Source organism: Natronolimnobius sp. AArcel1 (genome assembly GCF_011043775.1).
In the GTDB taxonomy this organism is placed as follows: Archaea; Halobacteriota; Halobacteria; order Halobacteriales; family Natrialbaceae; genus Natronolimnobius.
Genome location: NZ_JAAKXY010000009.1, coordinates 1 through 56,021 on the forward strand (window position 1 = coordinate 1; position 56,021 = coordinate 56,021).

At 59.9% G+C, this 56,021-nt stretch carries 55 protein-coding genes, 1 tRNA gene and 1 other RNA gene (1 of these 57 running past the window's edge); 36 read left to right on the forward strand and 21 right to left on the reverse strand.

Annotation, left to right across the window (positions count from 1 at the left end):
* The first annotated feature begins 791 nt into the window (after positions 1-791).
* From G6M89_RS21135 to G6M89_RS21150, 4 genes are all read left to right on the forward strand, one after another.
* Positions 792-1,967 (forward strand): hypothetical protein, encoded by a 1,176-nt coding sequence (locus tag G6M89_RS21135; RefSeq protein ID WP_165163876.1) that lies wholly within the window; start codon positions 792-794, stop codon positions 1,965-1,967.
* Positions 1,964-2,551, forward strand: coding sequence for a hypothetical protein (locus G6M89_RS21140; RefSeq protein WP_165163877.1), 588 nt, complete (start codon positions 1,964-1,966; stop codon positions 2,549-2,551). Before G6M89_RS21135 ends, G6M89_RS21140 begins: the two co-directional genes overlap by 4 nt.
* A gap of 54 nt (positions 2,552-2,605) precedes the next feature.
* Entirely contained in the window at positions 2,606-3,514 is a 909-nt protein-coding gene (locus tag G6M89_RS21145; protein WP_165163878.1) for a hypothetical protein, read from the forward strand.
* Between the two features lie 138 nt (positions 3,515-3,652).
* Positions 3,653-4,543 carry a hypothetical protein gene (locus G6M89_RS21150; protein WP_165163879.1) on the forward strand — a complete coding sequence of 297 codons (891 nt, stop codon included), beginning with the start codon at positions 3,653-3,655 and terminating at the stop codon, positions 4,541-4,543.
* A gap of 87 nt (positions 4,544-4,630) precedes the next feature.
* Here the strand turns inward: G6M89_RS21150 and G6M89_RS21155 are convergent, their stop codons facing one another.
* The gene (locus tag G6M89_RS21155; RefSeq protein ID WP_165163880.1) at positions 4,631-4,840 is read right to left on the reverse strand and encodes a hypothetical protein; all 210 of its coding nucleotides are present in this window, start codon (positions 4,838-4,840) and stop codon (positions 4,631-4,633) included.
* Between the two features lie 104 nt (positions 4,841-4,944).
* Between G6M89_RS21155 and G6M89_RS21160 the strand changes: the two genes are divergently transcribed.
* Positions 4,945-5,382, forward strand: a complete 438-nt coding sequence (locus G6M89_RS21160; protein ID WP_165163881.1) for a universal stress protein — start codon at positions 4,945-4,947, stop codon at positions 5,380-5,382.
* Here G6M89_RS21160 and G6M89_RS21165 read toward each other — a convergent pair.
* Both G6M89_RS21165 and G6M89_RS21170 read right to left on the reverse strand, forming a co-directional pair.
* Entirely contained in the window at positions 5,376-6,791 is a 1,416-nt protein-coding gene (locus G6M89_RS21165) for an FAD-dependent oxidoreductase (RefSeq protein ID WP_165163882.1), read from the reverse strand. The genes G6M89_RS21160 and G6M89_RS21165 overlap by 7 nt on opposite strands.
* Positions 6,792-7,007: 216 nt before the next feature.
* Positions 7,008-7,082, reverse strand: a tRNA-Arg gene (locus G6M89_RS21170).
* A 187-nt stretch (positions 7,083-7,269) separates the two neighbouring features.
* Between G6M89_RS21170 and G6M89_RS21175 the strand changes: the two genes are divergently transcribed.
* The 5 genes from G6M89_RS21175 to G6M89_RS21195 all read left to right on the forward strand — a co-directional run bounded on the left by G6M89_RS21175 (position 7,270) and on the right by G6M89_RS21195 (position 10,134).
* On the forward strand, positions 7,270-7,446 hold the full coding sequence (locus G6M89_RS21175; protein ID WP_165163883.1) for a hypothetical protein: 177 nt from the start codon (positions 7,270-7,272) through the stop codon (positions 7,444-7,446).
* A 59-nt stretch (positions 7,447-7,505) separates the two neighbouring features.
* The gene (locus tag G6M89_RS21180; RefSeq protein WP_165163884.1) at positions 7,506-8,357 is read left to right on the forward strand and encodes a geranylgeranylglycerol-phosphate geranylgeranyltransferase; all 852 of its coding nucleotides are present in this window, start codon (positions 7,506-7,508) and stop codon (positions 8,355-8,357) included.
* 168 nt (positions 8,358-8,525) lie between these two features.
* Complete coding sequence (locus tag G6M89_RS21185; RefSeq protein ID WP_165163885.1) at positions 8,526-9,152, forward strand: recombinase RecA; 627 nt, start codon at positions 8,526-8,528, stop codon at positions 9,150-9,152.
* A gap of 65 nt (positions 9,153-9,217) precedes the next feature.
* Positions 9,218-9,634, forward strand: a complete 417-nt coding sequence (locus tag G6M89_RS21190; protein WP_165163886.1) for a CoA-binding protein — start codon at positions 9,218-9,220, stop codon at positions 9,632-9,634.
* A gap of 308 nt (positions 9,635-9,942) precedes the next feature.
* The gene (locus G6M89_RS21195) at positions 9,943-10,134 is read left to right on the forward strand and encodes a hypothetical protein (RefSeq protein WP_165163887.1); all 192 of its coding nucleotides are present in this window, start codon (positions 9,943-9,945) and stop codon (positions 10,132-10,134) included.
* A gap of 110 nt (positions 10,135-10,244) precedes the next feature.
* On the opposite strand, the gene G6M89_RS21200 is transcribed toward G6M89_RS21195, so the two are convergent.
* A complete protein-coding gene (locus G6M89_RS21200) occupies positions 10,245-11,225 on the reverse strand; it encodes a PLP-dependent cysteine synthase family protein (protein ID WP_165163888.1) in 981 nt (326 codons plus the stop codon).
* 101 nt (positions 11,226-11,326) lie between these two features.
* The gene (locus G6M89_RS21205) at positions 11,327-11,680 is read right to left on the reverse strand and encodes a DUF5798 family protein (RefSeq protein WP_165163889.1); all 354 of its coding nucleotides are present in this window, start codon (positions 11,678-11,680) and stop codon (positions 11,327-11,329) included.
* A 209-nt stretch (positions 11,681-11,889) separates the two neighbouring features.
* Between G6M89_RS21205 and G6M89_RS21210 the strand changes: the two genes are divergently transcribed.
* The 4 genes from G6M89_RS21210 to G6M89_RS21225 all read left to right on the forward strand — a co-directional run bounded on the left by G6M89_RS21210 (position 11,890) and on the right by G6M89_RS21225 (position 15,680).
* A complete protein-coding gene (locus tag G6M89_RS21210) occupies positions 11,890-13,554 on the forward strand; it encodes an NAD-binding protein (protein ID WP_165163890.1) in 1,665 nt (554 codons plus the stop codon).
* A 105-nt stretch (positions 13,555-13,659) separates the two neighbouring features.
* The gene (locus G6M89_RS21215; protein ID WP_165163891.1) at positions 13,660-14,355 is read left to right on the forward strand and encodes a DUF2270 domain-containing protein; all 696 of its coding nucleotides are present in this window, start codon (positions 13,660-13,662) and stop codon (positions 14,353-14,355) included.
* 91 nt (positions 14,356-14,446) lie between these two features.
* An RNA gene (gene ffs, locus G6M89_RS21220) (signal recognition particle sRNA) lies at positions 14,447-14,758 on the forward strand.
* A gap of 112 nt (positions 14,759-14,870) precedes the next feature.
* Entirely contained in the window at positions 14,871-15,680 is an 810-nt protein-coding gene (locus G6M89_RS21225) for an outer membrane lipoprotein carrier protein LolA (RefSeq protein WP_165163892.1), read from the forward strand.
* A 23-nt stretch (positions 15,681-15,703) separates the two neighbouring features.
* Here the strand turns inward: G6M89_RS21225 and G6M89_RS21230 are convergent, their stop codons facing one another.
* The 3 genes from G6M89_RS21230 to G6M89_RS21240 form a co-directional block, all read right to left on the reverse strand.
* On the reverse strand, positions 15,704-16,639 hold the full coding sequence (locus G6M89_RS21230) for a mechanosensitive ion channel family protein (protein ID WP_165163893.1): 936 nt from the start codon (positions 16,637-16,639) through the stop codon (positions 15,704-15,706).
* Complete coding sequence (locus G6M89_RS21235; protein ID WP_206335664.1) at positions 16,636-16,890, reverse strand: YhbY family RNA-binding protein; 255 nt, start codon at positions 16,888-16,890, stop codon at positions 16,636-16,638. Before G6M89_RS21235 ends, G6M89_RS21230 begins: the two co-directional genes overlap by 4 nt.
* 67 nt (positions 16,891-16,957) lie before the next feature.
* Positions 16,958-17,236, reverse strand: a complete 279-nt coding sequence (locus G6M89_RS21240; protein WP_165163894.1) for a ribonuclease P protein component 4 — start codon at positions 17,234-17,236, stop codon at positions 16,958-16,960.
* 210 nt (positions 17,237-17,446) lie between these two features.
* Here G6M89_RS21240 and G6M89_RS21245 point away from each other — a divergent pair, with 210 nt between their 5' ends.
* Positions 17,447-19,366 carry an ABC transporter substrate-binding protein gene (locus G6M89_RS21245; RefSeq protein WP_165163895.1) on the forward strand — a complete coding sequence of 640 codons (1,920 nt, stop codon included), beginning with the start codon at positions 17,447-17,449 and terminating at the stop codon, positions 19,364-19,366.
* Positions 19,366-20,280 carry a phosphatase PAP2 family protein gene (locus tag G6M89_RS21250; RefSeq protein ID WP_165163896.1) on the forward strand — a complete coding sequence of 305 codons (915 nt, stop codon included), beginning with the start codon at positions 19,366-19,368 and terminating at the stop codon, positions 20,278-20,280. Before G6M89_RS21245 ends, G6M89_RS21250 begins: the two co-directional genes overlap by 1 nt.
* Positions 20,281-20,412: 132 nt before the next feature.
* Here G6M89_RS21250 and G6M89_RS21255 read toward each other — a convergent pair whose 3' ends face one another.
* The gene (locus G6M89_RS21255; protein WP_206335665.1) at positions 20,413-20,820 is read right to left on the reverse strand and encodes a hypothetical protein; all 408 of its coding nucleotides are present in this window, start codon (positions 20,818-20,820) and stop codon (positions 20,413-20,415) included.
* A gap of 121 nt (positions 20,821-20,941) precedes the next feature.
* On the opposite strand from G6M89_RS21255, the gene G6M89_RS21260 reads away from it, so the two are divergent.
* A complete protein-coding gene (locus G6M89_RS21260; protein WP_165163898.1) occupies positions 20,942-21,340 on the forward strand; it encodes a prefoldin subunit beta in 399 nt (132 codons plus the stop codon).
* Positions 21,341-21,595, forward strand: a complete 255-nt coding sequence (locus G6M89_RS21265; protein WP_165163899.1) for a DUF3194 domain-containing protein — start codon at positions 21,341-21,343, stop codon at positions 21,593-21,595. It abuts the gene before it with no gap.
* 78 nt (positions 21,596-21,673) lie between these two features.
* Here the strand turns inward: G6M89_RS21265 and G6M89_RS21270 are convergent, their stop codons facing one another.
* Together G6M89_RS21270 and G6M89_RS21275 are read right to left on the reverse strand one after the other, a co-directional pair.
* Entirely contained in the window at positions 21,674-22,579 is a 906-nt protein-coding gene (locus G6M89_RS21270; RefSeq protein WP_165163900.1) for an NmrA/HSCARG family protein, read from the reverse strand.
* Positions 22,580-22,883: 304 nt separating this feature from the next.
* Entirely contained in the window at positions 22,884-23,438 is a 555-nt protein-coding gene (locus G6M89_RS21275; RefSeq protein WP_165163901.1) for a GMP synthase subunit A, read from the reverse strand.
* Between the two features lie 117 nt (positions 23,439-23,555).
* Between G6M89_RS21275 and G6M89_RS21280 the strand changes: the two genes are divergently transcribed.
* Positions 23,556-24,053: an NUDIX hydrolase gene (locus tag G6M89_RS21280; RefSeq protein WP_165163902.1), complete on the forward strand. Its 498-nt coding sequence runs from the start codon at positions 23,556-23,558 to the stop codon at positions 24,051-24,053.
* Between the two features lie 58 nt (positions 24,054-24,111).
* A complete protein-coding gene (locus G6M89_RS21285) occupies positions 24,112-24,249 on the forward strand; it encodes a hypothetical protein (RefSeq protein ID WP_165163903.1) in 138 nt (45 codons plus the stop codon).
* Between the two features lie 101 nt (positions 24,250-24,350).
* Here the strand turns inward: G6M89_RS21285 and G6M89_RS21290 are convergent, their stop codons facing one another.
* Positions 24,351-25,568, reverse strand: coding sequence for a proteasome-activating nucleotidase (locus tag G6M89_RS21290; RefSeq protein ID WP_165163904.1), 1,218 nt, complete (start codon positions 25,566-25,568; stop codon positions 24,351-24,353).
* Between the two features lie 124 nt (positions 25,569-25,692).
* Here G6M89_RS21290 and G6M89_RS21295 point away from each other — a divergent pair, with 124 nt between their 5' ends.
* The 3 genes from G6M89_RS21295 to rad50 all read left to right on the forward strand — a co-directional run bounded on the left by G6M89_RS21295 (position 25,693) and on the right by rad50 (position 30,191).
* Positions 25,693-25,962, forward strand: coding sequence for a helix-turn-helix domain-containing protein (locus G6M89_RS21295; protein ID WP_165163905.1), 270 nt, complete (start codon positions 25,693-25,695; stop codon positions 25,960-25,962).
* Between the two features lie 147 nt (positions 25,963-26,109).
* Entirely contained in the window at positions 26,110-27,525 is a 1,416-nt protein-coding gene (mre11, locus tag G6M89_RS21300; RefSeq protein WP_165163906.1) for a DNA double-strand break repair protein Mre11, read from the forward strand.
* Positions 27,522-30,191 carry a DNA double-strand break repair ATPase Rad50 gene (rad50, locus tag G6M89_RS21305; RefSeq protein WP_165163907.1) on the forward strand — a complete coding sequence of 890 codons (2,670 nt, stop codon included), beginning with the start codon at positions 27,522-27,524 and terminating at the stop codon, positions 30,189-30,191. Before mre11 ends, rad50 begins: the two co-directional genes overlap by 4 nt.
* Positions 30,192-30,266: 75 nt before the next feature.
* On the opposite strand, the gene G6M89_RS21310 is transcribed toward rad50, so the two are convergent.
* From G6M89_RS21310 to G6M89_RS21320, 3 genes are all read right to left on the reverse strand, one after another.
* Positions 30,267-30,764, reverse strand: coding sequence for a hypothetical protein (locus G6M89_RS21310; protein WP_165163908.1), 498 nt, complete (start codon positions 30,762-30,764; stop codon positions 30,267-30,269).
* Positions 30,761-31,309 carry a hypothetical protein gene (locus G6M89_RS21315; RefSeq protein WP_343162671.1) on the reverse strand — a complete coding sequence of 183 codons (549 nt, stop codon included), beginning with the start codon at positions 31,307-31,309 and terminating at the stop codon, positions 30,761-30,763. Before G6M89_RS21315 ends, G6M89_RS21310 begins: the two co-directional genes overlap by 4 nt.
* 143 nt (positions 31,310-31,452) lie before the next feature.
* Positions 31,453-31,629, reverse strand: coding sequence for a hypothetical protein (locus tag G6M89_RS21320; protein ID WP_165163874.1), 177 nt, complete (start codon positions 31,627-31,629; stop codon positions 31,453-31,455).
* A gap of 160 nt (positions 31,630-31,789) precedes the next feature.
* Here G6M89_RS21320 and G6M89_RS21325 point away from each other — a divergent pair, with 160 nt between their 5' ends.
* The 6 genes from G6M89_RS21325 to G6M89_RS21350 all read left to right on the forward strand — a co-directional run bounded on the left by G6M89_RS21325 (position 31,790) and on the right by G6M89_RS21350 (position 40,814).
* On the forward strand, positions 31,790-35,887 hold the full coding sequence (locus G6M89_RS21325) for a DNA polymerase domain-containing protein (RefSeq protein ID WP_165163910.1): 4,098 nt from the start codon (positions 31,790-31,792) through the stop codon (positions 35,885-35,887).
* A gap of 197 nt (positions 35,888-36,084) precedes the next feature.
* Entirely contained in the window at positions 36,085-36,993 is a 909-nt protein-coding gene (locus tag G6M89_RS21330) for an ABC transporter ATP-binding protein (RefSeq protein WP_165163911.1), read from the forward strand.
* Positions 36,994-37,054: 61 nt separating this feature from the next.
* Positions 37,055-38,485 (forward strand): Fe-S cluster assembly protein SufB, encoded by a 1,431-nt coding sequence (gene sufB / locus G6M89_RS21335; RefSeq protein WP_165163912.1) that lies wholly within the window; start codon positions 37,055-37,057, stop codon positions 38,483-38,485.
* A gap of 1 nt (position 38,486) precedes the next feature.
* Positions 38,487-39,704, forward strand: coding sequence for a Fe-S cluster assembly protein SufD (sufD, locus tag G6M89_RS21340; protein ID WP_165163913.1), 1,218 nt, complete (start codon positions 38,487-38,489; stop codon positions 39,702-39,704).
* A gap of 110 nt (positions 39,705-39,814) precedes the next feature.
* Complete coding sequence (locus G6M89_RS21345; protein WP_165163914.1) at positions 39,815-40,309, forward strand: ferritin-like domain-containing protein; 495 nt, start codon at positions 39,815-39,817, stop codon at positions 40,307-40,309.
* Positions 40,310-40,385: 76 nt separating this feature from the next.
* Positions 40,386-40,814, forward strand: a complete 429-nt coding sequence (locus G6M89_RS21350) for a metal-dependent transcriptional regulator (RefSeq protein WP_165163915.1) — start codon at positions 40,386-40,388, stop codon at positions 40,812-40,814.
* Between the two features lie 20 nt (positions 40,815-40,834).
* On the opposite strand, the gene G6M89_RS21355 is transcribed toward G6M89_RS21350, so the two are convergent.
* On the reverse strand, positions 40,835-42,661 hold the full coding sequence (locus tag G6M89_RS21355; RefSeq protein ID WP_165163916.1) for a phosphatidylserine/phosphatidylglycerophosphate/cardiolipin synthase family protein: 1,827 nt from the start codon (positions 42,659-42,661) through the stop codon (positions 40,835-40,837).
* A gap of 128 nt (positions 42,662-42,789) precedes the next feature.
* Here G6M89_RS21355 and G6M89_RS21360 point away from each other — a divergent pair, with 128 nt between their 5' ends.
* Positions 42,790-43,152: a hypothetical protein gene (locus tag G6M89_RS21360; protein ID WP_165163917.1), complete on the forward strand. Its 363-nt coding sequence runs from the start codon at positions 42,790-42,792 to the stop codon at positions 43,150-43,152.
* On the forward strand, positions 43,149-43,877 hold the full coding sequence (locus G6M89_RS21365) for a DICT sensory domain-containing protein (protein ID WP_165163918.1): 729 nt from the start codon (positions 43,149-43,151) through the stop codon (positions 43,875-43,877). The genes G6M89_RS21360 and G6M89_RS21365 overlap by 4 nt, the downstream gene beginning before the upstream one ends.
* Before the next feature lie 46 nt (positions 43,878-43,923).
* Here the strand turns inward: G6M89_RS21365 and G6M89_RS21370 are convergent, their stop codons facing one another.
* A complete protein-coding gene (locus tag G6M89_RS21370) occupies positions 43,924-45,309 on the reverse strand; it encodes a HEAT repeat domain-containing protein (RefSeq protein WP_165163919.1) in 1,386 nt (461 codons plus the stop codon).
* A gap of 65 nt (positions 45,310-45,374) precedes the next feature.
* Positions 45,375-46,106, reverse strand: a complete 732-nt coding sequence (locus tag G6M89_RS21375; RefSeq protein ID WP_165163920.1) for a protein sorting system archaetidylserine synthase — start codon at positions 46,104-46,106, stop codon at positions 45,375-45,377.
* 130 nt (positions 46,107-46,236) lie between these two features.
* On the opposite strand from G6M89_RS21375, the gene G6M89_RS21380 reads away from it, so the two are divergent.
* On the forward strand, positions 46,237-46,686 hold the full coding sequence (locus G6M89_RS21380) for a plastocyanin/azurin family copper-binding protein (RefSeq protein ID WP_165163921.1): 450 nt from the start codon (positions 46,237-46,239) through the stop codon (positions 46,684-46,686).
* A 348-nt stretch (positions 46,687-47,034) separates the two neighbouring features.
* Here the strand turns inward: G6M89_RS21380 and purD are convergent, their stop codons facing one another.
* Positions 47,035-48,327 (reverse strand): phosphoribosylamine--glycine ligase, encoded by a 1,293-nt coding sequence (gene purD / locus G6M89_RS21385; RefSeq protein ID WP_165163922.1) that lies wholly within the window; start codon positions 48,325-48,327, stop codon positions 47,035-47,037.
* Positions 48,328-48,602: 275 nt separating this feature from the next.
* Between purD and G6M89_RS21390 the strand changes: the two genes are divergently transcribed.
* On the forward strand, positions 48,603-48,911 hold the full coding sequence (locus G6M89_RS21390) for a hypothetical protein (RefSeq protein ID WP_165163923.1): 309 nt from the start codon (positions 48,603-48,605) through the stop codon (positions 48,909-48,911).
* Positions 48,912-48,929: 18 nt separating this feature from the next.
* Here the strand turns inward: G6M89_RS21390 and G6M89_RS21395 are convergent, their stop codons facing one another.
* Together G6M89_RS21395 and G6M89_RS21400 are read right to left on the reverse strand one after the other, a co-directional pair.
* Complete coding sequence (locus G6M89_RS21395; protein WP_165163924.1) at positions 48,930-51,590, reverse strand: DEAD/DEAH box helicase; 2,661 nt, start codon at positions 51,588-51,590, stop codon at positions 48,930-48,932.
* Positions 51,591-53,177: a ribonuclease H-like domain-containing protein gene (locus G6M89_RS21400; RefSeq protein ID WP_165163925.1), complete on the reverse strand. Its 1,587-nt coding sequence runs from the start codon at positions 53,175-53,177 to the stop codon at positions 51,591-51,593.
* Between the two features lie 113 nt (positions 53,178-53,290).
* Between G6M89_RS21400 and thyA the strand changes: the two genes are divergently transcribed.
* The 3 genes from thyA to acnA form a co-directional block, all read left to right on the forward strand.
* Entirely contained in the window at positions 53,291-54,307 is a 1,017-nt protein-coding gene (thyA, locus tag G6M89_RS21405; RefSeq protein WP_165163926.1) for a thymidylate synthase, read from the forward strand.
* The gene (locus G6M89_RS21410; protein WP_165163927.1) at positions 54,304-54,849 is read left to right on the forward strand and encodes a dihydrofolate reductase; all 546 of its coding nucleotides are present in this window, start codon (positions 54,304-54,306) and stop codon (positions 54,847-54,849) included. The genes thyA and G6M89_RS21410 overlap by 4 nt, the downstream gene beginning before the upstream one ends.
* Before the next feature lie 201 nt (positions 54,850-55,050).
* Positions 55,051-56,021, forward strand: partial view of an aconitate hydratase AcnA gene (acnA, locus tag G6M89_RS21415; RefSeq protein WP_165163928.1) — the beginning only. Its footprint extends 1,795 nt past the window's final position; the window shows 971 of its 2,766 coding nt (coding positions 1-971); the start codon lies at positions 55,051-55,053; its stop codon lies off the right edge, out of view.

Below are 56,021 nucleotides of genomic sequence, written 5' to 3' on the forward strand. Positions count from 1 at the left end.
GTCAAATCAGAGATTCGTTCCTCGAGATGGGCGTTCATCCACCAGAAGAGTTCCGTGTGCTCGGCATGGGGCGATTCATGGCCGCTCGTGGCTATGATTACATCGACTTCTATCCGGAGTTCCACAATCCGAACGCCGACGTCTTTCACTGAGTTACCACCTGCCATAGCACATCGTCAATTAATACCTTAGTATTCAGAGAAGGTACTAACTAGAGACTAATGGCTGATACTGAATTACGCTCGAATTCAAATGCGAAAGACCACAGTACATTGACGCACGAGCCTTACCTGCACTTCGAATACTGGAATATAGGCAGTTTACGAATGTGACTGGGCCACTGGAGAATCCGACCTCCAACACTTAGTGAACTCGATGAACCACAGCGTAAAACACAATCTGAGAGACGCGTCATTGACCTTTGACTTGGAGTGATTTTTCTGTGGACGCATCCCTTCATATTAGATAGAATACATCATCGGTTGGTTAATAAACAGCCACAGGAGTGCGTATACTGGAAGGTCTGACCAATCAGTGACCTCTACAGAAGCGAATTGTCATCGGCTCCGCTTCACTCAGTACGGGATCAACGTGTTTGGTTACTTAATCAACAATAAAACACCTGTTTGGCAGCGAGTCTCCTCCTGATTTGACGATCTCACCTATAGAATGTACAACATACAAAGTCGAGTTATTGAGAGTCTGCGTCAAACCTGCGGGGCAAGTGCGAACGCATACGCAAGGCCAATCACCACAACGCTGCCGATGGTCTGTTTTCCCGGATATAACGAATGAGCCGAGAAGATCACGGCTCTGAGGAACCCCGGTTAGCGGGTGGTTCCTCGAGTGTTCCGTACGACTGCACGTGCCGACCGGCCCGCCGGGTGATGACCGACGGTGGTCAGGCGGCGGCCGAAGAAACAGCTGATGAGGACAGTTCGGATGAGGCGGATGAATCGGAGCCAGACAACGAAGAATCAGCTGCTGAGACAGACGAATCGGAGGCGGACGACGAGGAGGTAGCTGACGAGGAGGTAGCTGACGAGGAAGCTGAATCGGAGGATGAACCAATAGATAACACGGAGGATGACGCCGAGTCTGAGTCGGACTCGGAAAGTGAGTCTGAAACCAGCAATGGAGAAGACGACAATGGGGAGGACGACGATGAGGAAGCAGATGCCACGGAGGGTGGCCACGATCAGAGTGCAGAAGACGTCTACGACGACGATGAGGCAAGTGGTGTCTTACATCTCGACCTGGATGGGCTGTACCTCGATTTGCTCGGACTCGAGGTGAATCTCAATCCGGTTTCGCTCGACGTGTCTGCACGGCCGGGTGAGAATAACCTTGTTGGAAACCTGCTTTCAGCGGTTTCGGGGCTGCTCGATGGCCCGAGTGCGCTCCTCGAGAAGGTGAAATCGCTGCTTGGGAAGCCCAAGGAGTTGCTCCAGTCGCTCTTTGAGGGAGTCCGAAGCAAACTCGGCGGGCTCATCAGTAAGCCGGTCGAGTTCATCAAGTCTGTGGTGGGTAAGCCAGCCGAATTGCTCAAGTCCGTGGTGAGCAAGCCAGTCGAGTTCCTTCGGTCGCTTGTAAGTAAGCCGGCATCGCTTCTCGGTGGCGGTGAGGCTGACGAAGAGACGGCCGAGGATGAAGAAGCAGACGAGGCGGAGACAGAGTCAGAAGAGACGGATGAGATGGCCGAACCCGAGAGTGACGAGGAGTCAGAGGCCGACGAAGGTGGACGTATTTCGGGAGTGCTCGAGCGGATTCGATCCGGTATTGCGTCGGCTGCGAACTGGGTGAAAGAGAAGTTCGTGGGCCTGATACCGGGCTTGCCGATTGAGGATCTCATTGCGATGGTCGTTCGCAAGAGCATCCAGACGTTGATCGAACAGGCAGAGAAACAGAGTGGCGACCAGCCAAGCGAGCAATCTGACGCTGAGACACAGGCGGAGGCACAATCATGAGTGACGAGACTACAACGGCCGATGACTCGAGTTCGAGTACCGACGCGATAGCAGATCGAATCGACTACGAAGCAATCGCCGAGAACATCGATATCGCCGAACTGGTCGAGGGAACTGAGTGGGAAGACGAGATCGACGAGGAACAGCCACTCGGTGAAGCACTCGGCGGGCTTATCGGGGCCGTTCTCGGTCGAAAAGTCGGCGAGAGTATTGGTCGGTCCGTCGGCGATGTCGCACTCGAGGAGTTACTGGGTGCTGAAGAGCCCGAACTCGAGGAGGGTGAAGAAGACGAGGGTGAGGCCGATGATGCTGATGAGGAAGCGAGTGACGACGAAGAGAGCGCTGACGACGATGACGAAGATGAAGACGAGGAGGGCGAGGAAGATACTGCAGAGGGCGATGACGATGCGGAAAGCGAGGAAGACAGCGCAGACGATGCGTCAGCCGAAGACGAGACAGACGCTGAGGGAGATGCAGCCGAGGAAACGGAAGACGAAGAAGGCGACGAGAGCGAGGCGGCAGAGAGCGAGAGTGAATCCACAGACGACGCCAACGATGAAACAGATGAGTCTGCAGAGGAGTAACTATGCGCGCCTGCATCGCTGTGAGTCGAGTACCTGCGGCTCGAGGTGGTTACGATGAGTGAGACACAGGGACTGAAAGACATCGTCACAGAGGAGATCAGCAATCAGGTTAGCATCGCGAATCTGCTTGGTGATGGAAATCTCGAGGATGAACTCGATGGTGGCGACCTCGGCGCGGCTGTTGGGCGGCAACTCGGCGAGCAGGTCGGCCGAGAACTCGGGGCGTCGATTGGCCGCGAGATGCACGAGACGATGACCGAGCGGATGGCAACTGATGAGGATGGCGACGATGACGAGTCGGATGAGTCGGCCGCGCCTGAGCCATTACGATCTGCCGTCACAAGTGCAGTGCAGGCGGGCGTCAGCAACACAGTCGCCGAGAGCAACGTCGGTGAGTCAGTCTCCTCGCTGGCTGAATCTGCAACTGGCGATGATAATGGCGATGACGACGGGCTGCTCGAGGATGCACTTGACCAGGAACTCGATATTGGCGGGTCCGACGACGCGGGTGAGGGCGATGACGACACAGACGATGCGGACGAGTCTGCTGACGAGGAGACCGCAGACGAGGACGACGAATCTGCCGGTGATGAGGAAGCGCCAGGAGATGACGACGATGAGTCAGCGGATGCAGATGCCGACTCCGACGAGAGCGACGACTCGGGGGCAGACGCCGAAGACCTCGAGGGCCTGCGCCGGGAAACACTCGAGGATTTCCTCGGGCTGATGTCTTACGACGATCTCCAGTCGGTTGCGAAAGACGTCGACGTAAAGGCGAACCTGAGCCGCGACGAGATGACCGACGAGATCATCGAGACGGTCTCGGACGGCGAGACGGAGTCGGAGTCCGACGATGAACAGAGCGAGCAAAGCGATAGCGGCGACGAAACCGAAAGCGAGAGTGAGAGCGAGAGTGAGAGCGAGGAAGACGACAGCGACACAGCGGAGTCGGAGGCTGACTAGTCGACCCTCGCCTCTCTCGTATGTCGTACTCGAGTCTCTCGTGTCTCGTGGCTTGAGACCATCTCTGGATCGGCGGATAGGGGCGTCCCTGCGTACCCCGGCACACAACTAACCCGCGACGATGGCAAAGACACGTCCATGAGTGAGGACCTTCACGAGGAACTAACGGACGTTCTGGATCGGGCCTCGGCTGAGCGCGAGTCGCTGCTTGCGTCCGATGAGCAATCAGATGGGGACACAGAGACGGATTCGAGCGGGCTTCTCGAGGCTGCCGACGATGCCAGTGACCTCCTCGAGTCGAACGAGCCGGGGGACGTACTCGAGGCACTCGAGTTGGATACGCTCCCAGACGGAAGCGACGCGTCGTCGATTCCAGAGGCGATTGCGGAGGGAGACAAAGCGGATGTGGCCACGCTCCAGCAACTGCTTCGCCTCGCGAATCTGGCCGATCACGACGCCGCCGAACTCGATGGGGCGCTCGAGTCGCTTCGTGATGGAATCGATGCTGGGACAGACGATAACGATGATGCTGAAGCTGAGGTGACGCCAGCTGACTCAGACGGAGATTCGAGCGACGACGCCGAGGCTGAAACACCCGAAGACACCGACGGCGAACCCGACGAATCGGACAGTTCCGATACCACATTTGAGTTGACGGAGCAACTTCGGTCGTCGATGAAGTCCTCACTGAGTGACTTCAGCGAGGACATCGGCTCTCTGCAGGACGGCCTCGAGGCGGTCCAGTCGGGACTCAGTGATTCGGATGAAAGCGACGGCGACGCGGCCGATGGCGACGCGACCGATGACGATGAGAGCGCGCCTGATACCGACGAGGAGCGTACGGCTGACAGTGAGGGCGAGGAAGACGATGACCTACTCGAGGCAGACCTCGAGCCTGATCTCGGCGGTGAGCGAGGAAACAGCGCTGGTGGGGACGGCACTCGGCATTCGACGATGGCACCGTCACCATCGAAACGCGCAGATATGAAGGGGACCGCACGGTTCTCGACGATGCCAGACCGGAACTAGATCTCGATACGGTTTCCTATACGTCAGTTCCGGCGCACCCGCGACCCAAACTGCGGGGACGCCGGTACGTTGGGACAACAATCCGTCTCACTCCTCGTCCTCGAGAAAGAGCCGGATTCCCATTACCGGAATAAAGAGGAAAAACGCGAGCAACATCGTCGCAACCAGTACCGCGTTGAAAAACTGGGGCGAAAGTTGCGGCGAGAGCATCCACGACGTGAGTGCGATACCACCGCCGAGCGAGAGCACAACCAGTGTAACCAAATCGCGCCGACGCACCGGAACTTCCTCGTCCATATGCCCACGTGCACAACGCGGGTATATAGTGCTACGACTTTTCGACACGCGACGCCAGGACAAGTACGGCACAATCCTTTCTTGCTTGCGCTCGAGGATAGCGTATGTACGACTCGATTCTCGTCGCAACCGACGGCAGTGATGGGGCAACGACCGCCGTCGAGCATGCGATCACACTGGCTCGCCGACTCGAGGTGCCACTCTATGCCATTGCCGTCCTCGAGAGTCGAACGGCGTACGACAACGCAATCGTCGATCCGGAGGAAGCGACCCAGCGCCAACGTGAACGGGCTGAAGCCGCGCTTGCCGACCTCGAGTCGATGGCGGAGGCGGATGGCGTCTCCGCCGAGACAGCGATACGAACAGGCGTTCCCCACGAGGAAATTCGAGCCTACGCAGGCGAGACGGATGCTGGCGCAATCGTGATCGGGGCCCGCGGACGGTCAGCGTTTACGGGCGCACTGCTCGGGAGCACCGTCGATGCCACACTCAGACACGCCGACCGGCCGGTGCTCGTCGTCGACACGCCTTCGTCTCAGTGAAGCTCTCCGGCAAGCACCTTTGCAGCGACGAGTACGGGGTCCCACGTCGTGTTGAACGGCGGCGCGTACGCGAGATCGTAATTCTCGAGGTTGAAGACAGATGCCCCCTCCTCGAGTGCCGACACAAGTGCGTGGCTGCGGTGGACGGCTCCCTCGCCGTACTCGCTGACGAGACTCGCACCCAGCAGTCGGCCCGAGTCTCGGTCCGCAGTAAGCGTGACCGTGACTGTGCCATCCTCGGGGTAGTACCCAGCCCGTGAGTTCGCATCAATCGTTCGCGTGACAGGGTCGAACCCGGCGTCTCGAGCGCGCTCGTGATCCAGCACACCCGTTCGGGCTGCCTCGAGGTCGAACGCTTTGACGGCTGCCGTGCCGGCGATATCGCCGCCTGCAGTTGGCCGGCCGGCAACGGTCTGCCCGACTGCGCGTCCGTGTCGGTTCGCCGTCAACGCAAGCGGTACGTACGCCGACTCGCCGGTCACGGTGTGCGTTGCCTCTGCGCAATCGCCCGCTGCGTAGATGTCCGAGCTGTTCGTCTCGCAGTAGTTGTCTGTGGCGATTGCACCAGTTTCGCCACACTCGATTCCTGCATCCGCTGCAAGGTCTGTCCGAGGGCGAACACCAGTTCCGAGTAACACCATCTCAACCGGAACGCGGTCCTCGTCGGTGACGACCGCCTCAACGCGCTCGTTGCCAGCGAGGTCTTCAACGTCTGACTCGAGATAGACAGCGACGTCCTCCTCGCGGAGATGCTCGGCAACGGCCGCACTGGTTTCTTCGCTAAAGCCCTTCAGAAGCCGCTCACCGCGTTGAAACAGGTGGACCTCGAAATCGTTCGCGGCCAGCGCTTCGGCCATTTCGATCCCAATATAGCCCCCGCCCACGACCCCTACCGGTCCCGAACACGTCTCGAGATACTGGCAGGCCGGCCCCCGATCCGGCTGCTGAAACGACTCGTTCGACCGCGCTCGAGCGACGTACTCGCGCAGTTCCTTCCCATCACTCATCGACCCCAGCGTGTACACACCCTCGAGATCGACGCCATCAACCGGTGGGACGACCGCTTCTGCGCCCGTTGCAATCAATAGGTGATCGTAGCCTTGCTCGAGCGTCCCACCCTCGTGGACAGCCGTCACCGACTTCGCGTCGGGATCGATTGCCGTTACCTCGTGGCCGGTCCGCAGGTCGATATCCCGCTTCTCGCGGAACTCGTCGGGCGTCACCGAGACGAGTTCCGCGAGTGACTGTATTTCTCCTTTGATGTAATAGGGCAACCCGCACGCACCGTATGAGACCCACTCACCTTTCTCGAAGACGACCACCTCGAGGTCGGGATCATCGCGTTTCGCCTTGCTCGCTGCCGACATCCCGGCCGCATCTCCGCCAATTATGACGAACGTCTCAGACATAGCTGTTCATTCGTGAGTATGAGGGATAACAGTGGATGGTGGGACAGAATACGGACTCGAGGGGGCGTTGCTGGTGACGTTAAAGTTGGAGGATAGCGTTGCAGGATTCGAACAACGCCGAGACGGTCGCTCACGTCGTTCGCGCTGCGACTCGCCTCGTTCAAATCCTTCGCGGTCCAGTATCTGTCGCTCACGGATTTGTTCGCGACAGAAACATGGGCGCTGCAGGATTTGAACCCGCGACAGCTTGGTCCGAAGCCAAGTACTCTGTCCAGACTGAGCTAAGCGCCCGCATCCAATCGTATCCGATGGGTCCGTATAAGTGGCTCGATTCTCACCTCATCCGACAGGCATCGACACGCAGACTGTCCCGGGGTTTTGTGCCACCTCGAGCGTACACTGCGTCGCAGTTGCGGTCCTTCCCACGGCATGAAAACGAGCGATGGGGGCCTATACGACGGGATCCTACAGTCGGCTAATGACGGTACACGATACGCCCGTTCCAGACGGGTCCACCGACGAGCCGCTTGAGTTGCTGACTGACGACGCGGACGTCTGGACGGCTGTGCCGACCAACGCCTCGGGTGAGGAGCGGGTGACGATGTGGCTGTCTGTCGAGTCCGACACTCTCTGTGATCTCGAGGAGTGGCGATAGCTACGTGAATGCTGTCGTGGACCGTGCCGTTTAACCCGTCTGCCTGAGCACGTCCGTCAATGGCAGTCGGGGAGACGATCCGTGGGCTACTCGAGTTGACACGGCCGGGAAACGTAATTGCAGCAAGTGTTCTGACATTTATTGGAGCATTTGTCGCCGGTGGCGTTGCCGACAATCAGACCATGGTTGCGGCGGCGGTTGCGGCGACCGGATTGGCTGTCGGTGGTGGCAATGCGATCAACGATTATTTCGATCGTGAGATTGATCGGATCAACCAGCCAGAGCGAGCGATTCCTCGCGGAGCCGTCAGCCCGCGTGGGGCGCTCGTGTTTAGTCTGGTGCTCTTTGCGCTCGCGGTCGTGTGCGCGTTGTTGTTGCCGACGGCAGCAATTGCAATTGCAGGGATCAATTTGCTAGCACTGCTCGCGTACACGGAGTTTTTCAAAGGGCTACCGGGCGTGGGGAACGCACTGGTTGCCTATCTCGTCGGGAGTACGTTTCTGTTCGGTGGGGCAGCAGTCGGCGAGATCGGGCCGGCGGTCGTTCTCGCGGTGCTGGCCGGGACAGCAACGCTCTCTCGCGAAATCGTCAAGGACGTCGAGGATATCGAGGGTGATCGAGCGGAGGGACTGAACACGCTCCCGATCGCCGTCGGCGAGCGGCGGGCACTCCTCATCGCGGCCGGATTGCTCGTCGTCGCCGTCATCGCAAGCCCACTGCCGTACGTGCTTGGGTACTTCGGCATCGCCTATCTGGGACTCGTGATTCCAGCGGCGCTGTTCATGTTCTATGCCGCCTATGAGGGCTTTACTGACCCAACAGCCAGCCAACGTCATCTCAAGTACAGCATGTTCCTCGCTGCAGTGGCGTTTATTATCGGTCGTGGTGCACTCGAGGTCGGTGGCATCTAGCCGAGAACACCGTTATAAGCCGACTCAACCGGTTGCAATCACCAATAGCAGTGCATAATTAATCAAAAGGTCTATAAACTGGTTTCTGTATTCTCATATCACACGCCGAGGAGACAGTAGTGTGCGGAGTGGTCGTCGCCACGGCAGGAACAGATGTGAATACTTGGTATGTATGACCTCGTAGATGTCCTCCCTGATGTCGAAATTGACCCGGGGACGAACGTGCTGGTTGCGGGGCCACCCATGACCGGCAAGCGCCAGGTCGCCTACGACATCCTGACGAGCGGCGCATCTCGCGGTAACGGCTCAATCGTCGTCACAACCAAAGACAGCGCTGATAAAGTGCTCGAGCGATTCGATGACGATGGCCGTCACGAGGACTCACCAGTTGGAGTCGTCGACTGTGTGACGAAACAGCGCGGTATCGGCACTGTTGAGGACGACCCACGGATCAAGTACGCTTCCTCGCCGGTCGACATGACCGGTATCGGTATCAAGCTCTCTGCATTCTTACAGGAGTTCTACGAGGGGCGTGGCGTTACGGAGAATCGCGTCCTCTTGCACTCGGTCTCGACGCTGCTTATGTACTCAGACTTACAGACCGTGTTTCGGTTCCTGCACGTCTTTACTGGCCGAATTCAAAGCGCTGACGCACTCGGTATCTACGTCATTGACTCGACGGCTCATGATGACCAGACGATGAACACGCTCAAGCAACTCTTCGATGGTATCATCGAGATTCAAGCGGGTGACTCGGAGCCGGAGATTCGAACAGCTGGGCTCACGTCGACATAACGACTTCTTATTCCAATCCGTGTGTTGCCATGGCACATTTACGCCAGCAACGCATACCAGTGTGTATGATCGACTCAGTCGAATCCGATGCGGACATTCACTCAATTCTCGAGTCCGAAACGATTGCCGTTGTCGGCTGTTCGAGTAGCCCGGGGAAAGCCGCCCACGACGTGCCGGCGTATCTCCACGAACGCGGATACGACGTCATACCAGTGAACCCATTTGCAGACGAGATCTTCGGCCGGTCAGTTCCGGACTCGCTCGAGGCAGTTACCGAGACGATTGCTGTCGTCTGTGTTTTTCGCCCGAGCGACGAGGTGAGCGAAATCGTCGATCAAGTCCTCGAGCGCGACGATGTCGATGCAGTCTGGACGCAACTGGGGATTCGAGACGATTCGGCGGCCGAGCGGGTGCTCGAGTCGGGACGCGAGGTCGTCCAGGATCGGTGTATGAAAGTCGAGCATCGACGACTCGTCGCCTGAGACAGTTTTCGCGCCGGTGTAGCGGTCTGCCCGCAGATTGGCTCGCAGTCGAACCGGCTGCGGGACACTCGATTGTCTGGGATGTGTCTTGCAATAGGACCACCTGAAACTGTTCACACACTGATTTGCAGTGGCTATCGTCGCGCTTGAACCGATGTACGCACCGATCGCAACGCTGTCCTGTGCTCGGATGTACAGTGACGTTCAAGCGCAACGAGACTCTCTCGACCGTTGGAAAGTAATTCTCAGAAAATCCGTCACCACCGACAGAGACTTATCTGCCACGAGAGTATGCGATAGCAGTACCCATGTGTGACCGGTCTGGGAGTTGTTCAAACGACGGCACGTGCCAACTCGTCCTCAGGAACCGGAAAACGGGCATCGAACTCGTCGAGCACCACTGTAAAGCCCATCTCGTCTTGCGCGTATGGGAGGCAGAACGCGATGAGGGGCTCGATATTGTCGATGCAACAACGCTGCATCAATCTTCGCCGAGCTAACGCAGCCTGCGCCTCACGGAGGCGGCGTGATTGCTCGAGCGATGTGCAAAGTCTCGACTGAGTTGCACACTGTCTTTGTCTCCCCCCAGAACTGCGGGTTGGCCTCTCTACTAAGACTCCCATTCCTCGAGCGAACGGTAGATCCCTTTTGAGAGATAGCGCTCGCTCGAGTCCGGAAAGACCGTCACCACCGTGTCATGTGGAGTCTCGAGGTCTCCTGCGGCAATCCGTTCGGCAACGCGGTTGGCTGCCACGCTTGCGGCCCCTGCACTCGAGGCGACGAGGTGGCCCTCTTCGCGAGCGAGCCGACGGAGTTCTGCGTGGGCGTCTGCATCGGAGATGGCAGTAATTTCGTCGACCAGTGATGGATCGAAGAGGTCGTTCGTCGCTGGGTCATGCGTCCCGATTCCTTCGATTTTGTAGTCGCCTTCTTCGAGGTCGTCGCCGAGTACGGTGCCGTACAGCGATCCTTTCGGTTCGACGGCGGCGATATACGTCTCCGGATTGTGCTCTCTCGCATACTTGGCCAGTCCCATGAGCGTCCCCGCAGTGCCACAGCCGGCGACAATAGCGCCGACCTCGCCCTCGAGTGCATCGTAGATTTCGGGGGCTGTCGTCTCGTAGTGAGCCTCGGTGTTCAACGGGTTCGAGAACTGCTGTGGAACGACGGCGTTCTCGAGTTCATCAGCCAGGTCGTGTGCCCGATCGATTGCACCGCCCATGCCGTCCGCTGTGGGCGTGTTGATGACCTGTGCGCCCAGTGCCGACATGAGCTGTTGCTTTTCGACGCTAAAGCGCTCGGGGACGACGAAGACGGATTCGAGCCCCAGTTGCCCGGCGGCAATGGCGAGTCCGATTCCCGTGTTCCCAGCCGTCGGCTCGACGACGGTTCCACCCGGCTCGAGATCGCCTTGCTCGAGCATTCGCTCGAGCATGTACCGGCCGATGCGGTCTTTCACGCTCGCACCTGGATTGAACGACTCGAGTTTCGCGTAGACGGGAACGTCGTCGGGTCCATTGTGTACCCGGACCAGCGGCGTCTGGCCGATCGTCTCGAGCACCGACTCCAACGGCTGCTCGTGGGTCGTCATCGTACTGGCAAATGTTGCCACTGCTGTTAGTGTTTGTCGTTGATTGCAGCAGGCGCTACTCGGCGCGCTCGCTCTCGAAAAACTCGTTGAGTGCTCGAGGACTACTCGGCTGTGTCTGGCGACGCCGCATCGGTGTCAGCGTCGTCGGCGCTGTCGGCGGATGCTGCGCCTCCATCCTTGTCTGTGGCGTCTCCGTCTGTGGCCTCTTCGGCGTCGTCAATGGCGGCCTCTGCGAGAATTTCCTCGCCGTCGAGATCGTGCTCGTCGGCAATCGCGAGCAAGAGTTCGCGCTGGTCACTGAGTTGATGGTCGATTCGCTTGACTGTCTCGTGCGTGTCGTCCATCTCCTCCTCGAGGCCGATAATTCGCTGCTGGAGTTGCTGGACCTGTTTGTACATCGCTTCGGCACGGTCGGAGATTCCCTGAATCTTCTTTGCAGTGCTGCCAAGTCCCATACCCAGTACCTGTAGCGGCGTTGTAATGGGCCTTTTCCTCCGTGACGGTTCGTGGGTGAATCTACTGGTGATGGTTCCTGTTCTGAGATCCTCACGAGACGGGTGGCGTCGTATGCGCGGCCAAGAACGATACCACGAGATGATGAGAGGTGACGTATGAGGAGGATAACTGACGCCCATGCAGAGAGCGCCAGTCGGTGGTGAGCAGCGTGGCTGCACTCCAAAAGCGCCTCGTGATCTACGTCGCCTCCCTGTTCGTGTTGATCGGCGTCTACTCGCTCGCATATCAGTGGGGAATGGCCGTCTACGAGGGCGAATCACGTACCTGGTATCAGGCCCTCGAGGTCGTCGTCCAGTCAATGACGACAGCGGGCTACGGCCAGGACGCCCCCTGGCAAACACTCGAGATGACCGCGCTCGTCATGCTGATCCAAATTACTGGCATCGCCTACATCGTCGTCGCGATTCCGCAGTTCGTCGTTCCGTGGCTCGAGACGCTCATCCAGCCAGCGCCGCCGGAACAGATCGATCACCTCTCCGAGCACGTCATCGTCGTCGGCTACACCGCACTCTGTGATACACTCGTCGAGGAACTCGAGACCAGCGGGACGCCGTACGTGATTCTCGAGGGAGACGAAGACCGTGCACAGCAACTCCATGAGGATGACTTCCGAGTGTTGCATGGTGACCCGTCGGCTACGGAGACGCTCGAGGCTGCCTGTCTCGAGGACGCACTCGCGGTCATCGTCGATGCGACCGAGCGCGAGCAGTTCCGAACAGTATTAGCGATCGAAACGCGAGATCCGGATGCGACAGTCGTTCCATTGGTCCACGATCCGGCCGATGCCAGATACTTTCGCTACGCCGGGGTTGACGAGGTGGTGTCACCACGACACCGGCTTGGGAAGGCACTCGGCGATCGCGTCCGAACCGTCCTCAGCCCCGATCTCAGTAGTCTCGAACTCGGAACGGCCTTCGATATTGCCGAGTTTCACGTCGATCCTGACGCCGACCTCTTTGGCGACTCACTCGCCGCGACACAGCAACTCGAGGATGCCGGCGGGACGGTCCTCGGCGCGTGGGTTCGGGGCGATTTCGTCACCTCGCTTTCCGATGAGACGACCGTCGATGAGAACACGTCACTGCTCGTCGCCGGCACCGACAGTGACCTCGAGGCGATTGGCGACGCGACTGGCACGACGGGAAGCCAGTATCGAGCGAGTCGCGACCCCGTCGTTATCCTCGGCTCTGACCTCATTGGGACAACGGCTGCCGGAACGCTCGAGCGCGCCGGACTCGAGTACACCGTCGTCGATTCGACGGCCGACGACCACGTCGATGTCCACGGTGACGTGGCCGATGAGGAGACGTTGCTCGAGGCAGGACTCGCCGACGCTGGCACCTGTCTGGTCGCACTCGAGGATGACACTGACGCACTCTTGGCGACGCTAACCGCTCGCGCGCTCAACCCTGATCTTGAGGTCATCGCGGGTGCAAGCACCGCCACAGTCGTCGACGCGTTGCGCACTGCGGGCGCGGACTACGTCCTCGCACTGCCGAACGTTGCGGGGCGTCTGATCACGCTTCGAATCTTCGACCGCGAAGTGATGACGTTAGAAGAGTCCCTGAAACTGCTCGAGGTAGACGCGCCCGCACTCGTCGGAGAGACAGTCTCGAACGCGAGAGTTGCTGATGAGACGGAGTGTACCGTCGTTGCACTCGAGCGAGATGGCGAGATCTACTCGCAGGTCGACGATGTGGAGTTTACTGTCGACGACCGTCTCATCGTGGCAGGCACTGACGACCAACTCGAGCGATTTCGCGAACGATACGGCGATGACGAGAGCAACGAGGGGGCGACCGAGACAGCGTAGCAACGGACTCGAGTAGCCATCATCGGTTGAGAATCCCCGAAACAAGACTCTCACGTCCGCTAGCGGGTGGAAAGTTCAATGCAGTGTCGGCGCCTCAGTTCCCGCATGTCCGAGGAAACGGAGTTCGATCCCGAGGCGACCGAAGAGAAAGAGATCGGTCGCGAGATGGTCGATGAGAGCACCGGCCTCGGCTCCGTCGCGGCTCACCTCTATCGCGGCGAGATGGAACGCACTGTCGAATGGCGAGCACGCCTGGATACGACGACCAACTGGGCGGTGACGGTAATGTCAGCAATCGTCGCGTACGCCTTTTCGGGCGAGGTTTCTCACGCCGTGATCCTCGCAGGAGTTGTCATGGGAACGGTGTTCCTGTTCATCGAAGCCCGCCGCTTTCGCGACTACGATATCTGGCGCTCTCGCGTGCGAGTGTTACAAGAAAATCTCTTTGCCAACGCGCTTGACCCCTCAGCGGGGATCGAACAGGACGCCTGGCGCGCAGATCTGAGCGAGGATTACCGCGATCCAGACCCGAAACTCAGCTACCGTGCTGCGTTCAGCCACCGCCTGCGCCGGGTCTATTTACCACTCATGAGTGCCGTCCTGATCGGGTGGGTCTTTCACATCTGGGCGTTCAATCCCGACGAGCCGTTCCTCGAGAGTGCGGGCCTGCCGGGAGTCAGTGGTATCGTCGTCGTCGCGGCCGTTGCCCTCTACTTCATCGCGCTGTTGGTCTTGGCGATCCCACACTCTGCGAAAGAACGCGGCGAATCCGGCGAGGCAGAACACGGTGACCTCGAGTAATCACACTGCGTGATTACCACTCGCTTGCCGGCCGAATCGCCAGCAGGCGATAAGAGAGGCGAAAGGCCCTTAAGGACCACCCACCTACAGGAGAGTGGATAGGTCGGGCAGTTTGGCCCTGCTCACTACCCGCGCTATGGTCATTAGCGGGGACCAAATACCGCAGGCGTCCGGTCAGACCGGCCGGGGCCTCGGGAGCCAACAGAGAAGCCTCGTCCGTCGGGGACAGCGGTCCACGATGGCCGTCCGCAGGGACGTCCCATCGTGGTTAGTCGGCGACAGCCCATCAGGCGCGGAAGCGAGCAGTGGACCGTCGGACACCTGTCGCTCGACGGGTCGCGGGGTGGAGAAGGCAACCGGGATTCCCCCGGCCGGAACGCCGGGCAATTGCGGCCTCCACACTCATACTTCATTCAGTTAACCTCAGAGAGTAACGGTACCACCGGTTGTCGCGCGGTTTGTGAGCAACTCGCGGATGGAAAAACTTAGATGCGTTCTCAGACGTGAGTTCTGTAATGACAACGAGACGAGTTGCGGCGCTTTTGGGTATCCTCGTGGTGATCGCACTCGTCAGCGGTTGTGTTACCGTTCCCTCGAGCGATGACCCTGGCTCCGAAACGGAGCCTGATCCCGACACGCTCTTCGAAGGCATTTACGTCTACGATGACGCCCTCGAGGATGTCGATGGCGTCGTCACGGGTGAGTGGGCGGGCTACAATCAGACGCTTTCCGAGCGCGAGCATATTCAGGAACGACCGTACACTGATTCCCGAACGGAAACGCTCGAGTCGTCGGCGACGGATCAGGAAACGCCGGTGCTCATCTCGAACGACACGACGCGCTGGTGGTACTATCCCGACCTGGAACAGGCCGATTACTACGTACCCGACGGCGCACCGTACGAAGACGATGAGATTCAATCGGAGCGAACCACGATGGCCGAGACGGAACGCGAGCGCTACGACCTCGAGTACGGCGGCACTGACGAGGTTGCGGACCGAGAGGCCCACGTTCTCGATCTCGAGCCGAAAAACGAATCCGTCGAGACTGGTGTCTCGGTCCTCGTCGGCGAGTCGACGTACGTCTTTGCACTCGAGACAATTGACTACGAGGACGAAGACGAACTGCAACGTGTCTCACATACTGTGTGGCTCGATGCAGAGTACAACTATCCGCTCAAGGAAGCAGTCGTCTGGGAGCGAGACGATGGCTCGGAGTATCAGATCACCGAAGGCTTCGAGTCAGTGACGTTCAATTCCGGCCTCGAGGACGAAACGTTCGAGTTCGAGCCGCCGGATGACGTCGATGTCTACGAGATTGAGTAAACCGAACTGAGAGCGGAGAGCGCTTACTCTGCTGGCTGGCCAACGGCTGCCGAGCCCTCCAGTGCGAGTCCACCCTCGAGCGTGCGGACGGGGTAGGGGATGTCGATGCCCTCCTCGTCGAAGCGCTGTTTGACCTCGGTGATGTACTCGCCTTTGATGCGGACGAAGTCCGCTCTCGAGGGGGTTGCGATCCAGAAGCGCGACTGCAGGCCAACGTCGGAGTCGTTGAGTTCGGTCAGTCGGACGCTTGGGCCGGGGTCGTCCATAATGTCTGGATGGCGTTTTGCTTCTTCGATGATAATGTCTGTCGCCTGTTGGATGTCATCGCTATAGCCAATGCCGAAGACGAACTTCATCCGAAGTTTGTCCGCGTCGACGGGATTTTTGATCGTATTTTCGGTGAGTGCGGAGTTCGGCACGGTCAACAGTTCGTTATCGAACGTTCGAACGCGCGTGACGCGGAGACTGATGTCTTCGACGACGCCAGCGTGCTCGCCGTTGTCCCACTCGATCCAGTCGCCGATTTTGAACGGGCGGTCCGTGAAGATGAACACACCGGCAACGAAGTTCGAGATGACGTTCTGTAACGCCAGTCCAACGGCAAGCGCCCCGGCCGCTGCGATCCCAGCCATCGAGACGAGGAAGTTACCGTAGCCGCCAAAGCCAAACGCGACGGCGACTGCCACGAACAACAGGCCAAACTGTGTGAGTTTCAACAGCGGCTTTTGGGCATGCGCATCTAACTCTCGTCGATCGAATCCCCGCCTAACGAGTGGCAAAACGAGCAGCCGACCGATCATCCAGATTGCAACGAACGCAATCGCGAACCGGACGACACCTGCAGCCGTTCCTGCAAGCGCCCCGCCAAGTAGCGGCTCGAGTCCCTGACCGATTGGGCCGAGGTCCTGTGCGCCCTCGCCAGCCTGCAGGAGGGTTGTGGCTGCCGATGCACCGATCATCGATAGATGACTGCGGTGTGCCCGCGCGTCTCGACGAGTTTCCCGTTGACACGATCGGCAAGATCCGCTGCTTGTTCCTCGGTCGAACTACCTGCTCGAGCAGCCCGCAAAAACTTGACTTTGACGAGGTCTGCATTCGAGAGTTGATCATTGAGTTCATCGACGACGGATTCGAGGCCGCTTTTGCCGACCCAGACGGTCACATCGAGATCGTGTGCCCGCTTTGCCAGTTCCTTCTTATCAATATCCATGACCTCGAGTATGAACGGAAGACAGTTGAATCTTCGCGAATCAGTCGGGCACACTTCACCGCTCGAGTCAGCCCTCGTAGGGATATCGCGCGTGGGCACCGCAGTCACAGGTAATGACGACGTGGCCGTCTTGCAGCCTGACGCGGGCGTTTTTGCCGGGTCGAAGATAGACGTCGCACGAATCGCAGGTAAACCGTCGAAACTCTCGAGGGAGCGTGAGTCGATTTCGCTCTGCAACGCGGCGGGCGAGTCGAACGTAGTCTCGTGCTCTGTCGTCGTTCCCGTCCGCTGCCGCCGCTTTCGCGAGGTCGTGCAGCCGTTCGATTCGCTCGGCGGCAATCGTCATAGCGACCGGTTTGGGCGGTTTGCCTATTGATGTTGTGTTCCGTCGTCCACACGAGCGACCATTACAGGAAACCACCAATCACTGGCTTCTCGACTCGAGTTCGAACACAATACTGTTATATCGCCGGTAGCAAACAGAGTAGCAACTCGGAGTCGCCGCTATCAGTCACCGGCGGCGAGTACGCCTCGCTCTCATCTCCGCTCACTCGCTATGTCCAACCTACTTTCGACGGCGCGCTCGGCCGACGACGCTGGTACCAGTTCACTGAGCCGCCGCACGATGCTGGCGGCGACCGCTGGCACAACCGTCTCACTCAGCGGCTGTATCCGCCAGTTCCGCAGCGCGGTCAACCGCGACGGCTACGACCCACTCTCGCTGACGATTACGACCCTGCCAGCCGATGGCGACCGCGAAAGTATCCAGCTTTCTCGAGCAATCCGAAACGTCCTCGAGACGGCAGGCATCGACGTCTCGATAGATATGCGTGCCGACGAGGAGTTTCGACGCTCGATTCTGATTAATCACGACTACGACCTCTACGTCGGCGCACACCCCGGCGACACCGACCCAGCGTTTCTCTACGACATGCTTCACTCGCAGTTTGCCGAAGAAGCCGGCTGGCAGAACCCGTTTGGCCTGACGAATCTCACCGTCGACGACCGTCTCGAGACCCAGCGAACCGCAGCCAGCGACGAGCGCGCAGCCGCTGTCACGGAGACGCTCGAGGCAGTCGCGATGGAACAGCCGTTTGTTCCGATCTGTGCCCCAACGGAGTATCGCGTCGCCAGAACCGACCGCGTCGAAGGCTGGGGAGCGGACGATCGCCATCCAGCGACCAAACACGGCTATCTCGGCCTCGAGACGACGGCGGACACTGGCGACGACCCGTTCGAACTGCGGGCAGCGCACACGGATGCCCGCCCCTCGCAGAACCTCAACCCGCTGTCAGTCGAGTATCGCGACCGCGGGTTGGTCGTCGATCTCGTCTACGACTCGCTCGCACTCGAGTCGGCGACGAATTTCGAGACGCAGATGCTCGATTCTGAGGGGGCTGCAGCAGTTGCTGACGGCGAGGAAACTGCTGCGACGGAGACGCCTGACGAGGACGATGCGGCGGACGACGAAAACCAGACGCCGGAACTCGTTCCATGGCTCGCAGCCGACTGGGAGTGGGACGACCAGACACTTTTGATCACGCTCCGCGAGGACTGTCAGTTCCACGACGGCGAGCCACTCACCGCGTCAGACGTCGCCTTTACCTACGAGTTTCTGGCCGATACGACACTCGGTGCTGATGGCGCCCCAGCACCCACCCCACGCTACCGTGGGCAGGTCGACGCTATCGACGCAATCGAATTGGACGACACCGACGACTACCATCTCGAGATAACGGTCTCGGCGAGCCAGATCGTCGGCGAACGCGTCCTTACCGTCCCCATCCTCCCGGAACATATCTGGCGCGAGCGCGCAAGCGCCCCGAGCGTTCCGGGCATGCACGTCGCCCCGGGAACGACCGACGCACTCGTCACGGACAACGTCCCACCGATTGGCAGCGGCCCGTTCGCCTTCGAGAGCCGAACCGACCGCGAACACGTCACGTTCGAACGCTTTGACGACCACTTTACACTTCGAGACGATGTTTCGCTCCCCGAACCCACCGTCGAGGAGTTTCGCATTCAGATCGACCCCCGCAGTACCTCCGCGCTGACGCTCGTCGAAGACGGTGACGCAGACGTGACGACAACCCCACTCGAGAGCTACGTCGTCGATGACGTCCTCGAAGAGACTGGCGACGATGTGGCCGTCCTCGAGTCCTCGTCGTGGTCGTTCTATCATCTCGGCTTTAATACCCGGCGAGCGCCGTTTGGAAACCCCAACTTCCGGCGAACCGTTGCGCAACTGCTCGATAAGGAGTGGCTGGTCGAATCGGTGTTTGATGGCCATGCTCGGCCGATTGCAACGCCAGTGACGGACGAGTGGACGCCTGACTCGCTTGCATGGGACGGCGACGATCCGGAGACCCCGTTTGCTGGAACGGACGGTGACGTAGACGGATCGACTGCACGCGCCCTGTTCGAAGACGCTGGGTTCAGCTATGACACTGACGGGAATCTACGGGTGAGAGACTAATGCTGGTCCAAGTGCTGGTTCGACTGGTTATCGTCGTGGCCCTTATGAGCGTGGTTTCGATTGCCCTATTTGTCGGCCGCTACCGACTCCGGGCGACGTTCACCGAGTGGCGAAGCCGTGTCCGTGCAATCGCACCGATCACGCTCCTTCTTGGTGGGGTCTTGCTGTTCAATAGCGTTGCGAGACAGTACGGCCCTGACTTCTCCTGGCTGCGACTGGTCGAGTGGAATATTACGTGGGCCATCTACGACATCGAAGGCCAGTTCATCCTCTGGCTCCAGTCGTACTCAACGCCTGAGATCACCGCGTACTTCTCGTTTATTTACATCTATGGCTACGTCTTCTTGCTCGCGTTCCCCGTTATGGCGTACTTCGCGCTCTCGAATACGCGTCCCGCTCGAGAGTTGTTGACGGCGTACACGCTGAACTACGTCCTTGGACTGCTCTGTTATACGTTCATCATCGCGTACGGTCCTCGAAACATGATGCCGGAACTCGTCGAGGCACTGCTGTACGATACGTACCCACAGTACCAACACCTCACCCGACAGGTCAACCGAAATACGAACGTCTTCCCGTCACTGCATACCTCGCTTGCAGTTACCGTCACGTTCCTCGCCTACCGCACGCGCGATGTCTATCCGAAGTGGTTCCTTCTCGCGACCGGCCTTGGCGTCTCCGTCGCCATCTCGACGATGTATCTCGGGATTCACTGGGCAATCGACGTCGTCGCCGGCATCGGACTGGCCTACATCAGTGTCGCCCTCGCGGGGGCACTCGTTGGCCGCTGGTCGCTCTCAGCCTGGCTCGAGGGACGCATTCCAGCGCTCCCCGGTTTCGGACGCGATGAGAGTGACCACCCAGAAGCAGGAGCCGATTCCGAGACGGAGCCGACACGAACTGACGGCAACTAAGCGATGCTGTGCTATTTGGATCAAATTGACAGCGACACCACTCACAGAGCGGTTGCCAGCAAAACGAACGCCAGATGTGTCATCGACTGGTGGTTCTCGCAGTCGACGATCGATGCGAGAGGTGGTAGTTAGCTAGTTGTCCTCGAGTGCGTCGGCGATCCGCTTGAGTGCACGAGTTTGATCGCGCATCTCATCGCGCATCTGGCGGACTTCGCGGACGAGTTCCTCGTTGCTTTCGTCACCGCCGCGTCCACCCGGGCCACCGGGGCCGCCTCCGCCACCCATCATGCCGCCCATCATCTGCGCGAAGGGGTTACCTCCACCGCCCATCCCGCCGGGGGCGCCTCCGCCGCCGCCGAACGGACTCTCGGGTGGACCCTCACCTTCGCCTTCTTCGGCGCGTTTTTCGCGGATTTCCTCAACGCGCTCGCGGAACGATTTCTCCTCCTCAGCGTCACTGTCAGCATCGCCATTCTCGGCTGGTTCGTTTTCGTCCGTCATACCCTCCGATTCTGTGCGACTGCGGAAAAGGATTGCCATGTTTTCGATTCGAATCACTCGTTTCGCCTCCCGACGCCGACACGACACCCACCCCGATTGTCCGGCTTGCCGACGAGCGACAAAGCTTGGCTTTATCAGTGCGGAGGGCGACGGTCGAGACATGCAAGGCAATCTGCCGCCAGAGGCACAGGAGAAAATCGAACAGCTTCAGGACCTGCAGGAAACGGCCCAGGAGGTCGCTATCCAGAAACAGGAAGCCGAATCAAGCCTCACCGAGGCAGAAAACGCGCTCGACGAACTCGAGAACATCGACGACGATACCACGATGTATCGCAACGTGGGCGAACTACTCGTCGAAACCGACTACGACGCAGCCGAAGAAGACCTTTCGGACAAAGTCGACACCCTCGAGATCCGTCTCGAGACCCTCGAGAAGCAAGAAGACCGCGTACAGGATCAGTTCGAGGGTCTGCAGGGCGAACTCGAAGAGTTGCTCGGCGGCGGTGGCGGCATGGGCGGACCAGCCGGCCCAGGCGGCCCAGGCGCTGGCGGCGCGTAAATGTCGACCGGCGAACCGACTGCTGAGGAGGTCGTCCAGACGGCCTCCGACGCTGCGGAAGGCTACGTCTTCGCGCAGTACAAACAATCAGCAGTACGCGACCTCGACGTAACCGTCGAATTCGAAGACGGCGTCCTCGAGGTCGACGTGTATCTCAACGCACCCGGCGAGGACGGCGGTCCCGACCCGGAACAGGTCGCTGACGATGCCGCGCTCACCGCGCGGGAAGCCGTTGACGACCTGTTCGGCGAGTAATCGTCGGCATTTTTCGCAGTCTATACGGTCTCGAGCGTTGCCTCTCGAGACGTTCGTCTACGTAATTATTAGACGGAGCTACTGCATGGCTTTGACCCAGCCCGGAACTGAGGCCATTCCCTCTTTGTCCTCCCAACCGTTCTCACGCAGATAGGTCTCGAGATCAGCAAACTCGAACCCGAATCGCTCCTCGAGGCCGTCGATATCGGCGCTGTAGCCAACCTCGTTGAACCACTCGCACATGACGGTGAACTCCTCGCCGAAGGAGTCGTAGGCGTCCTCGATGGGGACGTGAACGGGGTCGACATCCTGGCCGGTGACCTCTGACAGGACGTCTGCGGTTTCTGCAAGCGTCAACTCGTCACCTGCGAGTTCGATTCGCTCGCCGATGAACTCGTCAGGGTTCTCGAGGGCAACTGCGGCCGCGTGACCGACGTCGTCGTCATCGATCATCTGCAGGGAGACGCCCTCCTCGAGCGGGAGCGCAAGTTGACCGTCCTCGACGACGTCCTCGGCGAACGCCTCGAGATTCTGGAAGAAGAAGACGGGGCCAAGCGTCGTCAGCGGGAGGTCGAGGTCTTGTGCGTGCTGTTCGATTTCGTCGGCCGAATCGAAGTGGGGAACCCCAGTGTCTTCCCAGTGGCTGCCGACGCCGCTGAAGACGACCTGGTCGACGTCTTCCTCGCTTGCGACATCGGCGATGTTCTTTCCTTGCTGGACCTGCTGGTCGTAGCCGACCGTCCAGAAGTTCGTGACCGCGAAGACGGCATCCACGTCGGCGACGTGTGATGCGAACGAGTCCGGTTCGTCCAGGTCGCCTTCGACCATCGTTACACCGCGGTCGGACAGCGACTCGGCGACGTCACTCGAGGCGTCGCGCGTGAGCCCATAAACGTCGAACTCGGTCTCAGACTCGAGCAGGTGGTCGACGACGCTGCCACCCTGGTTGCCGGTTGCGCCGGTGACGAGGACGCTCGTGGCCATTTCAGTTCACCTCCTCGGCGCTGGTGAGTGTGGCGGTCGTCGTCTGATCAGCGGTTCGAACGGTGGCTTCGGTCACTGGTTTCATTACGTTACCTGGTTCGTCAAGTAACTACATAGCTGTTTGGCGACGCGACAGATACCACGTGACATCAGTGTTAGCTCGCTCGAGCCGACGGACTTAGTCGCTCGAGCTGTGGCTCAGACGGTTGGTCGGGACAATGGGCGAACTGAAGGGAAACGGATCGGCTTGAGCAGGGTGCTATGAGATTCGGAGAACAAAATCGACCGGACAACCGGAACCGCGCTACTGCGACTCGCAGATGTCGATGAAGTTCTCGAAGATTTCGTCGCCCTCTTCGGTGTGAGCGACTTCGGGGTGCCACTGGACGCCGTAGATATCTCGATCCGTGTTGCTCATCGCCTCAACATCGCAGACGTCGCTTTTACCCGTGAGTTCGAAGCCATCGGGAAGTTCTTTGACCTCGTCTGCGTGGCTCGCCCAGACGCGCGTTTCGGGGTGCAAGGAGCCAGTCAGCGGGTCGTCGCTGTCGACGATTTCGACCGTGACGTCGGCGTAGCCGCCGTAGTCGCCACCGCCGACGCGACCGCCGAGTTCCTCTGCGATGAGTTGCATACCGAGACAGATGCCAAGGACCGGAATGTCCGCCTCGAGATACTCGGCGGACGTACCGATGCGGTCCATGTCGGGGCCACCCGAGAGGACGACGCCGTCAGCGTCGACGTCTTCGGGTGGGGTGTCGTTGTCGATCAGTTCGGTTTCGACGCCGAGGTCACGCAGCGCGCGACGCTCTAAGTGCGTAAACTGCCCGTGGTTGTCCACCACGACGATTTTCGTCATTGGGCGTTCATAGTGAGTCACTCGGTAAAAGCGGTCCGGAACGTTCTCTCAGGACGGTTCGCACTCGAGTCGGCATCACATCCGTTATTTCAGGGCGGGGTCTATCACTGCCAATCGATGGGGCGTGATCTATCACCGGACACACCGCGTGAGACGCAGACAATTCGTGTGCCGCCGGCAGACATACAGGCGTACCGAGACTGGACACTCGAGGGATCTGGACTCACTGCCGCGGCACGCGTCACCGACGCTGCCGGCCGAATTGCACTCGTCAAAAACCACTGGTCGAACGGCTGGATCGTTCCCGGCGGCGCGGTCGAGCCAGGCGAATCGCTCATCGACGCTGCCCGACGCGAAGTGCACGAAGAAACCGGACTCAAGGCGACCATCCGCGACCCGCTTCTCATAATTGATCAGACGTACGTCTCGACGGCTGATCGGGAAACGCGTGTGTCCGCACAGTTCGTCGTCTTCGATGCAGACGCGACCGGGACAATTCCCGATTCCGACCGACTGGGTGTGGAGACGGGCGAAATTCGTGCGGCGCGGTGGTTCAGAACACTTCCGGATGAGCTTCACGAGGCTGACCTGTTCCGGCCATATCTTCGAGAGTGACTCCGTTCAACTCTCAACACCCCGTACGTTTATGCTGGTCCCAGCAGAGAGTGTGTGTATGGCATTCGATGTGCGTGAGTTTGAGCATCCGTCCTGGCTGACCGCTGCAGGCACCATCACCGGCTATCTGTTGATCCTGGTCGTGTTGACCGTTGCACTATTTGTCGTCCCGTGGCTGATTTTCGCAGCGCTATAGCCACGTTGGCGCTCCTGCTCGAGCGGCCGTGGCGGTGCAGACATATGAGTCACTCAACGGCAGTACTACTCGTCGAAAGGAGAAGAACCCAGGAGTGACGATCAGGCGAACGTCTTCGAGACCTCGTCGGTCTCGTCGGATTCGGCTTGGACCTTGTCCCAGGCGTTGCGGAAATCGTCCATCTGAATTTCCGTCCGGTCGTCACGAATCGCAAACATCCCGGCTTCGGTGCAGATCGCTTTCACGTCAGCACCGGAGGCTTCGCTTGCCTCTTCGGCCAGTTCGGCGAACTCCACGTCGTCGGAAACATTCATCCCGCGCGTGTGGATCTCGAAGATAATCTCGCGACCTTCCTGATTCGGTTTTGGCACCTCGATGAGGCGGTCGAATCGGCCCGGGCGCAAGATTGCGCGGTCGAGCATGTCGAAGCGGTTCGTTGCCGCAATAATGCGGATATCGCCTCGGTCTTCGAAGCCGTCCATTTCGCTCAGGAGCTGCATCATGGTGCGCTGGACTTCAGCGTCACCCGATGTCTTGGACTCCGTTCGCTTGGCCGCGATGGCGTCGATCTCGTCGATGAAGATCACGGCAGGTTCGTGCTCGCGAGCGACCTTGAACAGGTCGCGAACGAGCTTTGCACCCTCACCGATGAACTTGTGGACAAGCTCGGAGCCGGCCATCTTGATGAACGTCGCGTTCGTCTGGTTCGCGACGGCCTTTGCGAGCATCGTCTTCCCTGTCCCCGGTGGTCCGTAGAGGAGCACGCCACTCGGTGGGTCGATCCCGACATCGTCAAACATCTCGGGGTTCTCGAGGGGCATCTCGACGGTTTCACGAACTTCCTGCATCTGCTCCTCGAGGCCGCCGATATCCTCGTAGCTCACTTCGGGACTCTCGGTGACTTCCATCACGCGAGCGCGCACGTCGGTGTCGCCCGAGAGGGTCTTGACGATCGACAGCGAGTTGTTGACTGCGACCCGCGCATCGGGCTCGATATCCTCGCGCATCTCGTCGGTGACCTCAGTTAGGGCCTCCTGATTGTTCCCGTGCTGTTTGATGATGACGCCTTCCTCCGTCAGTTCCTGGACGGTGGCAACGAACAGCGGCGACTGCTTGAGTTTCTTGTTCTCGTGGGTTAGTCGCTCGAGTTTCTGCTGGTATTTGTTGTTCTCGGCGTTCGCATCGAGGAGTTTGTCGCGCATCTCCTCGTTTTGCGACTCGAGGTCCTCCAGCCGGTCCTCGAGCGTCTGGATCTTCTCCTGTTGGGACGCCTCGTCCTCGTCGTATGGGAGGTCGACGTCGTCCACAGTATCGGTCATCATCGTTGCTTTGGGGGCTGGTTCATAAGAGGCTTCGGGTCGGGACACTCTCTCGCAATATATTACCACAATGCATGAGATGAAACAGAAAATATTATCAGCTTGTATTTGGTAGGGGAGAGTGATGAGCGCTTCAGAGTCGATCCGACAGGACGCCGACGATAGGGGTAGTTGGGATGATGTCCGCGAGTTGCCGCCGAGTGCGAAACTCGTCGCCAAAGTCCTCGAGTACAACGACACGATGACCCAACAGCAGATTGCAGACGAGACGCTGCTTCCCTCCCGCACCGTCCGCTACGCGCTGAACCGTCTCGAGGAAGAGAACGTAATCGACTCCCGGTTTTCGTTCTCGGATGCGCGAAAGCGCCTGTACACGCTCGATATCGAATCGTAATCGCAATCGCGTTTCTCCGCGCTCGCTTTCGGTTCTCCTCTCTACATTTCCGTTTTCGCTCGATCACGAGCGACACTGCAAACGTATCAGATTCACTTTCACTCCGGTCGCGGAACCCCTTTAGGCCCGACCCGCCAATGACCAGCAATGACGCGGGTTATCCACACGGGCGATACCCACATCGGGTACCAACAGTACAATTCGCCCGCGAGACGAGACGACTTTCTCGCAGCCTTCCGGCAGGTCGCCGAAGACGCCGTCGCAGACGATGTCGACGCCGTCGTCCACGCAGGCGACCTCTTTCACGACCGCCGGCCAGGACTGGTCGATCTCCAGGGCACCGTCGAGATTCTACGAACGCTCGAGGAAGCCGACATTCCTTTCCTCGCTGTCGTCGGCAACCACGAGGGCAAACGCGACGCCCAGTGGCTCGATCTCTTTGCTGATCTCGGCCTTGCAACGCGGCTTGGCCCACAACCCGAGGTCGTGGGCGACGTTGCACTCTATGGCCTCGATTTCGTCCCCCGCTCGAGACGCGAGGACCTCGAGTACGAGTTTGGGCCGGTTCCCGACGCAGCGGACCACGCGACGCTCGTCAGTCACGGGCTGTTCGAACCCTTCGCACACGCGGACTGGGATACTGCCCGGCTCCTTTCGGAGTCGACGGTCGAGTTCGACGTCGTGTTGCTCGGAGACAACCACAAACCGGACACTGCGGAGGTCCAAGACACCTGGGTCACCTACTGCGGGTCGACCGAGCGCGCGAGCGCTAGCGAGCGCGAGGATCGAGGCTACAACCTTGTCACCTTCGAGACTGACAGCGACGCGGACGACGCAGTCGCCATCAGCCGCCGCGCACTCACTGCCACCCGCGACTTCGAGTTCGTCGACGTCGACCTCGAGGAGGGGGAGGGAATCGACCGCGTCCAAGAGCGCGTTCGTGAGTACGACGTCGAAGATTCGGTTGTGATCGTCACGATCGAAGGCGACGGCAAGCCCGTTACACCCGCCGCAGTCGAGGAACTGGCAATCGATCGCGGCGCACTCGTTGCCCGCGTCAACGACCGACGCGACCTTCCCGACGAGGACGACGAGGTTTCAGTGAGCTTTGCAAACCCCGACGAGGCTGTCCGCGAGCGAGTTCGCGAGTTAGGACTTAGTAACGCCGCCCTCGAGATCGACAAAACGGTCCGTGATGACGACCTCGTCGACTCGAACGTCCGCGAGTCTGTCGAACGCCGCGTCCGAGAGTTGCTCGAGGACGATCAGTCTGCGTTCGACCCCGCGCCAGCGCGAACTCCGGATGACGAGGACGTGACGACAGTGGCAGACCAGCTTTCGGGCACCGAGTCCAACGCGACAGAACCCGAGCCGGCTGAAACAGCCGCCGAAGCCGAGCCAGAATCAGCGCCAGCCGCTGAGCCTACACCAGACCAAGACGATGTGACCACAGACGAGCGCGACTCCAGTGCAGCGGAAGCAGCGAGCGAGAACGTCGAACGTGCAGACGCAGAACAATCACAGCCGACTGACGAAGACGCCTCACTGGGTGATTTCGCATGAGAGTTGACCGCGTCCGCCTGCGGAACTTCAAGTGCTACGGCGACGCCGACCTCACCCTCGAGCGCGGTGTCACCGTCGTCCACGGCGTCAACGGCAGCGGCAAATCAACACTGCTCGAGGCGACCTTCTTCGCCCTGTATGGTTCGAAAGCCCTCGATGAGCGCACGCTTGATGACGTGATTACGACCGGCGAAGAAGAGACCGAGATCGAACTCTGGTTTACTCACGATGGGCGTGACTACCATATTGAGCGCCAGCTCAAACTGCGTGGCGACCGCGCGACGACGACGAAGTGCATCCTCGAGACGCCCGCAGAAACGATTGAAGGGGCACGCGATGTGCGCCGTGAGGTGACCGAACTGCTGCGCATGGATGCCGAGGCGTTCGTCAACTGTGCCTATGTCCGCCAGGGCGAGGTCAACAAGCTCATTCACGCCTCGCCAAGCGATCGCCAGGATATGATCGACGACCTCCTGCAACTGGGCGCACTCGAGGACTACCGTGAGCGAGCCAGCGACGCCCGCCTCGGGGTCAAATCCGTCCTCGACGGCCAGCGAGAGGTGCTCGAGGACGTTCGATCCCAGGTCGAGCGCAAGGAAGACAAAGACCTCCACGAGCGACTGAACGGCCTCGAGTCCCGGCGCACAGATATCACGAGTGAGATCGACCGGTTCGAAACCCAGCGCGACCAAGCCCGAGAAACGCTCGAGACTGCCGAAGACGTCCTCGAGCGCCACGACGAAACCCGCGACGAAATTGTAGAACTCGAAGAGGAGATTATCGACCTGCGGGGGAAAATCTCCGAAACCGAAGGGCAACGCGAGGACGCCAAAGACCGGATTCGCGACCTCGAGTCTGAACGCGAAGCGCTTGCTGAGGAACGCGAGGACGTACTCGAAACGGTCGACCTCGAGGGCGAGTCTGTCGATGCTCGTATCGAAGATCTTGAGGCGCGCGACGACGACTGTCGTGACGAGTTAGAGGAGGTCCGCGTCGCGATTACGGAAACCAACGGCGAGATCGAACGCCTGCGCGAGGAGGCAGACACGCTCGAGGAGCAAGCCGAAGATGCCCGCACGGAAGCAGCGAGTCTCAGCGAGCGAATCGAAGCCGACGAAGCGACGATTACAGATCGTGAGGAGAACATCGACGACCTGGCAGACGAAATTGCGACAGCACGCGAGCAATTCGAGGACGCCCCGGTCGCGTTCGGCGACGCCGCTTCGCACCTTGAAGACCTCGAGAACGACCGCGAGGCAGTGGTCAAGTCGATCAACGATGTGACCGCAGCGCGGAAAACTGTCGAACACGCCATCGAAGAGGGCGAACGCCTGCTCGAGGAGGGCAAGTGCCCGGAGTGTGGACAGCCCGTTGAGGACTCACCACATGTAGACGTCCTCGAGGAAAAACGAGCGGAACTCGCCACACACCGCGAGCGACTCGAGGAACTCGAGGCCGACTGCGAAGACATAGACGAGCGGATCGAGCGCGCCGAGGCTCTCCGCGAAGCCGAGCGCCAGGTCGACCGACTCGAGGAAAACCGTGAGAATATCGAGCAGTTACTTGCAGAGAAACGTGACGCCCTCGCCGACCGGCGTGACCAGCGCGAGTCGCTGCTGGCCGATGCCGAAACGCACGACGAACGTGCTGCCGAAAAGCGCGCCGAAGCGGACGAATTGGAAGACACCGTTGAGGACAAACGCACCGAACTCGGGACGATAAACGGCGAGCGAAGCGAGATCAAAGCCACCCTCGAGTCACTCACACGCGTATCAGAGATCGACGACGAGCGCACCGACCTCGAGGGTGAGATCGAAACGCTGCGCGAGCGCCGACAGAACTGGCAGCAACTCAACGATGAGCGCCGTGAGACGCTCTCGAGCAAACGTGAGCGAAAGCGTGACCTCGAGTCCGAATTTGATGAGAGCCGTGTCGAGACTGCCCGCGAGGACAAACAAAACGCCGAAAGCTATCTCGAGCAGGTCGACGCAAAACTCGAGGAGTTAGACGAACAGCGCACTGAAATCCAAAACGCTATCGGCGCGGTCGAAAACGAACTCGAGGAACTTGAGCGCTTGCGCGAGCGCCTCGAGGAACTCGAGGATCGCGCTCAGCAACTCGAGTCGCTCTATACCGAAGCAGAGACGCTCCAGACGACCTACGGCGAGTTGCGCGCGGAACTGCGCCAGCGAAACGTCGAGACGCTCGAGCGACTGCTCAACGAGACGTTCGAACTGGTCTATCAGAACGACTCGTATGCATCGATCGAACTCGATGGCGACTACCGCCTGACGGTGTATCAAAAAGACGGCGAGACACTCGAGCCCGAACAGCTCTCGGGCGGCGAGCGCGCGCTGTTCAACCTGAGTCTGCGGTGTGCGATCTATCGCTTGCTCGCGGAAGGCGTCGAGGGAACTGCGCCAATGCCGCCACTCATTCTCGACGAGCCGACGGTCTTTCTCGATTCGGGCCACGTGACACAACTCGTCTCGCTGGTCGAATCGATGCGCAAACTGGGTGTCGAGCAGATTGTCGTCGTCAGCCACGACGAGGAACTCGTCGGCGCGGCCGACTCACTCATCCGCGTCGAAAAGGATGCCACGTCGAACCGTTCGCAACTCGAGCGCGGTGAACCGCCCGAAGCGGCGTTGCTCGCGACTGAGTAAGCTCTTCAGGTACTCGAGTCTGGCGCTGTCGCTATCACGATTTCGCACGCAGCGTGCACTGAAAACCGTCGTCTGTTATCCGTCCTGTACTGGGTGTGTGTTCGCGATGGTCGCCGTGAGCGAGTCGTCGTCAGTGGCCCCGCGATCGTCCTCGGCGGCTCGAATTGTGTCGAGCGCTGTCTGACACTCATCTGTGAGTCGATAGCCACGCTCGCCGCCGATCTCAGTTTCGGCAATAAGATCGGCCGACGAGAGGACGGTCAACCGACCGTGTAAGTCGCTCTCACAGCACGTATCGGCCTCTAAGAGCGCGCGGACTGACAGCGGACCGCGGGCGTCGAGTTCGAGGAGCAATCCCAGCGATGTCTCATCGTGGACGTTCGTCACGAGCGTGCGAACGGCTGGCGAGATTGTCTGGGCGATGGTTTCGAATGCGCTTTCGTTGACCGACTCGAGGCGGTCGTTCTGGACGTAACACTCGTTTCCAGTTTCTGGGTCGCGAACGAGGCTGGCCTGTGTAGACTGTTTGAGCAAGAGATACCGCTTTCCCGTATCGTCCTGGACGGTTTTCATGGTGAGTCTGGTTCGTCCGGTACCCCTTGTTCGGGGACCTCGCTTGAAGGCTTTTCGCCAGTGTCATCTGGGGTGGCCGTCGTCGCTGCGTCGACCTCGTCATCTGCCTGCTCGTGCGAGTGCTTATAGTTCCTGTATCGTCGGAAGCCAAAGCCGAACAGCACGACACCGATCAACAGCAACGGGACGCCATAATCGGTCGCCCCCTCGAAGATGAGAAAGAGCGCGCCAAGCGATACCGCCAACACGGCAGCGTTGATGATGAGCACGAGCGCGACGAACGTCTCGAGGAGATCATCGGAAACTTCCGAGAAGTCGACATCTTCGAATTTTGTTGTAACGTCAGTCTCCGGTTCGGTGGATTCCCCCTCGATAACGCCTGGAATGTCGAGCGTATCGAGTTCATTATCTGATTTAAGATCCGCAAAGAGCCCGGACCCGGCATCTTCCGTCTGTACTTTCGGAATCGACGGCCCGATGTCGTCGTCCGTTCCGTCGGCTGTCTCGGACTCTCGAGCGCCATCGTCGGACCGATCACGGCTCACAGTAGTTCTCTCGGAGAGCGCCAAGAAAAGGATTCGCGTTCGCCATGACGCGAGGTGTGCGAGGTGCTCTCGGGTGAGATAGCAGTGCCGATCGCAAAACCGTGCTGCGATCGGTATCTCGCTTAACTCGAGTACGTCGGTCGTTAGATAACGTCCTCGAGCGTTAGCGTCTGGGATGTTTCGACCCAGGCAAGGGGGTTTTCCGCGTCATAGAAGACCACACCATCGTCAATCTCATAGGATTCGATCGTTTCGACGCCTTCGGGTTCACTACTCGGTTCACGCCCGTCCGCCGTGTCATCAGATATACGGGTGGACAACGTCGATCACCTATCGCTATGGTATGTGTTACCACATTATATGTCTTGTTGCTCCCGCAAGGTTGGCGGGCTCTGGGTGGGACTACTGCTGGGGCAGGCCTACGCCGACTCGAACACGGATTGCAGGGGTTTTTATCCAGCCGTTTCCAACTGCGATATCATGACTGAGGCGGGCCAGAGTGGACTTTCAGAGTTCGGCGACACGGCCGAGGACGGGGACGCACACGACCGGCCGGACGAGGAAGCGATGCACGTCGCCGGCAACGGCGCCTCGAGCGCTGTGGAAGTCATCGACGTACTTGAGGAAACGCTTCCGGAACCCACGGGCGAACTCGAACTCGCCGTGATGCAGGTCGATTACACCATCGCGGGCTACGGCGATGAGGAACGACCGATCATGCACGTGTTCGGGCGCACCGCCGAGAACGAACTCGAGCACGTCCAAATCGTTGGCTTTCGGCCCTATTTCTATGCGCCGACGGAGACCCTCGAGCGCCCGCCCGAAGAGGAGTACGACCGCCTAACCGACAGCGAAACGGAAGATGCGAACGGCGACCCCTACGAGAGTATCCGTGGCGAGGACCTCACGAAGATTTTCGGCCAGACGCCTCGCGACGTCGGGCAGATTCGTGATGACTTCGAGCACTACGAAGCCGATATCCTGTTCCCGAACCGGTTTTTGATCGACAAAGACGTCCAAAGCGGTATTCGCGTCCCGGAACGACGCGCTGACGACGACTCGCTCGTCGTTCCCCACACCGAAGTTGAGTCCGTCGACGTGGACGCCGACCCGCGCGTCCTGACGTTCGATATCGAGGTCGAGGACCGCCACGGCTTCCCCGAAGACGGCGAGGAGCCGATTGTCTGTCTGACCAGCCACGACTCCTACCGCGACGAGTACGTCATGTGGGTCTGTGCGGCTGAGAAGGGCGACGGTGAGATCCCTGCCGAAATCACTGACTACGAGCCAATCGAGGGCGCAATTGAGCACGAGGTTCGCGCCTTCGACGCAGAAGAAGCCATGCTCGAGGCATTCGTCGACTATATCGCTGATCAAAATGAAGCAGATCCAGATGTTATCACTGGTTGGAACTGTCTTCCAGCAGATAGTGACGTTCTCATGGCGGACGGGACCGAGAAAGAGATACAGGATATCGAAATCGGTGATACAGTAGTTGGGTCTGAATCACAGCAATCGAGCATCGCAGAAGTAACGAACAAGTGGGAAAGTGAGAAGGAGATTCTCGAATTCACGTTAGCTGATGGTACTTCCCTCCGATCGTCAGCCGAGCATCGCATAATGGTTGGGGGCGACGATGCTGTAGACTGGAAGGGGGGAAGCGAAATCGAATCTGGAGATTACGTACTCAAGCCGCGGAGACTCTCCGTCGAAAAGACGGTTGTTCCCACCCTTTCGGAACTCATTCCAATAGAGAACCAACGGTACGCTGACAAACAGACGGTCTCCGAATTCAAGACGGATCTCCCATACGGTGCTGTCACCGAGTTGGCCGACGAATTCGATGTCTCGACCGGAACGTTACACCATCCTCACACGACCGTCTGGACGCCGAAACGCTGTCGAGGTGCAGCGAGCCAGTACGACGTTCCCGTTCCAGACGGTGGCGTCGAATATCGGGGAACAGGTGTTGATCTCGAACGAAAAATTACACCTGACGAACTCTACTACGCCGGGCTGATCCTCACGGACGGATCAATGTCGCCAGATGATGGCGTTCGATTCTACAACACTCGAGAGGAACTCCACCGACAATTCCCCGGCGAAAATCACTTACAACCGGACGGAAAGGGATGTTACAAACAGAACGTACTGGACTATGCGACGATGTATGCCTTTAACGGACTCGGTGTTCCGTTTGGGAATAAAAACGACGGTCCCGTCGATCTCTCGACAATTTACGAAATGCCGTCCGAATACATCGGTCGCTTCTTAGCGGGTGCTATCGATGGCGACGGAAATATTGCGCAAAGCGGGATCACAGTTGCCGCCGAGAACCGGTCGATCGGTAAGTGGTACGTGAAGCTATTCAAGCGCCTTGGGATCTACGCGCAGCAACGAGAGAACGTCGTTAGAATTCCCGATGCGAAACGCGACATCGATCGACTGAAGGACTGCGTTCTCCCGTATATGAGCCATTCCGAAAAGAAAGACGCCCTCACGGAATTCGAGGGCGGCAAGAGTGGTCAAACCGAGAACATCCCATACGCGTTGTTCGAAGCAGATGTCGGGTCTGACGCAAAGCGGATCGGTAACGACAAACATCGGCGCGGTATTAACCTTAAACGTCACGAGACACACTCTGAGGAGTGGGAAGAGTACGTCTTCGTTGAGGTAACGGACGTTTCGGTAACTGGCACTGAGACGACCTACGACATCGAAACGACGACGCACAACTTCATCGCTGAAGGGTGTCTGGTCCACAACTGCGATGATTTCGACGCACCATATCTCTTAGATCGACTCGAGGAGCTTCAGGGCCCACATCACGATTACAACCTCGAGATCGACCGCCTCTCCCGCGTCGATGAGGTCTGGCGCAGCAACTGGGGCGGTCCCGACATCAAAGGTCGCGTTGTCTTCGACTTGCTGTATGGCTATCAGCGGATGGTCTTCTCCGAACTCGATTCGTATCGCCTCGACGCTGTCGGCGAGTCCGAACTCGGCGTTGGGAAGGAGCGCTACACTGGCGATATCGGCGACCTCTGGGAGGACGATCCGACGCAACTGCTCGAGTACAACCTTCGGGACGTCGAACTCTGTGTCGAACTCGACCGCCAGCAGAACATCATCCCGTTCTGGGACGAGGTGCGTTCTTTCGTTGGCTGCAAACTCGAGGACGCCCCGACCCCGGGCGACGCGGTGGACATGTACGTCCTGCATCAGGCCTACGGCGAGTTTGCACTGCCCTCGAAGGGCCAGCAGGAGGCGGGTGAGGAGTACGAGGGCGGGGCCGTCTTCGAGCCGATTACGGGCGTCAAAGAGAACGTCACGGTGCTCGACCTGAAGTCACTGTACCCGATGTGTATGGTGACGATCAACGCCAGCCCGGAGACGAAGGTCGATCCCGACGAGTACGACGGGGAGACCTACGAAGCGCCCACGGGGACGCACTTCCAGAAAGAGACCGACGGCGTGAACCGGACGATGATCGAGGAACTGCTCGCCGAGCGCGAGGAGAAAAAGGCACTCCGAAACGAGCACGAACCCGGCTCACTCGAGTACGAGCAGTATGACCGCCAGCAAGGAGCTGTCAAGGTAATTATGAATTCTTTGTATGGTGTGTCAGGGTGGGAACAATTTCGATTATATGATAAAGAAGCAGCGTCCGCAATCACCGCGACCGGCCGCGACGTCATCGAGTTCACCGAAACGGCAGCGAACGAGTTGGACTACACCGTTGCCTACGGCGACACCGACTCGGTTATGCTCGAGCTTGGTCAAGACGTTCCCAAAGACGACGCCCTCGAGCAATCGTTCGATATTGAGGAGTACATTAACGGGCGCTACGACGACTTCGCGCGCGAAGACCTGAACGCCGAGGAACACCGCTTCCAGATCGAGTTCGAGAAACTCTACCGGCGCTTTTTCCAGGCCGGCAAGAAAAAGCGCTACGCTGGCCACATCACCTGGAAGGAGGGCAAAGACGTCGACACCATCGACATCGTCGGCTTCGAGTACCAGCGCTCGGACATCGCGCCGATCACCAAGGAAGTCCAGCACAAGGTCATCGAGATGGTTGTCAGAGACGGCGACATCGAGGGAACGAAGGAGTACGTCAACGGCGTCATCGAAGATGTGCGAACGGGCGATATTAGCCTCGAGAACATTGCCATCCCCGGCGGCATCGGCAAGCGATTGGACAACTACGACACCGACACGGCTCAGGTTCGGGGTGCGAAGTACGCGAATCTCTTGCTTGGGACGAACTTCCAGCGCGGGAGCAAGCCCAAACGGCTCTACCTCGAGCGCGTCGATCCTGCCTTCTTCCGACATATGGAGGACGAAGAGGGGCTCAACCCACAGCATGATCACCTCTATGGTGCGTTCAAACGCGATCCCGACGTGATCTGTTTCGAGTACGACGACCAGATTCCAGACGAGTTCGAAGTCGACTACGACACCATGCTCGAGAAAACGCTCAAGGGCCCAATCGAGCGCATTCTCGAGGCACTCGGGGTCTCGTGGGACGAAGTGAAAAGCGGACAGGAACAAACAGGCCTCGGCAACTTCATGTGAGCATTTGGTGGGGCGAAATTACGTTCCACATTCATCCGTGCGGCTCTGTCGAACACGTTCGGGCACACATACAATCGTCTCCCGCTCCGAATTCGATTTTCGCTTTCGAAAACTTATTTTGCTCTTGTGAGACCGTATCCAATTGGATACGAAACCGTTATCAGGCCAACGACCTACCGTTCACACGACAGAGTACTATGGCACGTCTCGAACTACGCAACCTGCACGCAGAAGTGGCGGAGGGCGACGAGAAGATTCTCGAGGGTGTTTCCCTTGAGGTCGAATCAGGCGAAATTCACGCTCTGATGGGACCAAACGGTTCCGGGAAGTCGACGACGGCCAAGGTCATCGCTGGCCACCCGGCCTACGAGGTTACCGACGGTGAGGTACTAGTTCACCTCGAGGACGACGAGTTCGGTGCGGACATCGAAATCGACGAAGACCAGCGCACCTGGAACCTGCTCGACCTCGAGCCGAACGAGCGCGCGGCACTCGGTATTTTCCTCGCGTTCCAGTACCCAGCCGAGATTGAGGGCGTCACGATGACGAACTTCCTGCGCACGGCACTCAACGCCAAAATCGAAGAGCGCGAAGAGCTGTTCGAGGACGATGAGGGTGTTGAGGAAGACGACGAAGACGACGGCTTCGAGACCTCGCCGATGGAAGGTCCGGCAGACGACGGCGAAGTCGGCGTTGCCGAGTTCCAGCAGATCCTTCAGGAGAAAATGGAACAGTTGGACATGGACGAAAAGTTCGCCCAGCGCTATCTCAACGCTGGCTTCTCCGGTGGGGAGAAAAAGCAGAACGAAGTGCTGCAGGCAGCCATCCTCGAGCCGTCGGTCGCCGTTCTCGACGAGATCGACTCCGGGCTCGACATTGACCGACTGCAGGACGTTTCGAACGGCATCAACGCACTGCGCGACGAGCAGGGCACCGGTGTCCTCCAGATTACGCACTACCAGCGCATCCTTGATTACGTCGAGCCGGATCACGTCCACGTCATGCTCGACGGTCAGATCGCCAAAAGCGGCGGCCCAGAACTCGCTGAAGAACTCGAGGACAAGGGATACGATTGGGTCCGCGACGAGGTCTACGGCACCGCGTAACCGAATTCGGCTAGAACAACGGTAATAACCCTACAGCCGTAACCATATACACAATCAAATTATGAGTTCCGAACAAGATCACCTCAAAGAAACTGACACTGAAGCGCGGTTCGAGTTCAAAAAGGAAGAACGCTCGGCCGTCAAGTCGGATAAGGGCCTCACCGAAGAGGTCGTCCGACTGATCAGCGAAGACAAAGACGAGCCAGACTGGATGCTCGAGCGACGCCTCCGCGCGCTCAAGCAGTACCACAACATGCCGATGCCGACCGACTGGCCTGGCCAGCCGGACCTCACCGAACTCGATATCGAAGAGATCGTCCCGTATATCCGCCCGGATGTCGACAAGCGCGAAGGCGTCGACGATTGGACGGAGCTGCCTGACGAGATCAAAGACACGTTCGACAAACTGGGTATTCCAGAAGCCGAAAAGAACGCCCTCTCGGGCGTCGGCGCCCAGTACGAGTCTGAGGTCGTCTATCAGAACATGCAAGAGCAGTGGGAAGAGAAGGGCGTGGTCTTCATGAACATGGACCGCGCGGTCAAAGAGCACCCAGAGCTCGTCAAAGAGTACTTCATGACGACCTGTGTCCCGCCAAGCGACAACAAGTTCGCCGCACTCCACGGTGCTGTCTGGTCCGGTGGGTCGTTCGTCTACGTCCCCGAAGACGTCACCGTCGAGATGCCAGTGCAGGCGTACTTCCGGATGAACTCGGAAGGGATGGGCCAGTTCGAGCACACGCTCATCGTCGCCGAAGCAGGCTCGGAAGTCCACTACATCGAGGGCTGTTCCGCACCGAAATACGGTGCCCACAACCTCCACTCGGGCTGTGTCGAGGTCTTCGTCGACGAAGACGCCCACGTTCAGTACTCGACCGTCCAGAACTGGTCGAAGAACACGTTCAACCTGAACACCAAGCGCGCCATCTGTGAAGCAAACGGCACGATGGAGTGGGTCTCGGGCTCGATGGGCTCGAAGGCCACCATGCTCTATCCGTGTACGATCCTCAAGGGTCGCGGCGCGACTGACACCCACATCACCATCGCCTTCGCGGGCGAGGGACAGAACATCGACACCGGCGCGAAAGTCTACCACAACGCGCCCGAGACGAGTTCGACCATCGAGTCGAAATCGATCTCGAAAGACGGCGGCCGCACCAACTACCGCGGCCTCGTCCACATCGCCGACGGTGCCGAGAACTCCTCCACTGCAGTGGAGTGTGACGCCCTGATGTTCGACAACGAATCCACCTCGGACACCATGCCGTACATGGAAATCGAGGAGTCGAAAGTCGACGTTGCCCACGAGGCGACCGTCGGCAAGATCGGCGACGAGGACATCTTCTATCTCCAATCGCGCGGACTTGACGACGACGACGCCAAGAAGATGATCGTCGCTGGCTTCATCGAGCCAATCACGGAAGAACTGCCAATCGAGTACGCGGTCGAACTCAACCGCCTCATCGAACTCGAGATGGAAGGGAGCCTCGGATAATATGAGCACGACGCAGGTACACGCCAATCTGACGGAGGAACAGGTACGCCAGATCAGCGAGGATCTCGAGGAACCCGAGTGGCTGCTCGAGACTCGTCTCGAGGCTCTCGAGGCCCTCGAAGACCTCGACATGCCCGACGTTATCCGGACGCCGGGTCGTGACTGGACGAATCTTCACGAACTCGACTACGAGTCGCTCGTCGATCCGCTAAACGCAGCCGAGGACAAGGATCAGGTCGGCCCAGACGAGGTCGACGTGTTGCCGTGGGCCGAGGCCGTTGCCGAGCACGAAGACCTCATCAAAGAACACTTCGGCTCGATCGTCGACCCACAGGAGAACTATCTGACGGCGCTGTCAACAGCGCTGTTCAGTACCGGAACCGTCATCTACGTCCCCGAAGGCGTCGACGCCGAGGACGTCACCATCCGAACCGAGCAAAACTCCCGCTCGCTGTTCAATTACACGCTCGTCGTCACTGAAGAATCGAGTTCAGTGACGATTCTCGAGCGCCAATCGACGGGCGAAGAGCAGGACGAACAGTACTACAGCGGTATCGTTGAGGTCATCGCTGGCGAGAACAGCAACGTCCAGTACGGGAGTCTCCAGAACCTCTCTGAGGAAGCGTACAACTTCTCGCTCAAGCGCGGCGACGCAGACACGTACGCGACAATTGACTGGATCGAAGTCAACCTCGGAACGCAACTGACGAAATCCGGCGTCTCGACGGAGCTCAACGGCGACTCCTCGGAAACACAGATCGTCGGCGCGTTCTACGGCCACAACGACCAGCACTTCGACATCGACGCGAAAGTCTGGCACCGCGCCGAGCACACGACGGCAGACCTCGTCACCCGCGGTGTCACGGACGACGTTGCCCGCTCGGTTTATGAGGGTGTTCAGGATGTTGGTCGCAGTGCGTGGGACACGAGTTCCTACCAGCGCGAAAATACGTTGATGCTCTCAGACGAGTCCGAGGCCGACGCCTCGCCGAAACTGATCATCAACAACCACGACACCGAAGCATCCCACAGCGCGACAGTCGGCCAGATCGACCAGGAGGACCTGTTCTACATGACCTCCCGCGGTGTCGATCCGCGCGCCGCGCGCAATATGCTCGTCGAAGGCTTCTTCGTCCCCGTCATGGAAGAGATCGCCGTCGACGAACTCCGTGAGGACCTCGAGGAACTGGTCGGCGCTCGACTCCGCCAGCGCGAGTAACGACCTCGTCGGTATTTTTCGGTTTGTGCGGTGTATCTCGCCATCGACTATCGAGTGGACTCGAGGCACTCTCCGAGACGACTAAGTGACCCCAGGCCCCTTATCGGGATATGAGTTTAGGACAGCGTGTCTCGAGCGACCACCAGCTGGCCCGATTGCTCCAGATCGGGGTCGTGCTGGAGGAGGTCGTCGAGTCACGTGCCGCCCATCATCGCGAGTCGCTCCCACCCGAGGACCGGGCGGACCTCGATGATGCAGTACAAGCACTGCTCGATGAGGCCACCGAGGAATCGGCCGAGCATCGTGCGCAACTCGAGGCATTGATCGACGAACTCGACGCTGAGACGGTTCCGTACGAGGAGATCAACGCCTTAGTCGATGCTCAGTACGGCCCGCCCGAAGACACCGACGGCGTCCTCTACGATCAACTGGCAAACGAGGAGACGGCCTACAAGTTCTACGACGACCTCATTGAGGCAATCGAAGCCTCCGAAAGCGACTTTGCGATTGACCGCGAGCGCGTCCTCGAGACGCTGTATGAGATCCGTGCAGAAGAACGAGAGGGTGTCGAAGCGGTCACACAGATCATGGAGCAACGAGCATGAACGGGACGACGGGCCACTCCAAGGCGCGAGCAGTGGCTGTGGCCATCGAGACGGACACTATCACCGGAGGGACGCGATGAATACAGCAGATCAGTATCTCAAAGCGGTCTATCTCGCACAACGAATCGAAGACGGCCCCGCATCGACGGGTACACTGGCCGACCTTCTCGAGGTGAGTCCAGCCAGCGTCAACGAGATGATCGGCAAACTCGAGGAGCGCGGACTGGTCGAACACGAGAAATACAAGGGAGCGGCGCTCACCGACGAGGGCCTCGAGCGTGCCCATGATGCCCTCCAGACCTACTGTATCATCGAGCGCTTCCTCGCGAACGTCCTCGAGGTCGAAGAGTTTCGCGACGAGGCCCGCGCACTCGAGAGCGTCATCGACGATACAGTTGCCGAGCGACTTGATACGATCATCGACCGTCCAGCGGAGTGTCCGGACTGTTTCGATGTCGAACGCGATTGCTGTAAGTTGCTCGAAGTCGGGACGCACGCGGAGTAAGCGCGCTCGGTCGCCGTCGGTTATCGCTCATCGCCGAATCGGATGTAGCGGTGGCCAATGATGGCAGCAATGGCCAGCGCGACGATGACTGTCAGTGAGAGCCCGAACGGGAGTCTCGAGGTGTCTCCAGTCCAGTCAGCCTCGAAGACTGTTGCGTAGTACGTCGCGGCAGCCTCTCCATGGAGTGCAACGAGGACTTCGCGATTGTTCTGAAACGCGTTTTCGTTCCAGTTGGCACTGCCGACCACCGCGACCTCCTGATCGATAATCACGCCTTTTGCGTGGATTTTCTCGAACTGGTCGGTGTCTTCGACGAGTCGGGCCTCAAGTGAGGCGTCGTCATCGACGGCCTGCTCGAGGGAGGCCGCGACGGCAGCGTTGTCGTCCTCGTTGTACCACATCGAGTCCAGCAAGATTTTGACCTCGACACCGTCGTTTGCCGCCTCGATCACGGTATCGACGAGCGCGAGGTCTGCATCCAGGCTGGCTTGTTTGAGCAGAATCTCCTCGTCAGCATCGGCAAGCAGTTCCTCGAGACGAGGCTCGGCGTTATCGGGGGCAACGAGAAGTTCTGCTGACTCGAGGTCAACAGACGCGGGGTCGTGAGTCGCGGGGAACGGCTGGCTTGCGTCGCTTTCGTCCGCAACGAACGTTGCGTTCGATCGATAGGCGTTGTTCGATTCGGTATCCCAGCCCTCGAAGTCGCTTTCAAAGACGGTTTCGAGGGCTGTTGCAAGCTCGTCGTCCTCGAGCGTGACACCCCAACCACGACTGGATTCGCCGCCGACACCCGAGGGATTCCAGTTTTCGCTCATGACGACAATGTGGTCGTCGGCGATGGCGTACTTCGGATGATGAAATCGATAGCGAGCGCCCTCGCCACCGGTCGCTCGGACGTCGACACCACTTTGATCGAGTTTCTTGAGGAGGGGTTCGGTCGTCTCTGAGGTGCCGCCGACAGGTCCGCTCTCAAGAAGAACGGCCACGTCGACGCCGCGTTCGTCGGCCGCAATGAGTTCATCGACAACGTCCTCGGAAGTGAACGTGTACCCTGCAAGCACGAGTCGGTGCTCTGCCTCGCGGATGGTCTCGAGTGCCACGTCAGGTCCGTCCGGAAGGACGAACGCCGTCGCTGACTCGACATCGGCGTTTGTGGCTGGGAGGCAGGTCGCATCTCGTGGCCACCACTGCCCGTCTGGGGATGTGGTCGATTCACCACTCATCTCGCCAGCAGCATTCGAGGTGCGATACCAGCGGTCGGCAAGCGGCGCTCGGTCGTACGACACCTGATCGATGGTGTCTCCGTCTTCGGAAAGCGAGAGGGTATCGCCATCGGCAGCGAGCCGGAGCGCCCCCTCGAGTTCGAGCACGCGATGGTCAGTCATCGTCTCGGTTTTGTTGGGGTCCATGCTGAGGGCGACGCGACCGGAGACGGTTTTGTTCGGCAGGCTCGCGGTCGTGTGGCCGTCGGTGAGTGTCCAGTTCTCGAGTGTCGTTTCCGGTGGTGTCTCGAGCACAAGGTGTTCGCCGACGTTGCCGTGTGTCGTCGGATTCGGGTAGAGTTCGACGATTCGTGGCTCGGCGGGCTCGGTGGGTTCGCTCGAGTCACCGTCGGCTGCGATTGATTGCTCTGTGAACGCTGGTTCAGCCGCGTGGGCGATCTGTGCCCGCGGACACACTGGGTCGACGGAGTCTAATTCGCCCTCGAGATCACCGTTGGTGGCACTCCCTGCTGGGTTGGGTTCGGCGCTGGCTTCGAGTGTCGCGACACCGGCGATGCCGGCACCGATGGCACCGGTTGTAATGGCCGTGACGGCGAGTAACCACCAGATGAGCGATCGACGCATCGCTCACTCTGGTCGCCCATTCGTATGTAAACCCTCGGATGATAGTGGACACGAGAGACGTGGTGGTGCTGCGAGCGTGTTCCGGCAACGAGTACTTGTCTCTCCGCCCCGACGTATCGACTAGCCGGATGAACAATCAGTATGGATCGATCGAGGACCTCGAGCAAGCAACGCTCGATGAATCTATCGACGACGTTCTGCGGTTACTCGCCCAGCCGTACGTGCGTACGACGATTAGAACCCTCTACTCGCGCCCGGATACGACGGTCGAACAAATAGCCGTTGTCACCGCCGGCTCAGTTGCGGTCACCGACGATCACATTACGACCAAAGAGGAGTTCGATGAGATTCAGCTTCACCTCTATCACGCAACGTTGCCGCGACTCGAGCGCTACGGCTGGATCGACTTCGACTACGAGGCGGACACCGTAACTGAAACCGGCATTCCAGACCCAATTTATGCGTTTTTGGGAGTTGACATGGACGAATGAAAACCCTGCGTGCGGTGTTCGACTCGGTCAGGGCCCAACAGAAACAACTTGAGGTGTATACACCGGACACCGAGACGGCTGGCGATCTCGAACAACAGTTTTCGACGCGACACGTCGATGTCGTTCGTCGCTCGCTGACGGAACAGGACGGACCCGGATTCGTTGTTATTCGAGACCAAAGCGGTGATTTTCTGGCCGCAGTCGGCCTCGATCGATTCGAGGCGTTGTTTGCACCCGACGATCACCCTCCGTGGGAGTTTGACGGCTCAACTGAGGAACTCCGTGATCTGTTCGATTTCCTTGAGAATACGTTCTTTAGCTCCGCTGACCGGCAACAAATGCTGGCTGCAGCCCGTGAAATCGAAGAGCGCGCGTGGCGCACTGGCGAAGGCACGCTATACACCGGCTTCCAGACCGAGCCAGCGTTAACAGCACAAACCGATGTCTACGACCAATTGGGTGTTCGAAATGGACTTTCGGTGGTCGCTTTCGTACGCGATAAGTGGAGTGGCTCACTCGAGAACGTGACCGTTGTAACAGACCCGGCCGAAGAACTCGGCTCGTTCTGGTTCGTGGTTTTCGATGGCGGTGGTCACAACAACCAACAGTGTGCCCTGCTGGCTGAAGAACGAGATATGGACTCATTTTATGGCTGCTGGACATACGAGCCCGATATTGTCGCCGAACTCGTCGCGTATCTCGAGTCGACGTACTGCCGCGAGTAGCTGGCCGCTCATTGTCTCTGACTGGAAACGCAATACTGTAGTCCGCTCAGGCGACCGGCTCAAGGTCGACGTTGTCGGCTTCGGCTTTGACGAGGTAGGCGCGGTCGTCGTCATACTCGGCAACGATCTCGAGCGCCTCGAGCGTGCCGATCTGTGTGAGTGCCCAGGCGGCACTCGCACGAACGCGGTCTTCGTCGTCATCCGCGAGCACGTCTGCGAGGGGGTCGATCGTGCGTGTATCGCCGATCAGTCCAAGGGCGCGGGCGGCCCAACTTCGGACATCGGGGTTGTCTTCGGCGAGTTGCTGGGCAATCGGCTCAACAGCGTCTGTCGCCCCGATTTCGCCGAGTGCTCTGAAGGCGGGCTTTTGCAGGTCTGGGTTGGAATCGACGTAATCAGCGAGCGCGTCGACGACTTGCTCGTCTGCAACGCCAATCTTGCCGAGAATACGCATTGCCGCTTTGTCTCGACGGCCAGCCTTCTGGACCATCGGCTCGATGGCCTCTTCGGGCCCCATCCGCTCGAGTGACTCGAGGCAGTGGTCTTCCATGAACTCCGAGCCAAGGCTGTCGTAGGCCAGCAGGATCTGGTCGACGTTGCCTCGTTTCTCGTGGACTTTCAGGGCGTGCCACTCCGGCGGGAAGTCCTTGACGTGATCCAGCACGTCGTAGAACCCTTCACGGCGAAGTTGTTCGCGCACCTCGAGGTCGGTCCACTCGGTTGCCTCGTCGATATCGCTCTCGAACTCGTCGGTCGCCTCGAGCAGTGCCGCAATCGTCTCGGCGTCGTCATCTGCATCGAGGTCGGCAGCGTCGACGGCGTCAGTGGCCGACTCGAGCGTGTCGCCGAGTTCTTCGCGAACGCGTTGGCCGTCTTCAACTGCGTTGTCCCCAAGTTCGGCACCACTTGCTGGCTCGAGGTCGCTGGGAACGGCAACGTCACTGCCGAGTAGGGCGTTCAGTTCCGCGAGGAAGCCGTCGACGGCCGCGATGATCTCTTCGTCACCCTCGACCGACCAGCGGGTGCCCGTAATCGTTCCGCTGACGCTGTTTATCTCGCTGATGACGTCGTCACCGTAGGGACCGCGCTGATCCTCGAGATCGTCCTCGAGGTCGTCGAGGTCGCTTTCGATGTCATCATAGCGATCCTGCAGTTCCTCCTCGGGTGCGGGTTCGTCGTCTTCGTCATCCTCGTCGTCCGTTTCCGGTGGCTCCGGAATCTCGATCGACTCGAGGTCGTCGCGGAACGAGTCGAGGTCGGCTTCGACGACGTCCAGATCGGGTTCGGTCTCGGCAGCCTCGAGGTTTGAATCCAGTTCCTCGAGGTCATCTTCGAGGCCAGCGAGACGGGTTCGAATGGCCTCGAGATCGACCGATTGTTCCTCGTCCGAGGCGTCCGGCGTGTCGTCACCGTTCGTTTCGTCCTCACTCATGGTACCACCCGGGACGACGCCGACGCGTGACTGTGTTCATGTTCTACGGTCGTGTCAGGATCGCCCTAAGCGTTTCCATGCGCGTCGGTCTCGGCTGTGCGTGTCTCTTCGGCGTCGCGCCAGTAAAACCACGGGCTCAGCGCCATGTACGCGATCCCAAGCGTCAAAAGTGCATACGGGAACGTCCGGCCGGCGAAATTCGGAATCAAAATTGCAAGAACGTGTACGACCCCCATGATTCCGGCATCGCGTGCGAGCAAATCGGGGTAGCGGATTCGCGAGACCATCAGGTAACAGAACGCCGCAGTGATTGCAAGGATCAGCCACGGATCGGCGACGCCAGCCAGAATCGCTGCGCCGAGAATCGTGGCGGCGAGCGTCGTCTGGACACCCTCGGTATAGTTCCCAGAGATGTCGTAGGCGGTGTACATACCGAGACGGACAACGGCAGCCGCGACGAACAGCGAACAGACGACAGCGACGAGTACGAGTTCGAGTGTGACGGTCTCGAGGGTGATCGTCAACCCGTCAGTAACGACGATAAAGGCGAGGACCGCGGGGGCGACAGCGAAGGAGGCCACGTCAGCGAGCGAATCGAGGTACGGGCCAGCCTCGGTGCCGCCGTACCGACGGGCGAGGAGCCCATCGAGACCGTCGGCAACGGCAGCCAGCAAGATGAGTCGAGCGGCGAGTTCGATATCAACGAGGGCGACGACGACGGCGACAAATCCGAGCGCAGCGTTGGCGACGGTCACTGCGTCGGCAATGCCAAGCCGGCCGACGAACCGCGGGAGCATATGCGCGGAATCGACGGGCCGGTACCTTACGTGTTTTTGTTTTAGCATGCCTGGCGGTGGTCGTTCGATGAGTCCAAGCGTGCGGGAACGAACCGGGGTCGTTATATCTCCTGCAGGCCGAGTGTCTGATATGAACCGGCGCGTCTATCTCGCCGCCGCTGGAACCTCCGTTGCTGCCAGTCTTGCAGGGTGTACGTCCGCATTGAATCTCTTTGATGACTCATCGTCAACCCCCTGTAGCGACGACGACTGTGATATCGGCATGAGTCGGAACTCGTTTCTCCCAGAGGAGTACGAGGCCACAGTCGGCGACACCGTCGTCTGGATGAACACGAGCGGTGCCGACCACACCGTCACCGCACTCGAGGACGGCATTCCCGACGACGCGGAGTACTTTGCAAGCGGCGGCTACGACGATGAAGAAACCGCTCGAGCAGACTGGCACGACTCGATGGGCGGTCGAATTGGGCCAAGACAGACGTTCGAGCACACGTTCGAGATTCCGGGGCGATACGTCTATATCTGTGAGCCACACTTCGAACCCGGGTCGATGTCCGGTGTCGTTATTGTCTCTGAGTAAGAGAGTGCGGTTTTAGACTCGCGTACGAAAGCCGCCAGTTCTTGCCGATGACGCTCCGACATACTGTACGATGATTTGACTGACGGTCGCGAAAAAGGCAGCAACGTACGGCTACAAACGATACGGCATTCCCGGCGCAGTCGCCTCCGGTGCGGTTGCACTGGGCGTCTATATTGGCGTTCGGCGTGTCCTCCGGTCCGCAACGGACAACGCAGACGCGGAGGTCGACGCCGAGACGCTTACGCAAGCGGTCGATGAAGGCAGTCTCGAGGACGTCCCCGGTGTCGGCTCCGAGCACGGGAACCAGTGAGTTACGCAGTAAATCGGTGGACCGCGATGTGAGCCGCGTTATTCGCCGCGAAGTTCGTCCATGTGGTCGATCCGTTGCTGGACGAGGTCGGGTTTGCCGATGTCGTGGCGCATGTGCAGTCCCTCCTCGCCAGCGACTGCGAGGGCGTCCTCGGCGATCGCTTCGGCCTCCGTAATCGAATCCGCGAGCCCGACGAGTGCGAACGATCTCGAGGTCGTCGTGTAGATGCCGTCGTCGCGTTCGTCCACGCTGGCGTAGTACAGCAGTGCGTCGCCCGCACTCTCTTCGTCTACCTTCACTTTTGCCCCGGCGTCGGGATCCGTCGGATACCCGTCCGGCACAGCGTACTTACAGACCGTTGCCTGATCCGCAAACTCGAGGGCAGGCACCGACTCGCCGTTGCGGGCGGCCACGAGTACGTCGAGGAAGTCCGTCTCGAGGACCGGCAGCGTGTTCATCGCCTCAGGGTCGCCAAAGCGGGCGTTGAACTCGATGACTTTCGGCCCCTCGCTGGTCAGCATGTACTGGCCGTAGAGAATGCCACGATAGTCTGCGAGTTCGTCGACGGTCGCCTCGATGATCGAGACGGCCTCGTCGTAGTCGTCGTCGGTCATAAACGGCAGCGCCGTTGCGGCGTCGGAGTAGCTCCCCATCCCGCCGGTGTTTGGTCCCTCGTCACCCTCGTAGGCGCGTTTGTGATCCTGGACGGCAGGCGCAGTCTCGAACGAGCCGTTGGCGACGAACGCCTGCACGGTGAACTCCTCGCCGATGAGTCGTTCCTCGAGCACGATCCGGTCGTAGTCGGAGTCACGAATGTACTCCTTGCCCTCCTCGGGCGTGACCTGCTCGCCGATGACTTTGACCCCCTTCCCGCCCGTGAGCCCAGCGGGCTTGATTACAAGGTCGCCGTCGTACTCGTCGATAAAGTCACACGCCGCCTCCGAGTCGTCGAACGTCTCGAAATCCGGACAGCCCGGAATGTCGTGTTCCGCCATAAACCGGCGCTGGAACGCCTTGTCCGTCTCGATGCGGGCATCGGCCTCTTTCGGGCCGAACGGGTAGACGCCTGCGTTCTCGAGTTCGTCTGCAACACCGGCCTCGAGCGGTGCTTCCGGGCCGATAACGGCAATCGTCGCGTTGACTTCCTCAGCGTACTCGACGACGGCCTTCGGGTTCGTCGTCTCGAGCGTCTCGAAGTCCTTCGCAATCTGTGCGATGCCGGGATTGCGGTTCCCGGCGCAGGCGTAGAGGTCTGCCTCGCTATCCTCGAGCGCGCGGGCGATTGCGTGTTCACGGCCGCCGCCACCGATCAGGAGCACGTTCTCTCGCATGGTCGACAACGGAACGCACGAACCTGTAAGCGTTGCTCTTTCCTCGAGTGAAAGTATGCACGGGTGTGTCTACTGTCGTTGTCCTTGGAGATCTTCTCTCGCTAGCGCGAGCCCTTGTTTCGGCTGGGACGTGAACACTGATCGTGTAGCTACGACTAAGAACCGCGAGGGCTATCCGCTGAGATCATTGAGGCGTGCTGGGTGACGCAGTCAACCAGTAAGGACTGTTGGAGTGTTCAGAAGAGATATGACTATTCGAAAACCAGTTTCTGCTAATGCTCGAGTGGTTTGGCGGTGTGTCGAACGTCATCAGCCTCGCAATCCCGCTGTTCGGTCTGGCTCTGCTCGTAGCGCTCTCGAAGATCACCGAGACGAACCGTAGTCAACAGTACATCATCCCCGCGTTTTGCTGTTGGGCTGGGTTCCACCTCGTGATTGCCCTTCGAGAGGGAACGCTCGTCGCTGTTCCTCGCCTCGTTGGAGCCAGTCTTGCAACCGTGCTGTTGATTGGGTTTATCGTGTTGTTCTTCCGCGGTCTGTTCGAACTGTGGCAGTTACGAGACACAGTCTCAATGCGGCCCTAACGCATCCGAGTGAACGACTCAAGCGTAAAATAGCGGTGGCCGCCGGTCGCCGCCGTATTCTTCGGATGGAACATCCTCGAGCACGTCGTCTCCAGCATCACCGAGCAACTGATCGAGGATGTCCACGGCGGCATCGCGATGGAGCGGCTGGTTGTCGTTCCCGCACTGCTCGTCCATCACGCAGGCGGGACAGCCATCGACGCGGCCGCAGTCGCAGTCCGCAATGTGCTCGCGTGCTCGCCGCGCGACCGCCTCGAAGTTCTCGTAGATCGCTCGCGCAAAGCCGAGGCCGCCGTCGATGCCGTCGTAGATGAACCAGCCGCTGGCTGGCTCGTGCTTGAGTCCCATCGCAATTTCTCGGACGGTTGCCTCGGCGGCGGCGATGTTCTTCGGGGCGGCGGTGTCGTCTGCTGCATTCTCGTTCATATCCGCGTCCGCTTCGACACTGTCCTGTGCGAGATGCGAGTCGATTGAGAGCGTCGCCAGCCCCCCGAGGTCGCGCTTGTCGACCATCAACTCGAGCGGGGCGACACCAATCGTCGCGTGTTCGGCGGCGTGAAGCCCGCCCGCGTAGCCGAGGTGGGCCGTCTCCGCGAACTCACCGTCCATCTCTGGGACTGAAAAGTCGCGGTATTTCTCGACCAACGCGTCCTCGATAGATTGGGGTACCTCGAGCCAGCAGAGGTGGGTGTCGATGGACAGCGGCGGGTTCTCCGTGGGGATTGCCTGTGCTTTCTTTTTGCCGCCGTGGACAGCCACCTTGTCGTAGGTGCCGTGATAGACCAGTACCCGACCGCGACCGAAATGCAGCGTAAAGTCGCCGATGTCGCGGGATTTCTCCGAAACCGCATCGAGTACGGTCACGTCGGTTTGCGTGCGCGTGTAGTAGTCCACGTCGGTCGGTTGCAGCGTTACCGACGGTCGGGGTGCGTCGTGATCGACAGCGGTCACTTCGTACTGCCTCCCCTGATGCAATCGGACTGCTCCCTCGTGAAAATCCCGCAAGACCCGCTCTTCTGCGAGCGGTTCCATCTCGGGATCGTGGCGTTCATCAACGCCGTCGGCGAGTTGTACTTCGTACTCCTCGCCCGTCGTCGCGTACAGCGAGACGGACCCCTGCGGACGCGGCGGCCCGACGTAAGAGACACCCGTCTCGAGTGCGCCCTGTACCTGCCCGGCGCGTCGCCACATCTCGACGGCGCGCTCGAGTCGCTCGCGCTCGGCGAACGCGCCGGCATCGGATTCATCGAGTGCGAGTTCGTCCGCTGCACACCGCAGGTGGGTGGCGAAGACGGCGTCGTTGTCGATATCGACCACCGCGTCCTCGACGTCGTTCTCGAGTAAGTAGTCGGGGTGGGTGATGACGTACTGATCCAGCGTCCGGTGCTCGGCGACGAGCACGGAGAGCGCACGCTTTTCACCCCGGCCCGCGCGGCCGATCTGCTGCCAGAATGATTGGCGCTGGCCGGGATAGCCCAACTGCACGGTGGCGTCCATCTCGCCGATATTGATGCCTAATTCGAGGGCGTTGGTCGAGGCTACACCGTCCAAAAGTCCGGTCTTGAGCTGGTGTTCGGTGCCGTGGCGCTTCTTTCGTGAGTGGCCTGCGTGATAGGGTTCGATTCCGTTTCTGCGGCCCGGATTCGTGTAGTAGTGATTCTCCTCACGGAACTTCGCGGCGCGTTTGACCGACAGTTCCGCGAGCTTTCTCGAGGGCGTAAACAGCAGCGTCTGGGCGTCCTGATAGGTGAGATGTGAGAGGAGACGCGGCGCTTCGACGGTGGCGGGGACGCGCTCGAGGATGGCGTCTGTGGGGTCTCCCTCTAACCCTTCGCCGGGGTCGTCTTCGCGCGCCTGTGGCGGCGGGTTCCAGAGTACCAGATCCCGCGGCCCTGTCGGTGAGCCGTCCTCGTCGACGACGGTGACGCACTCGTCGATCAACGTCTCGGAGTGCTCGCCGGGATTGCCGATGGTCGCGCTCGTCAGCACGTACTGTGGCTCCGCGCCGTAGTACTCGAGCACGCGTTTCAACCGGCGGATGATCCAGGCGACGTGCATCCCGTGGACGCCGGTGTAGGTGTGGGATTCGTCGATCACGAGGAGGTCACAGGCCGAGAGAAAGCGCGCCCAGCGGTCGTGGTCGTGCAGGTAGGTGTTCACGCCCGCGAAGTTCGTGATGATCACGTCAGCTTCCTCGCGAATCCGGCGTCGGTTCTTGCCGCGTTCCGTATCGCCGTCGTACACCGCAACCGTGATCTCGAGGCCGAGGTCGTCGTAGAGGTCGTTGAGTTCGCGCTCCTGATCCCGCGAAAGCGCCTTCGTCGGATAGCAGACGTACGCCGTCGATTCCTCACCTCGAGCGCGCGCCTTGAGGACGTTTCGGGCGATCTGGAGCGCGTAGATTCGGGTCTTCCCCGACGATGTGCTCGTCGCGACGCAGACATTCTCCTCGCGCGCGAGCGCAGAGAGCGCGTCAGCCTGATGCGAGTAGAGGTCGTACTCGAGTGGAGCCGCGAGTTCAGATCGCAGGATCTCTTCGTTCGGGACTGTTTCGGCGTCTCGACCGGGTAACTCGAGGGTCGCGATATCGTCCTCTGCACGGTAGCCGGGGAAGGTATCGACCAGTTCGTCGCCGGTGATCGCTACGTCCGCTGTGTCGGTGTCGCGGTGCTCGCTCATCTAAAAATCACTCAGTCCGGTTTGCTCGCTGGCAGTCTCATCGCGCGTCTTTCGTGCACTGCTGGCCTCGTTCCGTTTCGAGTCCGTCGCTGTACTCGAGCCCCACTCCGTCGTCGACCTCGAGTCTCTGGCCTCGCTATGCGGTGCCTCCCGCAGTTGCTCGTAGACGTGCCACAGCGCCCGGCAGTCGTCCTCGCAGTAGGCTTCGTGGCGCTCCCACTCGAGTGGCGTGCCCGTGCGCATGAATCGCTGGTACGCCGCCGCAGTCTGTGCGCCGTCGAGACCCGTTGCGGCGTCCTCGTAGCCCACCGCGGACGCGACGGCCTCGAGTTTGTTGGTCCGACCGGGGAGCATTGCGTTCTCGTCGCGAATGGCCCAGAGATACAGATCAAACTTGGGAATTGACTCCCACTCCTCGGCGTAGTAGGGGACGTGTGTGGCGATGAACGCGCCCAGATGTCGATAGTCGAAGCGCCAGCCGTTCCACGTCAGCAGCGCGCGATTCGGGTGAACGCCGAGCAGCCAGTCACAAAAGGCCTCGAGCACGGACGCCGAATCGCTCGGATCGTCGCGTTCGACGAACGCACGATACTCGTCGCTTGCGGGGTCGTAGACGCCGATCTGCCAGATGATCGTCGGCGAGAGCCCGTCGGTCTCGATATCGATGCAAAGTGGGGGCGTCGACCAATCCTCGCCCGGCAGCGACTCGTCGGTGAGTCTGCGTGGCTCGCCCGTCTCGAGGACTGCCGCGTGCTGGTGCATCGTCTGTGCACGCTCGCGACCAACGCCGGGGAGAGCTGCCAGCTGCTCAGTCGGCATCTCGAGCAACTCCGCTCGTGCGGTCACACCGTGCTCGGCGAGTCGGGTCGCTGTTTTCGGGCCGATTCCGGACACCGCCTCGAGGCCGAAGTCCGTCGCCGAATACGTCTCGATGGTCGCGACGCCCTCAGCCTCGAGTTCGAGCAGTGCGAGTGAGGCCGCGTTGCCGTAGCCTTCGACCGGACCGACGCCCTGTACGCGGACGGAAACACAGTCGTCTCCGGCGGGTTCGCAGGCGAGCCCGGGGTCGTGGTCGACGCGCTGAACTGCGCCTGTCTCGGCCTCGAGATGCCACAACTCGTCGTAGCCCGCGGATTCGGCTCCCGTCAGGACGGTCGTCACGCAGCCGGACGGAAGCGCTGCAGCGAGGGTGTCGGCGTGCTCGAGCGTGGTCTCGAGTTCGGTCGGGCGTGTCTCCGTCGCGATATCGTCACAGAGGAGTGCGAGTGGCTTCGTGGATTGCAGCGTCCTCGAGACAGATTCTGGCTGCGCGGACATTGCTCTCGCTCCGTGCGCTATCGCAATTTCTCTATCGCCGACTGTCTGAAGACCGACGCCCTCTGTGGCGGTCTCGAGCGGCGGGTGAAACGCCGGTGCGTCGAACGAACTGCGCGCACGCGCGAACGACTGTGGCTCACGCGAGGGACCAAGCACCCAGACGGCGTCGGGCTCGAGCGTCGCGTCGATATCCGCAAGCGTCGCCACCGGCCGGTCACGGAGTGCAGCCGGTGGCACGGCAAGGAGGTGGGAGCCGTCTCGAGCGGTCATCGGTTACTGGTCGGGAGGCGCGGGGGGACAAAGAGGGTTTGGACGGTGCGGTGGAAGTGAAGTGCTCGAGTCGTCCGAACCCACTATGTAGGGTCGCTTCAAATGAGGCGATAATGCAACAGTACCTCGAGTTAGTCGACGCGGCGCTGTCGGAGGGGGCGTACAAGCCCAACCGAACCGGCGTCGATACGATTTCGTCGTTCAGCGAGCACTACGAGATTGACCTGCAAAAGGGGTATCCGCTGCTCACGACGAAGAAACTGGATGGCTTTCGCTGGAACTCGATGATCCACGAGATGTGCTGGTATCTCTCCGGCGACGAGCACATCCGCGACCTGCGCGAGGAGACCAAAATTTGGAACGCCTGGGCGGACGACGAAGGACATCTCGATACCGCCTACGGTCGCTTCTGGCGACGCTATCCCGTTCCCGAAGAGCCGGCACAACTCCCGGGCGAGTCCTGGCCCGACGCCGACCAGCAGTGGGTCACCGAGGAAGCTGATGGTCGACGGACGTTCGACCAACTGCAGTACGTCATCGACACGCTCTCGGATTCGCCGACCTCGAGGCGGCTCGTCGTCAACGCCTGGCACCCTGCAAACGCCACCATTTCGACGCTGCCGCCCTGCCACTACTCGTTCGTGTTCAACGTCCAGGGTGACCGGCTGAACTGCCACCTCACGCAGCGCTCGGGCGATATCGCACTTGGTATCCCGTTCAATATCGCGGCGTACTCGCTCCTGACGAAACTCATCGCCCAGCAGACCGGCTTCGAACCCGGCACGTTCGCCCACACCGTCGTCGACGCCCACGTCTACTGCGGCCGCGGCGCGCGCGGGGAATGGTACGCCGACAATCTCGAGGCCCTCCAAACGCGCCTCGCCGACGTCGACGACCGCGAGGAGTACCTCATAGTCAAGGAGTGGCTCGAGTCCGAAGCGCCCGCCGAAGCCGAGGGCGACGAACGGAAAGACCACGTGCCCGGTCTCCTCAAGCAACTCTCCAGAGAGCCACTCGAGCGCCCGACGCTCGAGATTGCAGATGTCTCGATTGACGAACTCACCGCGGAGGATGTCGAGATCAAAGACTACGAGTCCCACGACGGGATCACATTCGGAGTGGCCGAATGAGCGACGGTGGGGCCGACAGCGTGCGTGCTGCAGACGACCTCGAGCGCGAACTCGTTGGCATCGTCGCCGTCGCCGACAACGGCATCATCGGCAAGGACGGAGACATGCCATGGCACATTCCCGAGGATCTGGCTCACTTCAAAGAGACCACGATGGACCACCCGGTCATCATGGGCCGCGTCACCTACGAGGGCATTCTCGAGGCGCTCGGCGAACCCTTGCCCGGGCGGACGACGGTCGTCCTCACGAGTCGCGACCTCGAGACCCCCGATAACGCCGTGACGGCAGGCAGTCTCGAGGAGGCACTCGAGAAGGCCGAGCAGGCTGCACGCGTACGCCACGACGACGCTGACCGCATCTTCGTCGCGGGCGGCGCAACCGTCTACGAGCAGTTCCTGCCCGCCCTCGAGCGCCTGATTAGTACGGAGGTTCACCGAGAACCCGACGGGGATACGCAGTTTCCGGACTGGAATAGGAAGACGTGGAACGAACTCGAGCGCGACGAGCGCGATGGCTTCGCGTTCGTCGAGTACGTCCGGTGACTGCAGACCCAGTCACTATTTGAAAATAGTCACTGCATGGCAGTTCAGCACTGTTCTCTATGACTGCAATAGGGTGCAGTAACGGGGAACCAGCTGTGTGCGTTGGTGTATTCTGACCCATACCCGACAAATGTGGGGCAAATATTGTCTCTTCGCACGGTTCTCGGCAGTTTCAAATGTGATCGGTTCGTAGACCGCGCAATGTCAGACGATGCGTTCTCGGACGCAATCCGGGAATTCGAACACAACGACGAAACGTATAAGATGGCAGATCTGACCGTTCTCGAGGAGCAGGGTCTCTGTGACCTCGAGAAACTGCCAGTGAGCATCCGTATTCTGCTCGAGTCAGTCTTACGAAACGCCGACGGAGAACAGATCGATGCCGATTCGATTCGCGCGGCAGCCTCCTGGGAGCCTGACGTGCCGGACGCCGAGGTTCCGTTTACGGTGTCGCGGGTCGTTCTGCAGGACCTGACGGGCGTTCCCGCAGTCGTCGACCTTGCAGCGCTTCGCTCCGCAGCGGACCGCAAGGGCGTCGACCCAACCGTTGTCGAACCCGAAGTCCCGTGTGACCTCGTGATCGACCACAGCGTGCAGGTCGACCACTTCGGCAGCGACGACGCGTACGAAAAGAACGTCGAAATCGAGTACGAACGAAACGAAGAGCGATATCGCGCGATCAAGTGGGCACAGCAGGCCTTCGAGGACTTCGAGGTCGTCCCGCCAGGAACCGGGATCGTCCACCAGGTCAATCTCGAGCACCTCGGGCGCGTCGTCCACGAGCGCGAAGTCGACGGTGAGCAGTGGCTCGTCCCCGACACGCTCGTCGGCACCGACAGCCACACCCCGATGATCGGCGGCATCGGTGTCGTCGGCTGGGGTGTCGGCGGTATCGAGGCGGAAGCGGCACTGCTCGGCCAGCCGATCAACATGAGCCTGCCCGAAGTCGTCGGCGTCCGCCTCGAGGGCGACCTGCCTGAAGGCGCGACCGCGACGGACCTCGTGCTTCACATTACGGAAAAACTGCGCGAAGTCGGCGTCGTCGACAAGTTCGTCGAATTCTACGGCCCCGGCGTCTCCCAGCTTTCCGTTGCGGATCGAGCGACCATCTCGAACATGGCTCCCGAACAGGGCTCGACGATCAGCATGTTCCCTGTCGACGAGAAAACCCT

Bases quoted from the DNA above. Each gene is read 5' to 3' on its own strand.
- G6M89_RS21135 (WP_165163876.1), top strand. From the start codon at position 792: ATGAGCCGAGAAGATCACGGCTCTGAGGAACCCCGGTTAGCGGGTGGT.
- G6M89_RS21140 (WP_165163877.1), top strand. From the start codon at position 1,964: ATGAGTGACGAGACTACAACGGCCGATGACTCGAGTTCGAGTACCGAC.
- G6M89_RS21145 (WP_165163878.1), top strand. From the start codon at position 2,606: ATGAGTGAGACACAGGGACTGAAAGACATCGTCACAGAGGAGATCAGC.
- G6M89_RS21150 (WP_165163879.1), top strand. From the start codon at position 3,653: ATGAGTGAGGACCTTCACGAGGAACTAACGGACGTTCTGGATCGGGCC.
- G6M89_RS21155 (WP_165163880.1), bottom strand. From the start codon at position 4,840: ATGGACGAGGAAGTTCCGGTGCGTCGGCGCGATTTGGTTACACTGGTT.
- G6M89_RS21160 (WP_165163881.1), top strand. From the start codon at position 4,945: ATGTACGACTCGATTCTCGTCGCAACCGACGGCAGTGATGGGGCAACG.
- G6M89_RS21165 (WP_165163882.1), bottom strand. From the start codon at position 6,791: ATGTCTGAGACGTTCGTCATAATTGGCGGAGATGCGGCCGGGATGTCG.
- G6M89_RS21175 (WP_165163883.1), top strand. From the start codon at position 7,270: ATGACGGTACACGATACGCCCGTTCCAGACGGGTCCACCGACGAGCCG.
- G6M89_RS21180 (WP_165163884.1), top strand. From the start codon at position 7,506: ATGGCAGTCGGGGAGACGATCCGTGGGCTACTCGAGTTGACACGGCCG.
- G6M89_RS21185 (WP_165163885.1), top strand. From the start codon at position 8,526: ATGTATGACCTCGTAGATGTCCTCCCTGATGTCGAAATTGACCCGGGG.
- G6M89_RS21190 (WP_165163886.1), top strand. From the start codon at position 9,218: ATGATCGACTCAGTCGAATCCGATGCGGACATTCACTCAATTCTCGAG.
- G6M89_RS21195 (WP_165163887.1), top strand. From the start codon at position 9,943: ATGTGTGACCGGTCTGGGAGTTGTTCAAACGACGGCACGTGCCAACTC.
- G6M89_RS21200 (WP_165163888.1), bottom strand. From the start codon at position 11,225: ATGACGACCCACGAGCAGCCGTTGGAGTCGGTGCTCGAGACGATCGGC.
- G6M89_RS21205 (WP_165163889.1), bottom strand. From the start codon at position 11,680: ATGGGACTTGGCAGCACTGCAAAGAAGATTCAGGGAATCTCCGACCGT.
- G6M89_RS21215 (WP_165163891.1), top strand. From the start codon at position 13,660: ATGTCCGAGGAAACGGAGTTCGATCCCGAGGCGACCGAAGAGAAAGAG.
- G6M89_RS21225 (WP_165163892.1), top strand. From the start codon at position 14,871: ATGACAACGAGACGAGTTGCGGCGCTTTTGGGTATCCTCGTGGTGATC.
- G6M89_RS21230 (WP_165163893.1), bottom strand. From the start codon at position 16,639: ATGATCGGTGCATCGGCAGCCACAACCCTCCTGCAGGCTGGCGAGGGC.
- G6M89_RS21235 (WP_206335664.1), bottom strand. From the start codon at position 16,890: ATGGATATTGATAAGAAGGAACTGGCAAAGCGGGCACACGATCTCGAT.
- G6M89_RS21240 (WP_165163894.1), bottom strand. From the start codon at position 17,236: ATGACGATTGCCGCCGAGCGAATCGAACGGCTGCACGACCTCGCGAAA.
- G6M89_RS21245 (WP_165163895.1), top strand. From the start codon at position 17,447: ATGTCCAACCTACTTTCGACGGCGCGCTCGGCCGACGACGCTGGTACC.
- G6M89_RS21250 (WP_165163896.1), top strand. From the start codon at position 19,366: ATGCTGGTCCAAGTGCTGGTTCGACTGGTTATCGTCGTGGCCCTTATG.
- G6M89_RS21255 (WP_206335665.1), bottom strand. From the start codon at position 20,820: ATGGCAATCCTTTTCCGCAGTCGCACAGAATCGGAGGGTATGACGGAC.
- G6M89_RS21260 (WP_165163898.1), top strand. From the start codon at position 20,942: ATGCAAGGCAATCTGCCGCCAGAGGCACAGGAGAAAATCGAACAGCTT.
- G6M89_RS21265 (WP_165163899.1), top strand. From the start codon at position 21,341: ATGTCGACCGGCGAACCGACTGCTGAGGAGGTCGTCCAGACGGCCTCC.
- G6M89_RS21270 (WP_165163900.1), bottom strand. From the start codon at position 22,579: ATGGCCACGAGCGTCCTCGTCACCGGCGCAACCGGCAACCAGGGTGGC.
- G6M89_RS21275 (WP_165163901.1), bottom strand. From the start codon at position 23,438: ATGACGAAAATCGTCGTGGTGGACAACCACGGGCAGTTTACGCACTTA.
- G6M89_RS21280 (WP_165163902.1), top strand. From the start codon at position 23,556: ATGGGGCGTGATCTATCACCGGACACACCGCGTGAGACGCAGACAATT.
- G6M89_RS21285 (WP_165163903.1), top strand. From the start codon at position 24,112: ATGGCATTCGATGTGCGTGAGTTTGAGCATCCGTCCTGGCTGACCGCT.
- G6M89_RS21290 (WP_165163904.1), bottom strand. From the start codon at position 25,568: ATGACCGATACTGTGGACGACGTCGACCTCCCATACGACGAGGACGAG.
- G6M89_RS21295 (WP_165163905.1), top strand. From the start codon at position 25,693: ATGAGCGCTTCAGAGTCGATCCGACAGGACGCCGACGATAGGGGTAGT.
- mre11 (WP_165163906.1), top strand. From the start codon at position 26,110: ATGACGCGGGTTATCCACACGGGCGATACCCACATCGGGTACCAACAG.
- rad50 (WP_165163907.1), top strand. From the start codon at position 27,522: ATGAGAGTTGACCGCGTCCGCCTGCGGAACTTCAAGTGCTACGGCGAC.
- G6M89_RS21310 (WP_165163908.1), bottom strand. From the start codon at position 30,764: ATGAAAACCGTCCAGGACGATACGGGAAAGCGGTATCTCTTGCTCAAA.
- G6M89_RS21325 (WP_165163910.1), top strand. From the start codon at position 31,790: ATGACTGAGGCGGGCCAGAGTGGACTTTCAGAGTTCGGCGACACGGCC.
- G6M89_RS21330 (WP_165163911.1), top strand. From the start codon at position 36,085: ATGGCACGTCTCGAACTACGCAACCTGCACGCAGAAGTGGCGGAGGGC.
- sufB (WP_165163912.1), top strand. From the start codon at position 37,055: ATGAGTTCCGAACAAGATCACCTCAAAGAAACTGACACTGAAGCGCGG.
- sufD (WP_165163913.1), top strand. From the start codon at position 38,487: ATGAGCACGACGCAGGTACACGCCAATCTGACGGAGGAACAGGTACGC.
- G6M89_RS21345 (WP_165163914.1), top strand. From the start codon at position 39,815: ATGAGTTTAGGACAGCGTGTCTCGAGCGACCACCAGCTGGCCCGATTG.
- G6M89_RS21350 (WP_165163915.1), top strand. From the start codon at position 40,386: ATGAATACAGCAGATCAGTATCTCAAAGCGGTCTATCTCGCACAACGA.
- G6M89_RS21355 (WP_165163916.1), bottom strand. From the start codon at position 42,661: ATGCGTCGATCGCTCATCTGGTGGTTACTCGCCGTCACGGCCATTACA.
- G6M89_RS21360 (WP_165163917.1), top strand. From the start codon at position 42,790: ATGAACAATCAGTATGGATCGATCGAGGACCTCGAGCAAGCAACGCTC.
- G6M89_RS21365 (WP_165163918.1), top strand. From the start codon at position 43,149: ATGAAAACCCTGCGTGCGGTGTTCGACTCGGTCAGGGCCCAACAGAAA.
- G6M89_RS21370 (WP_165163919.1), bottom strand. From the start codon at position 45,309: ATGAGTGAGGACGAAACGAACGGTGACGACACGCCGGACGCCTCGGAC.
- G6M89_RS21375 (WP_165163920.1), bottom strand. From the start codon at position 46,106: ATGCTCCCGCGGTTCGTCGGCCGGCTTGGCATTGCCGACGCAGTGACC.
- G6M89_RS21380 (WP_165163921.1), top strand. From the start codon at position 46,237: ATGAACCGGCGCGTCTATCTCGCCGCCGCTGGAACCTCCGTTGCTGCC.
- purD (WP_165163922.1), bottom strand. From the start codon at position 48,327: ATGCGAGAGAACGTGCTCCTGATCGGTGGCGGCGGCCGTGAACACGCA.
- G6M89_RS21390 (WP_165163923.1), top strand. From the start codon at position 48,603: ATGCTCGAGTGGTTTGGCGGTGTGTCGAACGTCATCAGCCTCGCAATC.
- G6M89_RS21395 (WP_165163924.1), bottom strand. From the start codon at position 51,590: ATGAGCGAGCACCGCGACACCGACACAGCGGACGTAGCGATCACCGGC.
- G6M89_RS21400 (WP_165163925.1), bottom strand. From the start codon at position 53,177: ATGACCGCTCGAGACGGCTCCCACCTCCTTGCCGTGCCACCGGCTGCA.
- thyA (WP_165163926.1), top strand. From the start codon at position 53,291: ATGCAACAGTACCTCGAGTTAGTCGACGCGGCGCTGTCGGAGGGGGCG.
- G6M89_RS21410 (WP_165163927.1), top strand. From the start codon at position 54,304: ATGAGCGACGGTGGGGCCGACAGCGTGCGTGCTGCAGACGACCTCGAG.